The following is a 52,469-nucleotide window of genomic DNA, read 5'->3' on the forward strand; positions in this document are numbered from 1 at the left end:
TGCGCTTGGCCGCCGTACGCCCGACCAGATATACTTCGCACAGCCGCTTCTCGCAGCGGCATGATCAACCAGCGGCAATCCACTTATCCATGCCGCGAGCCTGTGCAGACAAACCGAGCCACCTCTCCGCCACGCCCGGCCATAGCAGCAGGCGGCCCGGAATATGGTTCTTCTCCATCACCTGCTTCGCGGCGATGGCGGCGGCGATCATCAGCGGCATCCCGGAATTATGGCCTTCGCCATGCCCGGGGGCCCCGGCCACCATGGGCTTGGCGTTGGGCAGGCCCGGAAACTGCGAAAGCCCCAGCAATCCGTCGATATCGCTGCCCAGGGCGATCAGCGGGCCGCCCGATCCCCATGTCGCGGTGAAGGCTGTGGGTATGCCCGCGACGCCGCGCGTCACGGTGAATCCGTTCTTCTCCAGCACATCGGCGAGATAGGTGGAGGTGCGCACCTCCTGAAACCCCGGCTCCGCGAAGCTGAAGACCGTATCGACCATTTCCTGGATCTGCTTCGCCTGGGCGTCGACCCCGGCTTCGGCCTCCGCCTTCAGGGCGCGCGGCGCCTGCGCGGCGGCCGGAGCGACCCCGGCAGTGGCCGTGGCGGCGAAGAGCAGGGCGGTCATCGTCGTGCGCATCTTGGTCATCATGTCACTCCCCTGTGTGGTCCGAAATCGCGTTGGTTCAGAATTTCATCGTGAAGGCGACGCGGAAGGTGCGACCGATGACGTCGTACATCGATCGCGCCGTCTGCGCGTAGGCGGGCACGTTGTTGCCGTCCGGGCCGTTGCCGACGATCACCGGATCCTTGTTCAGCAGATTGTTGACGATGAAGTTCAGGCTGCCCTCATGACCGCCGCTGCGCAGCTTCACACCGATCGCCGCGTCCAGATACATGATCCCCGGGATGCTGTTCGTATTGATCGTGCGATAGCGCGTCGTCGACGTCGGACAGCCGCTGGTGCATTCGACATAGTCGTTACCGTACACCCCGCTGCCGAAGCCGCGTGCGACCAGATTGAAGCTGAAGGGATCGACATCGTAGAAGGCGCTGACGCGATAGCGCCATAGCGGGACCGAGTAGGAGCCCGACAGGCTGCCGCCGTTCACCCCGGCATAGTCGATCGGGAAGATGCCGTTGTCGATGACGTTGGAGATATAGTGCGTCGCGGCGGCATGGATGCTGACGCTGCCGGGCAGGGACTCGCTGACCGCCGAAAGATCGGTCCGGTAGCTGGCCTCGATATCGAAACCGCGCTCATGCTGACTGGCGAAGTTGAACGGCTGGATGATGATCCGCGACAGCGCCCCGCCCGCGTAAACGATGTTGCCGCAATATTGGGACGAGCCGGAATAGCAGAAATCGACGGTATTCTGCGAGGTGATCGTGCCGATCGCGTCGTTGATCTGAATGTCGAAATAGTCGAACGACGCGGTGAAACCGGGGATGAAGCGCGGGCTGACCACGGCACCGGCCGTCCATGTCTTGGCCCGTTCCGGCTTCAGCGCGGTGTTGCCGATGGTCGTCTCTAGGAACGGCTGAGACCCGGTCAGGGGCGCGTTCGAGGGAAGGATGACCGTGTTGGTGCGCGCGGTGCCGGCTGCGAACAGCTCCTGCAGATTGGGGGCACGGATGTCGCGGCTATAGGTGCCGCGGACCTTGATGTCGGGGATCGGTTCCCATGTCGCCCCGACCTTCCAGGTCTGGACCGCGCCCGAGGTGGAATAGTCGGTGTAGCGCCCCGCACCGTTGAGGGCGACGCCTGGCAGGACCGGCAGGTCGACCTCGACAAAGCCTTCCTTCACCGAATACTCACCGCGATTGACCAGATAGTTGCCGTAGAGCCAGCCGGACGAGAATTGCGGATCGACGCGGCCGTCGATCTGTTCCTTGCGCCATTCGCCGCCGAAGGCGATCGCCGCCACCCCGCCGGGCAGCTTGAACAGCGCGCCGTTGACGCTGACGGCGGCGACGTCCTGCTTGATCGTCTGGTCGCGCTGGGGCTGGGCCGTGCCGTAGATATAGGCGAGCGCGGCGGAGGAGACGCCGCCGGTGCCGAGCCGATCGATCGGCACACAGCCATTTGTCGGGTTGGTCAGGGTCGAGCGGCACATGATCTGCCCGTTCGACAGCACCGCGTCCTGGGCCAGCGCCATGCGGGCATTGTTCCAGGTGTTGGTCAGTTCCTCATGCGATTTCGTCGCGCCATGCTGGTAATAGGCGTCCCAGGTCCAGCGCTGTCCGAACAGGCCGAACTTGCCCTTCGCACCGAAGACATACCGATAGACCTCGCGCGTATTGTCGCTACCGGGCACCGGGAAACCGGCGTTGGACGTGCCGATCGTGATCGACGAAAGTCCGTTGGCCGCCATCGCGGCCGCCACCGTGGGATATTGCGTCAGCAGATAGGCATTGTCGTTGCGGATCACGACGCCGGTACTGGGGGTCTGTTGATAGAAGCTCTGGCCGCGATAGCGATTGTACGAAAACTGGCCGTACACCTGCACCGCATCGGTGACGTCGAAGCCGATGCGATCAAAGAAGCTGATCCGTTCCTCATGCGGGATCAGCGAGTTGGTGCCGACATGACCCGACAGTGTCGTCTGCCAGTCACCGCCGATCATCCAGGGCGAGGAGGTGGCGTTGGTCGTGCCGAAGGCGAGTTGACGCGTCTGCCCATTGCCCAGGAAATAGGTGCCGCGAAGCGGCCCGGCCGTGACCAGCCCGCCCGCGGTATAGGTGGCGGGCCCCGCGCCCGAGACGATCAGGCGCTGCGGCAGGCCGTTGGTGGCGGTATAGGCGGGATTGTTGATCTGGAACGTGCCGCTGTCGTTCCAGTCGCGGTCGATCGTGTCGACGCCATATTGCTTGAAATACTCGCCGCTGAGCAGGACGTGGAGCCGATCGTCGAGCATCGACTGTCCGATCGTCGCGGCCAGCCGATAATTGCGGCCGTCGCCATAGGTCGTCACCCCCTGGTCGGCGGACAGCTTCAGCCCCTTGAACTTCTCGTCGAGGATGAAGTTCACGACGCCGCCGACCGCATCCGATCCATATTGCGCGGAGGCGCCCCCGGTGACGACTTCGACACGTTCGATCAGATCCTGTGGAAAGGTGTTGATATCGACGACGCCGCTGACAGCCGAGGCGACGGAACGCTGGCCGTTCAGCAGGACCAGCGTGCGTCCGGCCCCCAGGCCACGCAGATTGACCGAATTGATGCCCGCAATGCCGTTGGACAGCGACCCGGAGCTGTTGCCGGACGTGCTGCCCTGTCCGATCGCCGGAAGCTGGTTGACGAAGTCGGAGATATTGGCGGGCTTCTGCGCCTGGATGTCGGCGGCGCCCAGCACCGCCACGGGGGTCGGTGCGCTATAGCCATCGCGAACGATGCGGCTGCCGGTGACGACGACCTCGCCGGTCTGGGGCGGGGCTTCGGCGTCTGCGGTCGTGGGGGCGTCCTGAGTCTGGGGGGCAAGCGCGGTTGTCGCCGCAGCCGCAGCCGCAGCCGCCAGTGCCTCGGCGGGTGATGTCGTCTGCTGCGCCGATGAAGGGGTTGGTACAACTGCGATCGCCGCCACCGTTGCCAGCCACATGGCGCGGACGCTGCCGCACCGGCTCGCCAATCCCGCCACTACTCTTTTACCCGTTTGCGCGTTCGCCATGTCTTACCCCCGAAGCTTCCCAAGAAGCCTGTCGGGCATCGCTCTCCCCCTGTTTATCCGGGTGGCATGGCGATCATGGCCGGGCGCCCGTGTGCCCGCCGCTCCCCCCATGCCGGTGAAGAATCCGGTTCGCCACATGGTGCCGGACTTGTTTCGCCAAACCCCATTTCATCGACAGGATGTTTCCCATCATCGCTGTCTGTGAATGGAATATTGCACAAAGCGGAGCGCATGATCCTCGCAAATGACGAGGGCGTTATGATTTGTGCGGGCGTGATTCCGGCGTGAAATGAGAGATACTTGATGGAATCCATCATCAAGAGCGCCGATCGCATCGACGATCCACGGCCGATCAGTCCTGATTCGCGAACACCACCGGCGGAGCGTTGCGGCGGACGACCTGACGCATGATGAAGCTGCTGCGGATCTTGGCTACGTGCGGCAGCTTCGACAGTTCGCGCCGATAGACGCGGTCATAATCCTTGAACGAACGCACATGGATCATCATGATGAAGTCGGTATCGCCCGATACGAAGCTGCAGAAGCTCATCGAGGGGCAGCGAAGCGCCGCTTCCTCGAACGCGTTCAATATATCCTCGGCCTGGGATTGAAGCTCGAACGATACCAGCGCGGTAACGCCGTAGCCGAGCCGCTCCATGTCCAGATTTGCGGTGTAGTTGGCGATCACGCCGCGCTCTTCCAGGATCTTTCGGCGGCGCGCAGCGGCCGTGCTGGAAAGGTGGACGCGCTCGCCCAACAGCACGTCCGAGATGCGACCGTCGGCCGTGATCTCCTGCAATAGCCGATAGTCGGTCATGTCCAGGATCAGATGTTCTTTTTCCGTCACGAATGGCCTCGGTTGCGCGAATTTCCCTTAAGTCGTGCGAAGGTCGATGGAAAATCCGCGATGGGTAATGGCGATCCGGCTGCCCTGCCAGCGGGGCCAGCGCGCGATCCTCGGACTATTTCAGGCGGACGGCCCCGCCATATCCCATGGCGGTCACCGCCTGGGCAAAAGCCTCGGGATCGTCCGTCTGGAATGTTCCGCTGATTCGGACCTTCGCGACATCGGGATCCGTGACGACAAGGGGATGCGGAAGATAGCGGTTCAGCGATGCCACGACTTCGCCCAGCGGACGATTGTCGACACTGATCATCGCGTCGCGCCATTCCGTCCGCCGCCTGACATCGTCCTGGAGCAGCGTCCATCCGCTCGCCCGCAGCAGGAGACGTGATCCCGGCGTCATGTCCAGGGCCTTGATCCCCGGGGCTTCGGCGCGAACGGCCCCTTCGACGAGCGTGACCGATGGCGCGTCGCCGATCATGCTGACCTCGAAGGCGGTGCCGATATCGGTGATGCGGGCGCTGCCGATATCCACCTGGAACGGTCGACGGGGGTCGTGTCGTACCGCGAAGAACGCCCGCCCGCGTTCCAGCGCGGCATGGCGCGTACCCATGGCGTCATAGATGCGCAGGCGGGTTTCGGTATCCAGCGTGACGCGGCTGCCATCGGCGAGGGCGATCGTCCGCGGCTGGCCATGGGCATTGTCGATGGTCCTGCCGCGATCGGCCTGGGCAAGGGCCGGGGCTGGCGCGCCGGGGTGCATGTATCGCCAACCGACCGAAAGCGTCCCGACCGTCGCCAGAACGACCGCCGAGGCTACCGCCACCATGGCATATCGCCCGCGGGAATGCGGTGCGGGGGCGATACGGGCGCGGGCGTCGGCCCGCATCGCCAGGACCGCCGGATCCTGTGCGATCCCGTCGAGCGATTGCCAGAAGGCGGCGACCTCGGCCAGCTCGGCGGCATCCTCGGGACGCGGTGGCGCCCAGTCGCCATCGGCATGACGGGTCGACGCGAAACGCCCGATGGCGTCGCGCCCCTCCGCCCCATCCGGCGCATCGTCAAAGTCGCCCGCACTCACGGTCGATCCTCCATCAGAAATCGTAGCGCCTTCATGATGTGCTTTTCCACCGCGCTGACCGAGATGGCATGGGCCTTTGCGATTTCGCCATAACTCATGCCTTCGAACCGATGGAGTATGAAAATGTCCCGCCGACGCTCTGGCAACTCGGCGAGGCGCCCGGCGATCCGCGCGACCTCATCCTTACCTAGCAAGACGCGATCCGGCGTGATCCCCTCAACGGGATGATGATGGTCTTCCAGCGTTTCGTGAAATGCCTGCTGCCGGGTCGAGGCCCGCCTGGCCCGGTCCTGCAGGACGCTTTGCGCGGTCTGGAACAGATAGGCCTGCGCGCTGATCACATGGCCGGACGCCAGGTGGCTGTGCGCGCGAATCCAGACATCCTGCACCGCATCATCGATATCGGCCGGGTTGGGCAGCCGTCGCCCGAACCATTTGCGCAACGCAGGAATCGCGACCCTGAAGGTTTCCGTCACATCTTTTGTCTCGTAGGAATTCGCGAAATGCGTCCGCGATAGGGCAATCTAGGCAACCCATCGGCTTTTTGGCAAGCTGCGCGCAATGGCATGGCCACGCCTTCCCGCATCCCCGATTTTTTGCGTCGCAGCAACGGTTGCGGCGTCCTTGCTGCCCCAAGGCGTGGCGGCACAAGCCAGGCGGGGCGGCGGGGCGCATGACCCGCAACGACCGGGCGCTGCGCAGGCGCTGACGTTGTCGGAGGCGCTTCGCGAGGAAGCGCTGCGCTGTGGCGTGTCGATCCTGTTCCCGTCTGCGCTGGTGACGGGACGCCGCGCGCCGACCATCGGTCGCGGCGGGGATGTCGCCGCGAGGCTTGGGCGGTTGCTCGCCGGGTCCGGCCTGCGCGCGCGGCGGCTGTCCAGCCGGTCGTTCATCGTCGAGGCGCTTTCCGCACCGCCTCCGTCGCCGGCCGTGACGCCCGCGGATATCGTGGTCACGGCGATGCGCCACCCGACCATATTGGGGAATACGCCGGTCAGCATGGTGGTGGTCGGCGGCGACGAGCTGGAACGCGCGCATGTCACCGCCTTGCGACAACTGGCCGGTCTCGCCCCCAGCCTGACGGTGACGGAAAGCGCCAACAGCCTTGCCCGGCTGTCGGTTCGTGGGGCCTATGCCGCCGGCGAGCCGACGGTCGGCCTATATTACGGCAATGTACCGATTGCGGGGCCGAGCGGCACGACCTCCGATCCCAGCGCGATGACCCCCGATCTTGCGCTGGTCGATGTCGAGCGTGTCGAGCTGCTGCGGGGGCCTCAGGGGACGCTCTACGGAGCGGGGTCGTTGGCGGGAACGTTGCGCATCCTGTTCAACCCGGCCGATCCGACCCGCCGGGCCGCATCGGTCGAGGTTTCGGCCAATTCGGTCGCCGATGGCGCACCGGGGTCATCCGTCACGCTGATGGTGAACCGTCCGACCGACGACGGCCATGCCGCGCTTCGGGCGGTGCTGTGGCGCGAGGTCCGGGGCGGCACGATCGACAATCGCGTGCTCCATATCACCGATGTCGACCGGAGCATCCGCTCCGGGGGGCGGCTGGCCTTGCAATGGCGGCCCGCGAAGGACTGGCGGCTCGATCTGATCGGCACATATCAGGCAGGACGCACCATCGATAACGGCGCGCAGACATCGGGCAGCGGGATCGGGCAGACCGCGGCCCGGGTCCGTGCACCGTTTCGGGATGATTTCCTGCTGCTGGCGGCGGACCTGCACGGAGAGATCTGGCGGGGCCTGTCGTTCGACGCCACGCTGTCGCACACGTCATGGCGCACGCACCGCATCATCGATTTCACCGCGACGACGCTATCGCATGAAAACGACGCCGTCGCCTGCGGTCATTATTTTTCGGTGGAGGGTTCGGGCTGTTCCGCGTCCCGGATGGCGGACTTCAATGCCTATGTCCAAAGCCAGAGCCCCAGCGTGCTCGATCAGCCATTCTCCGTCACCACCGACAATGTCGAGGCGCGTCTGTCGGGGAGCGGCGCCATGACCTGGACAGCGGGCGTGTTCGCCAGCCGTCGTCGCGATCAGGGGAACACCTGGACCCGACCGGTGGATGCGGCGACCGGGATGATCGATCGGGCCCGGCCCGCCACGGCGGCCCGGACGTTCGGCGGCAATCTCGACCAGTTCGCGGCTTTCGCCGATGGGGAATGGCGAACCAGCGGCTGGCTGACCCTGTCCGCGGGGCTGCGCACCTTCGACTATCGTCGCCATGCGCAGGGCTTCATCGAGACGCCGAGCCCGATCACGGGCCCCTTCGATCCCAGTGGATTCGACCAGAGCTACAGGGCCGGGGGTTCCGTCGGCCGGTTGCGGGGGGAGGTCCGATGGGCGGCGGGAATGCTGAGTTACCTTCAGATATCCGGCGGCTTTCGGCCCGGCGGGATCAATGTGGTGCCCGGGCTCCCCTCTGGCCTCGCCTCCTATCGCGATGACCGTTTGACGAGCATCGAATGGGGCACGCGCGGCACGTTCCTGCATGACCATGTGCAGGTCGAACTCTCGGCCTACCGCCAGTCATGGTCGCGGATGCAATATGCCGTGCAGACGTTGGACAGCGCCTATGGCTTTATCGGCAATATCGGCAGCGCCCGGATCGATGGTCTGGAATTGTCGATGCGCTGGCGCATCCTGCCGGGGCTCAAGGCCCGGATCGAGGCGACCGGCACCGATGCCCGGCTGACCAGCGATCAGACCAGCATGACGGCGACGTCGCCGGGGCGTGCGGGGGATCGGCTGCCCAATGTCGCGCCGATCGCCGCCGCTGCGTCCCTGTCCTATGACCGCGAACTGGGATCGACCTGCTCGCTCTCCGCGACCGCCATCCTGCACTATACGGGGAAGAGCTATGCCGCGTTTCCCGGAACGGGCGGCGATCCGCGCACGGCGGTCGGCAATGCGACCAGCGCCGATATCGATCTCGGCATCAAGCGGCGCTCTGCCGTCCTCTCGGTCTATGTGCAGAATATCGGCGATGCGCGACCGATCCAGTGGACCGGAAAGCTGCCCGGCCAGACCTATGTCAGCAGAATGAGGCCGCGCACGATCGGTATTTCCGTTCGTCACGGTCTTTAGCATGGCCAAAAAACTTCACGATGATGGTGAGGTGTGACGTTTTCATTGCGTCTGGCTGGATAAGCGGACGCATCGACGAGTCGCGACCAGGAGAGGGGAGACCAGATCGAACCACGAAGTCCAAGGGGGGCCTCCATCGTGAAAACCTTTATCGCCTGTACGGCCGTGTTGAGCGCCGGCATCCTCGTCGCCACCCAGTCCAGCGCACAGACCGCGCCGACGGCCGCGACCCTCGCCACGGCGGCCGAACCCGATCCGCAAATCGACCAGAAGGCCGATAATGGCGATATCGTCGTGACCGCGCTGCGCCGTCAGTCCACCGTCCAATCCGCTCCTTTGAGCATCGCGGCGCTATCGGGGGATACGCTGGCAAAGACCGGGGCGACCCAGCTCGGCGACTATTTCCGCCAGATTCCCAACCTCAACGTCACGGCGGGGCAGGGCGGCAATGCCCGGATCAGCATCCGCGGCGTGAACTCGGCCGGCGAAGCCACGGTCGGCCTTTACTATGACGAGACGCCGGTCACGGGGCCGTCGGGGACGACCCAGGATTCCGGGGCGGTCGCGGGGGACCTGAACCTGTTCGATGTCGAGCGTGTCGAGGTGCTGCGCGGGCCGCAGGGGACGCTCTATGGCTCCAGTTCGATGGCCGGCACGTTGCGCGTGATCTTCAATAAGCCCGATTTCAATGCGTTCGACGCGGCCACCGAGGAACAGATTTCGTCGACCGCGCATGGCAATGTCGGCTGGTTCACCAAGGCGATGGTCAATGCGCCGGTGGTCAGCGATGTGCTCGCCGTCCGGCTGGTCGGTTATTATGAACAGCGGCCGGGCTGGGTCGACAATGTCAAGTTCGGCACGACCGACGTGAACCGACAGACCAATTGGGGCGTGCGTGGCCTGATCGGACTGAAGCCCGATGCGCTGACCAACATCGTCGCGACGGTGATCTATCAGAAGGCCGACGCCGCCGATCAGCAGGGCTGGTATTCGACCGTCGGGCGGTATCAGACCAACTCGCCGGTCAAGCTGCCGTTCAACACCGAGATGCAGCTCTACAACCTCAAGGGGGAGCGCAAGCTCGGTTTCGCGACGGTGACCGCGACGGGAAGCTGGTATCGCTATTCCTATCTGCGCGCGTTCGACTTCACGCCCAGCACCTATGCCTATGCCAATTCGACGGCCGCCTGCAGAAGCTATTACGGCATCACCGCGGCCTGCACCTCGGCCCAGTTCGCTGCCTATCGCGACAATGGGCTGGCGCAATTGCCCGCGGTCGGGTTCCAGCCCGCCTTCGTTCGCGCCAAGAATGCCGAGATTCGGTTGTCCTCCGACGCGGGACCCAGCTGGCTGCAATGGACGGTCGGCGCCTATTACGAACAGCGGCACGACCATATCGAGAGCCAGACTGTCAGTGCCAATCCCGCAAATGGCGATGTGTATGTGCCGCTTCGCTATTTCTCGCACCGTTATGTCGAGACCGACGAGCGCCAGGTCGCAGGATTTGGCGAAGTCACCATCACGCCGGTCGACAATCTGAGCCTGACCGGCGGCGCGCGCTATTATGATTATGACAAGCGGACCAGCGGCGAATCCTATCTGACCAACATCTATACCGGCAGCCTCGCCGCGCCCTATACCTCCGTGACCGCCAAGGCGCATGGCTGGATCGAGAAGTTCAACATCGCCTATAAGTTCACACCGCGCGTGATGATGTACGCGACCGCATCCAAGGGTTTCCGCCCCGGCGGCGCGAACAATATTCCGGTGCTGCCCGCCAATCTGATCGCGTACAAGGCGGATAGCCTTTGGAATTACGAGATCGGCTTCAAGTCCAGCTGGCTCGACAACGCGCTGGTGTTCAACGCCGCGGCCTTCGATGTCGAATGGAGCGACATGCAGACCCAGGCGCGCACGTCGGACGGGCTTTATGCCTTTCTGACCAATGCGGGCAAGGCGCGCATTCGCGGCGGCGAGGTGGACCTGACCGCGCGCCCCTATCATGGCCTGACACTCAGCGTCGCGGCGGGCTATTCGGATGCCAAGCTGACGCAGGACCAGTCGAACAGTTCGGTTCTCATCACCGCGTCGACCGGCAAGGCCGGGGATCCGATCCCCAACACCCCCGCCTGGACCGTGTCGTCCTCGGGCTCCTACAACTGGGCGATCGGCAACGGGCTCAACGGCCTGTTGCGCGCAGACTATGCCTATACGGGCAAGATGCAGTCCAGCTTTCGGACGACCGATCCCTATTTCACCACCTATGGCGATTACGCGACGGTCAATCTGCGCGCCGGCGTCGAGGGCAAGCGCTGGGGCGCCTATGTCTTCATTCAGAATGTGGGCGACACGGTGGGCGTGACGGGCCGCAACAGCGGTTTCGGTTACTCCAACCTCACCTTCTCGATCCCGCCGCGTACCGTTGGCCTGAACATCCGCTTTGGTCTTTGAGGAGGAAAGAAGATGCGCAAATTCCGCTTTGTCCTGACGGCCGGATTGCTGGCCCTGTCGCATGCCGCATCGGCCCAGACGTTCGATCCGGTTGCCGCCAAGACCGCGATCGACGCGGTGCTGGACCGCACCTATCCGGCGCTCGATACGCTCTACAAGGACATCCACGCCCACCCGGAGGTCGGCTTTCAGGAGACTCGCACGGCGGCCCTGCTCGCCCAGCGGATGCGCAAGCTCGGCTTCACCGTGACCGAGCATGTCGGCAAGACCGGGATCGTCGCGATCTACAAGAATGGACCGGGGCCGGTGGTGCTGGTCCGCACCGAACTCGACGCATTGCCGATGGAGGAGAAGACCGGCCTGCCCTATGCCAGCAAGGCGCAGCAGACGGTCGACGGCAAGCTGACCTATGTGGATCATGCCTGCGGTCATGACAGCCACATGGCATGGTGGGTCGGCACGGCCGAAGCCTTGCTGGCGATGAAGGACAAGTGGCACGGAACGCTGATGTTCATCGGCCAGCCCGCCGAGGAGATCATCTCTGGCGCGAAGGCGATGCTCGATGACGGGCTGTTCACCCGCTTTCCCAAGCCCGATTACGGCTTTGCCGCGCATGTCGGGCCATCCCCCATCGGAACGGTGACGGTGAAGCAAGGGGTGACCACCTCCGCCAGCGACACGCTGTACGTTTCGTTCAAGGGGGTCGGCGCGCATGGATCGATGCCGGATAAGGGGATCGACCCGATCGTCGAGGGCGCGCATTTCGTCAATGATGTCCAGACCGTCATCAGCCGCCAGAAGGACCCGCAGAAATTCGGGGTCATCACGGTGGGCTCCTTCCAGGGGGGAACCGTCGCGAACATCATTCCCGATCACGCCGACCTGCAACTGACGCTGCGGTCCTTCGATCCAGATGTCCGCAAGCTGCTGATCGACGGGGTCACGACCACCGCCCAGGCCGTTGCGACCATGGCCAACGCTCCGATGCCCGAAATCAAGCATATGTTCGGGACCAGCCAGGTCGTGAACGACATATCCCTGTCCGACACGACGGCGGGCATGCTGAAGACGGCGTTTGGCGCGGATGCGGTGACGCTCGTGCCCGCGACCGTGCCGGGCGGCAATGGCAGCGAGGATTATTCGGAGTTCGTATCCGCCGGTGTCACAAAATCGGTCTTCTTCATGGTCGGTGGCTATGACCCGAAGACGATCGCGCAATATGCGGCCGAGAAGAAGCCGCTGCCGGTCAACCATTCGCCCTTCTTCGCGCCGGTTCCTGAACCCACGATCCGGCGCGGTGTCGAGACCCTGACCCTCGCCGTCCTTTCGGTGGCCGGCAACGACGCAAGTCGGTAATTCCCGCAAGGAGCGGGCCGCAGGACGGGACATCGAACCGCCTGGGGCCCGCTCGCCATTCGGACGGCCGCCGGTGTCAGTGCGCCCAGCCGGGGCGGAGCGCGATGCGCAGGATACGATCGTTCGCCGCCAGGAACAGCGCGCGGTCCTGTTCGCCAAAGGCGCAATTGGCGGCCCGCCCGAATGGCTCGCCGCTCCGTCGCGTCAGGAAGCGACACGATCCTGCAGCACGGCCCGCTGCCCGGCGGTCGGTTGCCAGTCGTGCGCCATCAGGCCGTCATGGCCGAACAGGCGGTCGACGATGCCCGCCGTTCCGGCCTCTTGCCACAGGGCGACAAGTGCCTCCGCCATCGGGTCGGGCGACGCGGCGCTGCCCGTGCGGATGAAGCGCAGCCAGGCGCCCAGCGCGGTCAGTGTCGCGGGGGCGGTCTCGCCGCGTCGGCCATGGGCGGCGAGCGAGGCCAGCCAGCGCGGGCCGACCTTCTGCGACCCGTCGCTGGCGATCTGGGCCAGCCGGTGGGGCAAGGCGGGGTTGGCGAAGCGCCGGAGGAGCGCATCGGCATAGGCATCCAGCGCCTGTCCGGGGGCGGGGGTGAAGCTGGTCGCGGCCTCCTGGCGCATCAGTGTCTCGACCACCGGACGGATGACCGGATCGGCGACCGCCTGGTGAACGAAGTCATGGCCCCGCTCCAGCCCCAGATAGGCGAGCGCCGAATGCGCGCCGTTGAGCATGCGCAGCTTGGCGGTCTCATAGGGCGCGACGTCGCTCACGAACTGCGCGCCGCCCATCTGCCAGCGGGGGCGGCCTTCGGCGAAGTCGTCTTCGATCACCCATTGGCGATAGGGCTCGGTGATGACGGCGGCCGCATCGGTCAGGCCAAGCGTGGCGGCGACCCGCGCCCGGTCCGCCTCGGTCACGGCGGGGACGATCCGGTCGACCATCGTATTGGGGCAGCGCCATGTGCGCTCGAACCAGTCGCGATCCTGGGCATGGCCCAGATGGTCGAGGAACGCCGTCACCCCGGCGCGCAACACCCGGCCATTATCGGGCAGATTGTCGCAACTGACCAGGCTGAGCGGCGACAATCCCGCCCGCCGCCGCGCGGTCACGGCGGTCGCCAGATGATGATAGATGCTGTTCCCGTCGGCGACGAGTCCGGGGAGGTCGGTCGTCCCGTCGGGGCGCCTCCAATAGCCCTTCTCCGTTACGGTCAGCGTGACCAGCCGGGTATCCGCCGAGGCGAGAAGAGCGGCCAGCCGGTCGGGGTTCTGCGCCGCGACCGTCACGGCCCGGACCGCGCCGATCAGCCGGGTCGCCTCACCTTCCGCCGAGCGCTCGGTGACGGTGTAGAGCCCGTCCTGCGGGGCGAGCGCGTCGCACACGCCCGCCGATCGCAGCGATGCGCCCGCGATCGCCCAGTCGCGATCACCCGCCGCCATGGCGTCGTCGGTATAGACCGCCTGATGCGCCCGGTGGAACGCACCCAGCCCGAGATGGACGATGCCGATCCGTTGCCCCGCACGGTCATAGGCGGGCCGCGCCACGCCGCCGGGAAGGGCGGCGGCGCTGCGTTCGTTCAGCCGATCGGTCACAGGCGATAGGCCGCGCGGACAAGGCCGCTGGTCAGTGCGTGCGCCAGATCGACCGCTTCCGCTTCCTCCAGCCGGTGCTCGGCGACGAGGCGCGCGAGGAAGCCGCAATCGACCCGCCGCGCGACGTCATGCCGCGCCGGGATCGACAGGAAGGCGCGGGTGTCGTCGTTGAACCCGACCGTGTTGTAGAAACCGGCCGTCTCGGTCGTCATCTCGCGGAACCGGCGCATCCCCTCCGGGCTGTCATGGAACCACCAGGCGGGGCCGAGCCTCAGGCAGGGATAATGCCCGGCAAGCGGCGCCAGTTCACGCGCATAGACGCTTTCGTCCAGCGTGAAGAGGATGATGGTCAGGTCGCGTTCGTTGCCGACCGCGTCCAGCATGGGTTTCAGCGCGTGGACATAGTCGGTGCGCATCGGCATGTCCGCACCCTTGTCGCGACCATGGCTGGCGAAGAGGCCCGCATTGTGGTTGCGGAAGGATCCTGGGTGGATCTGCATCACCATGCCGTCGGCGACGCTCATCTTCGCCATCTCGGTCAGCATCTGCGCGCGGAACAGCTCGGCATCGGCGGGCGTCCAGTCGCCGCCGACGATCCGCGCGAACAGCGCCTCGCACTCCACGGTCGACAGATTGGCGGTGGCGGCGGTCGGGTGGCCGTGATCGGTCGCGGTCGCGCCCATCGCGCGAAAGGCGGCGCGACGCTTGGCATGGGCGGCCAGATAGCCGGACCAGCGATAGACATCCTCGCCGGTCAGTTCGGCGAAGCGCCGCATCGCGCCCGCGAACTGCTCATGCTCGACATCGATCACGCTGTCGGGGCGATAGGTGGTGATGACCCGCCCCTGCCAGCCCGAGGCGCGGATCGCCTGATGATGCTCCAGCGCGTCATCGGCTCCCTCGGTGGTGGCGAGGCAGTCGAGGCGGAACCGCTCGAACAGCGCGCGGGGGCGGAAGGCGTCGGTCGCCAGCTTCTCGCCCATCGCGTCGAAATACCGATCGGCGGTCGCCGCCTCCAGCGCGATGTCGAGGCCAAATATCTCGGCGAAGACATGGTCGAGCCACATGCGGGACGGCGTGCCGCGGAACAGATGATAATGCTCCGCGAACAACCGCCAGGCCGCGCGCGGATCGGTTGCCGGACGGCCCGCCTTGCTGGGGATCGCCAGATCGTCGAGCGCGATGCCCTGGCTGTAGAGCATGCGGAAGATATAATGGTCCGGCGCAAGCAGCAGTTCGGTCGCGTCGCCCCAGGGCGCATCGGTCGCGAACCAGCGCGGATCGGTATGGCCGTGCGGGCTGACGATCGGCAGGTCGGCGACCTCGGCATAGAGCGTCCGCGCGATCGCCCGGGTCGTCGGATCGGCCGGAAACAGCCGATCGGGATGCAGCACCAGCGGCCGGGTCATTCCGTCATCTCCCATGCCGCCCGGCCCGATACCGGATGATCCTCGCGCGCCGAGGACCGGTCCAAACCCAGCATATGTACAATTCCTCTCTCCAGCCCGCGCAGTTCCGCCAGCCCGCGCATCCGGCCGAGCAGCGAATAGCCGGGATTGGCCTGGCGGTGGAGGTCGTCCATCATCCGGTGGCCATGATCGGGGCGCATCGCGATCGCACGCCCCTGCGCATGCGATATCTCGACCACGGCGCGCAGCACCTCGGCCATGCGCGCGTCGCCGCCCAGATGCTCGGCTTCGTGAAAGCTGCGCTCCTGCGCTTCCCAGGCGACCGCGCGCAGGTGGAGAAAGTCGATCCGCTCGCCAAAGCGGCGGACCATGGCGGGCAGGTCGTTGTCGGGGCGCGCGCCGAATGATCCGGTGCAGAAGCACAGGCCATTGGCGGGTGAGGGCACCGCCGCATAGAGATGTTCCAGATCGTCGGCCGTGCTGACCACGCGCGGCAGGCCGAAAATGGGGAAGGGGGGATCATCGGGATGGACGACCAGCGTGATGCCGACCTCTTCCGCGATCGGGCAGACCGCGCGCAGAAAGGCGACATGGTTGGCGCGCAACCGTTCGGCATCGACCCCGGCATAGCTCTGGATCGCGCGCAGGAAGGCGGGCGAATCGAAGCTCTCCTCGCTGCCCGGCAGGCCGGCGATGATCGTGCGTTCCAGCCGGTGGCGCTCCTCCGCCGTCATCGCCGCGAAACGCGCGGCGGCGCGGCGGCGGATCGCGTCCGAGTAATCCGCCTCGGCCCCGGGGCGGCGCAGGATGTGGATGTCATAGGCCGCGACCGCTTCCCATTCGAAGCGCAGCGCCGTCGCGCCGTCCGGCAATGCCCAGTCCAGATCGGTCCGGGTCCAGTCGAGCAGCGGCATGAAATTATAGGTGACGGTGCGCACCCCCTCCGCCGCCAGATGGCGCAGGCTGTCGCCATAGGCCTGGACCAGCGCGTCGGTCATCTCGCCGCGCTTGATGGCGTCATGCACCGGCAGGCTTTCCACCACGCTCCAGCCCAGCCCCGCCGCTTCGATCATCCGCCGCCGCGCGGCGATCGCGTCGCGTGGCCAGACATGGCCGTTGGGAATGTCGTGCAATGCGGTGACCACTTCGGTAGCACCCGCCTGACGGATATGGGACAAGGAGACGGGGTCGGCCGGGCCGAACCAACGCATCGTCTGGATCATGAACACGGCGCCATTCCCGCTCACTAAAAGTCTTCTGCTTATGCGGTAGCGTTAGCATTGGCGTTTCGGATTGACCAGTTACATAATTTGGTCTTGCCACTATCGGTCGGATGGATGGCGGACGAGAAGGGTGAGGAGACGAAGTTCATGCGGATCGTGGTGGTCGGCGAGGGGATGATCGAATTGTCGCGGGCGGATGGCGATGGCTGGCGGCTGGGCCATGGCGGCGACACGCTCAACACCGCGATCCATCTGGCGCGCATGGGCCGCGACGTTCGCTATGTCACCGCGCTGGGCGACGATCCCTTCAGTGCGACGCTCCGCCACGATTGGGCTGCGGAAGGGATCGACACCTCGCTGATCCTGGCCGACCCGACGCGGATGCCGGGGCTCTATGCGATCACCACGGACGAGGCGGGCGAGCGCAGTTTCGCCTATTGGCGCGGGCAGAGCGCGGCACGTCGCACCCTGTCGCTGGAGGGCAGCGACGCGGTGGTGGCGGAGGCCGGGCAGGCGGATCTTCTGCTGTTCTCGCTGATCACGCTGGCGATCCTGGAGCCGGAAGGGCGAGAGCGGCTGCTCGATCTGGCCCGTGACGTTCGGGCGAGCGGCGGACGGGTGGCCTTTGACGGCAATTACCGCCCCCGCCTCTTCGCCGACCAGCAACAGGCGCGCGACATCTGCCGCGCCGGAATCGCGGTCTGCGATATCGGCCTGCCGACGCTGGAGGATGAACTGATGCTGGAGGGCACCGCTTCGGCCGAGGCGGTGCAGGCCCGCTGGCGCGATCTGGGCGCGGCGGAAGTGGTGGTCAAGCTGGGGGCGGAAGGGTGCCTGCTGGAAGGGGCCGGGGTCGTCCCGCCGCCCAAGCGCCTGTCCCCGCGCGACACCAGCGGGGCGGGCGATGCGTTCAACGCGGGCTATCTGGCGGCGCGTCTCGACGGTCTTTCCCCGGCCGAAGCGGCGGTGCACGGTCATCGCCTGGCGGGCTGGACCGTGATGCGCGCCGGCGCCATCCCGCCGCGTGACGCCGCCATGCCGTTCCAGGCGCCATGATGGCGAATGCTATGTCTGGCCTTACCACTATCGACATACCGGCTTTACCTTCGTAGCATTCTTGCGATCCGCCGCATCATGGTGGTGCTGCTGATCGCTAGGATGCGGCCCTGTCGTCGGGCGCAAGGTGGCGATGCGGGGGGATTGCCAGCCATCCGATCCGATGACAGCTTAAGTCAGACAATACAGTCGCGGACGGGAGAAGGGCGTGAAGATCAATCGGCGGGGTATGCTGGGCGCGGTCGGACTGGCGGGGGCGACATCGGCTTTGGGGGCGGCGGCGGCAGGAGCGGTTCCGAACGCGGCGCGCCGCTTTACGCCCGACTGGTCGTCTCTGGCCGCCGGCTACCGTGCGCCCGACTGGTTCCGCGATGCCAAGTTCGGGTTGTGGGCGCATTGGGGGCCGCAATGCGTGCCAGAGGAAGGCGACTGGTATGCCCGCGACATGTATATTCAGGGCACCCGCGCCTATACGGCGCATGTCCGCAAATATGGCCATCCCAGCAAGGTCGGCTTTCTCGACGTGGCCTGCCAATGGAAGGCGGAGCGCTGGGACCCCGAGCGGCTGATCGATCTCTACACCCGTGCGGGTGCGAAATACTTCGTCGCGTTGGCCAATCACCACGACAATGTCGATACCTTCGCCTCCTCGCATCCCTGGAACACGACGCGGTTCGGGCCGAAGCGCGATATCGTCGGCACCTGGGCGAAGCTGGCCCGCGCGCGTGGCCTGCGCTTCGGCGTTTCCAATCACGGCGCGCATAGCTGGCACTGGTATCAGCCCGCTTATGGCTATGACCTTGAGGGGCCGATGCGGGGCCAGCGCTATGACGCATGGTGGCGGACGCGTGCCGATGGGCGGGGCACCGCCTGGGAAGGGCTCGACCCGCAGCAACTCTATCCCGGTCGGATCATGCCGATGCCCGACGGCATCACCACCATCGCCGAAGCCAATGCCTTTCACGACCGCAATGACGGCCTGTGGAACGAAGGGGTGCCCCCCGGGCATGGGGCGTTCGTCGAAAGCTGGACCCGGCGGTGCCGCGAGCTGATCGACAATTACCACCCGGACCTGCTTTATTTCGACAATTTCGACCTGCCTCTCCAGCAGGCGGGGCTGGACATCGCGGCGCATTATTACAACGCCAATCAGGCCTGGAATGGCGGGCAGCTGGAGGGTGTGATCACCAGCAAGACGACGCCCCCGCACCGGCGCATGGCGCTGGTCGACGATGTCGAGCGTGGCGGCAAGCCCTATATCGAGACCTATCCGTGGCAGACCGACACCTGCCTGGGCAACTGGCATTACGACCGCGCCCTGTATGAGCGCGACGGATATAAGAGCGCCGCGACCGTCATCCATACGCTGTGCGACGTGGTGTCGAAGAACGGCAACCTGCTGCTCAACGTGCCGATGCGCGGCGACGGGACGATCGACGAGAAGGCGGAACGGATCGTCGAGGAGATCGCCGCCTGGATGAATCGCTATGGCACGGCAATCTATGCCACGCGCCCCTGGCGACTCCATGGCGAGGGAGAGCATCAGAGCGGCGGCGGCATGTTCCAGGAGCGCGCCTCGGTCTATGATGCGCGGGATATCCGCTATGTCCGCAAGGGCGAGGACGTTCATGCCCTGTTGCTCGGCTGGCCCGAGGATGGCGTCGCGCGGCTGACGCTATGGGCGAAGGATCATCCGGTCGGTCGGGGCGAAATCCGGCGCGTCACGGTGGCGGGGGCGGGGGCGGGGGCGGGGGACGGCACCCCGCTGGATTTCCGCCGGACCGACAAGGCGCTGGAGGTGACCTTGCCGCCGCGGCATCGCAACGCGATCGGCGTGCCGCTCATCCTGTCGGGGCGCGGGCTGGTGGAGGGCAGCGTTCCCGATCCGGCGTGATGTCCGGGCCGGCGGCCGCCGCCACGTCACCGGCCCGAAAGGACCGGGGTTTGGCGGGGCGGGGCTTGCCGAAAGCGGCGGGGAAGCCGCTCTATACCGCGTAACGCTGGCGGTGGGCGGCGATCCGGGCGCGGGCCTGTTCCATCTCGTGCACCTCGGTCGCGGCCAGGATCGCATCGAGCACATTGGTCAGGTGCTGGCGCATCGCGCCTCGCGCCGCCTCGGCATCGCGCGCGGCCAGGGCTTCGTAGATCACCAGATGATCCTCCAGCCGTGGCACCACGCCCGCGCCATGCGCCTTGTCGCTGAGCAGCCGATATTGCGGCGAGCGCGCACGGGCGTTCCACAGCATCTCGACACTGGCGACCATCGCGCTGTTCTGCGTCGCGCGCGCGATGGTTTCGTGGAACCGGCGATCGGCTTCCTCCGCCCGCTCGACATCCGGCCCGCGCAGCGCGTCGATCAGCGTCCGCAATTCGGCCAGCGTCTCGTCATCGATCCGGGTGGCGGCAAGGGCGCAGGCCTCGCTTTCGATCGCACGACGGGCTTCGAGCAGCTCGAACGGGCCGATATCGGTCTCGCCCGCCTTGCCGTCATTGGGGGCGGTTGCGATCACATAGACGCCCGATCCCATTCGGACCTCGACCAGTCCGTCGAGTTCTAGCGCGATGATCGCCTCGCGCACGGTCGGGCGTGACACCGAATGAAGCTGCGCGAGATCGCGTTCCGAGGGCAGGCGCTGTCCCACCGCATAGTCACCGGAAAGGATATGGGCGCTGATCGCCCGGGCGACCCGCTCGTACAGACGGCTGTTCTCGGTCTTTTCGGCCATACACGATGTCTAAGCGGCCTTACCAGTCACCGCAAGACCAATGCCTTGGCTTCCGCCTGCCATCGCGTGAACGCCGCGTCCGGGTCGATGGCGGCTGGTCAGGAATCGGTTCGGTATTGGTCAGGCAAATTGGCTTTACAGTCATACCGTGCCGGTTAAGCTGGAGGACGATTGAACGGGGCAGGGGACAGGCGATGCGCGGCAGGAAATCCATGGCGATGGCTTGGCGTCGGGTATGGCCGTGCGTCGTCGGCCTGGCGATGGCGGCTCCGGCATCGGCCGCCGATCTCGACCTGACGCGCGCCGGGCTGTTCGCGGTGGACGATGGCGAAGGGACGATGCGGAGCGCCGCCGAACTACTGGCGCAGGATCTGACCAGCCTGGGCGGCCGACCGTCGGGGATCGTCGGCAACGCGGCGAGCTGCGCGGCGACCTGTATCGTGATCGGCCCGGCGTCCTCGCCGATCGTCCGGCGGCTGGCGAGGGAAGGCGGCGTGGACCTGTCGCCGTTGACCGGCGGTTGGGAACGCTATGTCCGCGCGAGCATGACGGTGGCCGGGCGGCGTTACCTGTTGATCGCCGGATCGGATGCGCGCGGTGCGGTGTACGGCGTGACCGACCTGTCGCGTGCCCTGGGTGTGTCCCCCTGGGAATGGTGGGCCGATGTCACCCCGCGCCGCCGCAGCCGGATCGCGATCGATGACGCCATGATCGTCTCGCGCGAGCCCTCGGTGCGCTATCGCGGCATCTTCCTGAACGATGAGGATTGGGGGCTTCAGCCCTGGGCGGCGAAGACCTTCGATCGCGCCAAGGGCAATATCGGGCCGAAGACCTATGCCCGTGTGTTCGAGCTGATGTGGCGGCTCAAGGCGAATACGCTGTGGCCCGCCATGCATTCGGTGTCGACGCCGTTCTTCGGCGATCCGGGCAATGCGCCGCTGGCGCGCCGCTATGCGATCGTCGTGGGCAGTTCGCATGCCGAACCGATGCTGCGCAACAATCTGCGCGAATGGGACGAGACCCGGCGCGGCGGCTTCGACTTCACCCGCAGGCCGCGGGCGATCCTCGACTATTGGCGCGCGCGGGTGGCCGAGACCAAGGGACAGGAGGCATTCTATACCGTCGGCTTGCGCGGCCTGCATGACGGGCCGATGCAGGGCGTCACCACCACCCAGGCGCGGAGCTCCATCCTGGAGGACGTGGTGGGGCGGCAGCGCGCGCTGCTGTCCGATACGCTGGGCAGGCCGGCGGCGGGGGTGCCGCAACTCTATGTCGCCTATCACGAACTGCAGGAGGCGTATGACGCCGGGCTGACCCTGCCGGATGACGTCACGCTGATGTGGACCGACGACAATTACGGCTATCTGCGCCGCCTCAGCACGCCGGCGGAGCAGGCGCGGTCGGGCGGGGCGGGGGTTTATTATCATCTGTCCTATTGGGGGCGCCCGCATGACTATCTGTGGCTGGGCACCACCCACCCGGCCCTGATCCGCGAGCAGATGGGGCGGGCCTGGGCGACCGATGCGCGGCGCATCTGGGTGGTGAATGTCGGCGACATCAAGCCGATCGAATATCTGTCGCAATATTTCCTCGACCTCGCCTTCGATGCGCGATTGCTCGACCAGTCGCCGCGCGCGCATCTGCGCGCCTTCATGGCCGAGCAGTTCGGCGAGGGCGATGCGGATGCGATCACCGATGTGATGATGCGCTTCTACGACCTCGCATGGCCGCGAAAGCCCGAATTCATGGGCTTCGGCCAGACCGAATGGGTCACGCCCAACCGTCCCACAGCCTATGTCCAGTCGGATGGCGAGGAAGCGCAGGCGCGGCTGGCGGCGTACCGGGCCCTGATGGATCGGGCCTCGGCAATCGGTGCGCATATTCCCAGCGATCGCCAGGACGCCTTTTACGAACTGGTCCTCTATCCCGTGCAGGGGGCGACCCTGCTGAACAGGCGCATCCTGTCACTGGATCTGGCCGCGCTTTATGCACGGGATCAGCGGGCGAGCGCCAACAGCTATGTCGCGGCGGCGCGCGAGGCCCAGGCGTCGCTCGTCAAGGCGACCGGGCAATATGACGCGGTGGCCGGGGGCAAGTGGCGCGAGATGATGGACGCCGCCCCGCGCCGACTGCCCGTCTTTGCCGAGCCGATATGGCCCAACTGGCAAGGATCTACCCAGCCGGGCTGCGGCATTGGCCTGTGGGGGGCGTGGATCGGGGACGAGAATGTCCTGACCTTCACCAAGGGCGTGCCCGCGACACGGCCGGTAACCCTCTACACCCATCAGTCGCGGTACATGGATTGGGCCGTCACGGACCTGCCGAACGGGCTGACCTTGTCGCAGGACCGGGGAATGCTGAACGTCGAGGGCGGTTATGAGCAGCGGCTGACCCTGTCCTATGATGGCAAGGGGGAGGTCGGGCCCGTCACGCTGCGTTGTCACGACCGGACGGAAACGATCCACGCGACCGCACTGACCCCGGCCAAAGTGGATCCCGCCGTGGTGCTGGAGGATGAGCGGCGCGTGACCATGCCGGCGCTGGCGGCGCAGTTCGGTACGGACTGGGAGGCTATTTCGGACCTGGGCAGCCAGCATGGCGCGCTGCGCTCCAAACTCGCCCTGCCGACCCGCAATATGGCGGCGCAAGGAACGCCCGCCACCTGGCGCTTCGCCACCATGACCGAGGCGGGGGCGAGTCTGCGCGTCGTCGCGCTGCCGACCCATCCCCGCGATCCGGCGCATGGGCTGCGCGCGGCGGTCAAGCTGGACGATGGCGATTGGCAGACGGTCGATTTCGCGACGGCCGGGCGAAGCGACCAGTGGCGGCAGAATGTCCTGACCAACACCGCCATCGCCACGCTGCCGGTCAAGACTATCGCGGCCGGACAGCACCGCGTGGCGATCGTGCCGCTCGACCCCGGCTTGCTGATCGATCGGATCGAACTGGTGCTCGACGGCGCGCGTCCGCTCTATGCGCCCTTGCCCGCCCTATCATCGCCGGAGACTGCCCGATGACCGTCAACCGCCGCACCCTGATCGCCACCGGACTGGCCGCGCCGGCATGGGCTATGCCTGGCCGGGCGGCGAACCGCGCGGTCGCGCTGGACAGCGGCGACGCGCCCGCGCCGTTCGAGGCGATGCCGGAGCCGCCCTTCGTCGCCGATCCGGGCCTGCTTCGGCTCGACGATGGCTGGCTGTTCCACAAGGGCGATATCGTGGTGCCGCCGATCCTGGGCCATGAGGAAAGCTATCAGAACGCCAAGGCCGGGATCGCGCAAGGCGCCGCGGCGGTCGGTTATGACGACAGCGACTGGCGTGCGGTCCAACTGCCGCACGACTGGGCGATGGAGGAGGTGGTCGATCCCGCCGCCAATGTCGCGCAAGGCTATCGGCGGCGTGGCATCGGCTGGTATCGCCGCACGCTGAAACTGCCCGCCGAATGGCGGGGCCGCTATCTGGAAGTGCAACTGGGCGCGGCGGCGACCAACGCGAAGGTCTGGTTCAACGGCGTCCTCGTCGCGCACAGCTTCAGCGGATATACCGCGATCCTGATCGACATCACCCCCTATGCCCGGTTCGGCGAGGAACTGAACACGCTGGCCGTCCGCGTCGATGCCGACACCATGGAGGGCTGGTGGTATGAAGGCGCGGGGCTTTATCGCCACAACTGGCTGGCGGTGCGCGATGCGGTCAGCATCGTCACCGACGGGCTTCACGCCGATCCCCGACGCGATGGCACGGGATGGGCGGTGCCGGTCGCGCTCACCGTCTCCAACATCCGAAAGACGGCGGCGACCGTCCGCGCCGAGGCGGTGGTGTTCGATCCGGCGGGGCGTCCCGTCGGCCGGGCGGAAGCCGACCTGACCATCGATCCGCTGAAGACCGCCGAGGCGAAGGTGACGATCCCGGTCGCCGATCCGCAAACATGGTCGGTGGAGCGCCCGACATTGTACCGTGTCGAGACGCGGCTTATGGAGGGCGGCAAGGCGATCGACACCCGCGCGACCCGGATCGGTTTTCGCGAAATCCGCTTCGATGCGACGACCGGCTTTTATCTCAACGGCGTGGCGACCAAGATCAAGGGCGTGTGCGTCCACCAGGATCATGCCGGGGTCGGCGTCGCCATGCCCGATGCGATGTGGGAATGGCGCATCCGGCGGTTGAAGGCGATGGGGTGCAACGCGCTGCGCTGCTCGCACCATGCGCCCGCCCCCGAACTGCTCGATGCCTGCGACCGGCTGGGGATGCTGGTCATGGACGAGAATCGCAACTTCAACCCCAGCCCCGATTATCTGCGCCAGTTGCAATGGCTGGTCCGCCGCGACCGTAATCGGCCGAGCGTCTTCCTGTGGTCGGTGTTCAACGAGGAACCGATGCAGGGCACCGAGCAGGGTTATGAGATGGTCCGCCGCATGGCCGAGGCGGTGAAGGAACTCGACACCTCCCGCCCCGTCACGGCGGCGATGAATGACGGGATGTTCTCCCCGCTCAACGTCTCGGACGCGGTCGATGTGATGGGCTTCAACTATCAGCATCGCCGCTATGACGGCTTCCACGCCGCGCATCCGACCAAGCCGATGACGAGTTCGGAGGATACCAGCGCCTTCATGACGCGCGGCGTGTGGAAGACCGACATGGCGCGGCACGAGGTGAGTTCCTACGACACCGACGCGGCGGAATGGGGGCTGACCCATCACGAAAGCTGGCGGATGATCGACACGCGGCCCTTTGTCGCGGGGACGTTCGTGTGGACCGGCTTCGACTATCATGGTGAGCCGACGCCGTTCGAATGGCCGACGACCAGCAGCGTGTTCGGCATCATGGACCTGTGCGGTTTTGCCAAGATGGCGTTCCACCTCCGCCGCGCGCAATGGGTGGACGATGCCCCCGTGCTGGCACTTGCGCCGCACTGGACCTGGCCGGGGCGCGAGGGGGAGGCGATCCGGGTGATCGCGATGACCAATGCCGAGACGGTCGAACTGATCCTCAATGGCAAAAGCCTGGGGACCAAGCCGGTGGATCGTCTGGCCATGCCGGAGTGGCAGGTGCCCTATCAGCCCGGACGGCTGGAGGCGGTCGGCTATCGCGGCGGGCGCGAAGTGGCGCGCACGCGGATCGAGACGGCGGGGCCCCCGGTGGCGCTGCGGCTGGTCGCCGACCGGCGCGGGATGCTGGGTACGGGAAGCGACGTGCAGCCCTTCACCGTGATGGCGGTCGATGCGCGGGGACGGACCGTGCCGACCGCCAATGCGCCTGTTCGTTTCGCGGTGATGCGCGGGGCGGTGATCGGCGTCGGTAATGGCGATCCCAACGATCATGACTCCGAAACCATCCCCGCCCGTCGCCTGTTCAACGGACTGGCACAGGCGCTGGTCCGCGCCGAGGCGGGGGCGGGCACGCTGACCATTACCGCGAGCGCACCGGGCCTGATCCCGGCCCGTGCTTCGGTGCGGGTGATCGCGGCGGAAGCTCTGCCGGCGCTGCCCGCGACGCGGCCGGTGGCGATGCTGACCGACTGGAAGCGGAGCGACTTCACTGCGAGCCGGCCCGATCCGCTGCGTCGCTATGCGGGCAACGACATGAACAGCCTGGTCTATGCGCGACCGGGACGGCTGGAGGGGCCGGGCGAGGGGCCCTGGTCCACCTATCGCACGAGCTTCACGCCGCGCCGCCGGGTGGCCGAGCAGGGCGGGGCGGTGGTCTTTGCCGAGGTCGTCGGACGGGCAGAGGCCTGGGTGGACGGTGTGAAGCGGGCGGAGAAGACGGCGTTCGCGGGCGCTCCACTGGTGGTGCCGTTCCCGTCCGGGACAGGCGAGCGGCAGGTGGTGCTGGTGGTCGAGGCGGAGCCGGGCAAGGCGTCCGGCCTGGGGCGGACGGTGTCGGTGCGGGAGCGGTGATTTACACCTTCAGGATGATTCCCTTGCGATCCAGCGCCCAGCCGAACGCGCAACAGACCAGCGTATAGACCAGCGCGCAGAGCAGCGAGCCCACCGGGCCCGGCGCGATCGGCTGGAACCCGTGCAGGCCGATCCATGTGTACAGTCCGACGCCGTCGACATGGATCAGCTCCAGCGCGACGACGAGCAATTCGGAGAACAGATAGATGGCGAGCGGATTGCGCCCCAGCATCTGAAGAAAGGATCGCCCCAACGACACCCCCCGGACCTCGACCAGCCCGATCACGCCACCCAGCAGGATCAGGTCGAGCCCGGTGGTCAGCGCGACGAAGGATCCGGTCCACAGCTTCTTGGTGATGGGCAGGACCGGGGACAGCAGCAGCGCGACGACGACCAGCCCGGCCCCGATCGCCGCCAGCTTGGCGACGGTGGCGCCATGCTTGCCCCAGCGCTGAATGGCCAGGCCCGCCAGATAGCCTGCAATGACATTGGCGGTAGCGGGCAGCGTGCCGAGCAGCCCCTCGGGATCGAAGCCATGATCCTTCTTGTAGAGATGCTCCGGCCCGATCAGCCACAGGTCGAACAGCGCGCCGGCATTCTTGTACCGCCCGAACGCCTCGCCCGACGGGCTGAAGCCCAGCAGGATCGCCCAGTGCGCGGCGACCAGCCCGATCGCGACCATCACCAGATGGCTGGGCCGCAGATAGCGCGCGCACAGCGCGCCCAGCAGATAGCAGAGCGCGATGCGTTGCAGCACGCCGGTCAGCCGCGTGTCGGCGAAGGGCCTGGCGACCCAGTTCCCGTCCGGCTGATGCGTGACGAACGGGAACCAGTACATCAGCACACCGAGCAGGAAGATCAGCGCTGCGCGCTTGAACACGCGGCGCAGGAACACGGGCTCGGGCATCGGCCGGGTCAGGGCGAAGCTCATCGCATTGCCGACCGCGAACAGGAAGCTGGGATAGATCAGGTCGGCGAGCGTGAAGCCGATCCAGGGCGCATGCTGCAATTGGCTGAAGGCACCGCCCGCGCCCGCCGTGTTGACCACGATCATCAGGAAGATGGTCGCGCCCCGGAACATGTCGAGCGAGGCGAAGCGCTCCGGCTTGGCTGTCGCTGTCGTCGCGCGCGGACTGGTCACTGGGCGGTCTCCGTCATCAGGGCGCGGGCTTCGGCCACCGGATCGGCGGGCGCGGAGGCCTTATAGGTGCGGGGATCTGCGACCCACGCCTTTTCCCAGTCGAGCAGTCTGGCGGTGAAGGCGGCATCGTCGACCGGCCGTTTGGCGAGCGCGGCGGCGCGGGCCTCGGCCAGATAGCGGGTCCAGCGCGGCAGATAATAATCGGCATACATGCCCGCCCAGGCCTTGGACGCATAATCGCCCAGATGCCCCCGGCCGCCCCAGATCGTTACCTGCGCCTTGGCATTCTGCTCATAGGCGGTCTTCTCGGCGGGGGTGTCGCCATAGGCCCGTGCGTCCGCGATCCAGCTCGCCAGGCTTTCCTGCTGCCCGCCGATCAGGTGATCGATGCGCAGCGCCATGTCGCGCATCCGCGCCGTGACCCGATCCCCGGCGGCGACGTCGCCCTTCTGATAGGCGGCGACGGCGGCCTTGACGCTGTCGTCCAGCGATAGGCTGGCGGCATGACGGACGAGGTCGACCAGATCGTAGCGATAGAGCGCGCTGCCCCGATAGGCGGGGGCCAGCTTCAGCATCGCCGCGATCCCGGCGCGCAGCTTCGCGCGGTCGCCGGGTGCGGCGGGATAGGTCGGCGCATCGGCGGCCGGTCGCTTGAAGAACAGATAGGCCCCGGCCCGCTCGTTCCACCAGCGCGGGGTCCAGTAGCGCACGTCATACGCCCCTGCGATCACGTCCCGCCAGGCCGCGACCATCGCCGGATCGCCATGGCCGTAGCGCGCGGCGATGTAGCGGGTCAGCCAGGGCTCCAGCCCCATGTCCCCGCCGGGCCAGGCCACGTCATAGGCATAGGCATAGACCAGGCTGTTGCTGTGAAGCCCCTCCGGGAACATGCCGAACCCGCGCACATTCCCGCGCCCGCCGTCGGCGAACAGCGCGGCGATGTCGCGGCGGTAGAAATCGGGTGCGCCGTAAACCGGGTTGCTGCCGCCATAATTATGGACATAGCCATAGACCCAGTTCTTGCCGTCGAAGCCGTTCGTGGTCTTCCAGATGCCGGGATAGCGGTCATTGCCGATGTCGAGGATCAGCATCTTCTGGTCCGGCACGTGGCTGAGGAAGGCGGCGATCGCATCCGGCGTCCAGAATTTCTTGTCCGCGCCGAACAGCCAGCCCTGCATCACCCAGGTCGCATCGGGTCGCGCCGCCGCGATCGAGGCGTAGAGCCGCTGGCCATAGGCCGCCAGCCGCGCGTCGCGGACCTCGCGGGGGAGGGCCGCCGCCCTGGTCGCGGCATCGAGCGCGGGCGTGTTCGCGGTCGCGTCGCCATAGGCCGCATGGGCGGTGTCGCTGCCATCCTCGGCGATGGGCGGCACCATCTCGTTGAAGGCATCGGCGAGGTAATATTGCCCCGGCCCATATTCGGCGGTGTAGAGGTCCAGGAATCGCTTGGCGAGCGGCGCGAACAGCGGATCGGACGGGTCGAGCCAATAGGTGCCCTCGAACCCCTCCCATGACCGCATCTTGTAGATACGGGCCTTGGGATGCGCATCGGCAAAGGCCTGGGGCACGTAACCGGCAAAGGCGGGCAGGATCGGCGTCATGCCCAGCGCGCGCATCCGCGCCAGGATGCGCTTTTGCAGATCATGCTTCTTGTCGATCCATCCGGTGGGCAGCGGCGCGCGATAGCCCTCGATATTGCCCATGCGCTGCCAGGGCAGGAAGGCGGGGCCGGAGAAATGCTGCGCCAGTTGCGCCTCGCTCAAGCCCTGTTCGCGCCAGAGCCGGCGCCACACATAATCCTGTCCCTCCATGGCCAGCGGCATGTCGACGCCGTTGACCGCCATGGCATCGATCTCCCGCTCCCACCGCGTCCAATTCCACCAGGGCGTGGTGTAGCCATAGGTGCAGGTGTTCAGATAGGCGCGAAAGCCGAAGGGCGAGGATATCCAGCCGCTGTCCCGCGCCGCCAGCCGGGTCATCGGGCCGACGCGTCGCCCCTCCCAGCTGACCGACAGCCGCCCCTGCGCGTTCAGCATGGCGGCGGCGCCGCGCACCGCGGCCACGGGCGAGGACGCCAGGACGTCCAGCCGGTCATGATCGATCCTGACCCGGTAGCGCGAGGTGGCCGAAGGCTGGATCGTCACGGATAGCTGCCGCTCGGGCACGCCCAGCCGCTGGAGTGCGGCGCGGGCGGCTTGCCCGCCCTCGTCCGTCCGGGGCTGCGCATGCGCGGCGGTGGCGGAGAGGAGCAGGGCGCCGATCAGGACCCGTATTCTGGATGTGGTCGTCACGGTCATCCTTGTCCGCAAGAAAACCCGAAAAGGGAAGGGCGGACCGGCTGGCGATCCGCCCTTCGGGGGGGAAGTCAGAACCTTGTCGAAACCGACAGGTAGAAGGAGCGACCATAGAAGCTCGTCTCCTGCCAGATCGCCGGATTGTTGTTGTAATAGGCCTGTTCGCGGCTGTTGTTCAGGTTGATGATGCCCGCCGCGAAGCTCAGCGTCTCGTTGGGCGTATAGCCCGTGCTCAGGTCGAACTGCGTCCGGCCGCGTACCGTGTGCCCTTCGGTCGCAAAGAAGCTGTCCGCGCCGTTCTGGACATAGGAACTGCGGTAATTGGCCGACAGGCGCACGCTGAAATGCCGGTTTTCCCAGTAAGGCGTGACGTTGACCGTGTTTTTCGACAGGTTGCGCACGGTGAAGCCCGTCCCGATGGCGACCTGGGTCGGGATCACGCGGGTATAGTTGGCCATGAAGCCGAACCCGTCGAACGGCAGGATGCGGTCGAGCGACTGGTTCCAGCTGAACTCGACGCCGCGGATGCGGATGATGCGCGGGTCGTTCGACGTCTGGGTGACGTTATAGATATTGCCCAAGCCATCGACGCAGTCGCCGCTCGATGCCCGGTTGAGCGCAGTGCCCCGGAACGACGCCGGGCAGACCAGCGACGAGAAGGTGCCGTTCTTCACCCATTTGTAGAAGCCGTTGATCGAGATCGCGCTGGCGGTGCCATAATACCATTCGGCACCCAGATCGATCTGATCGGCGGTCAGCGGCTTGAGGCCCGCCTGGCCTAGGTCGACGGTGATGGTGTTGGTGCCCGCCGGGAAGGTATTGGCGACCGATGAGGTCGTCTGCGCCATCGACGTATTGGCGTCGAGGATCGGGCGGACCAGCACCTTGGCGGCGGCGAAGCGGAGTTGCAGCTTGCGCGTCGGCTCCAGCACGAGGTTCAGGCTGGGCAGCACATTCTGATAATCCTGGCGCGCGCTATAGTCGCCGATCTTGTTGGTGACATTGGTATAGGAGCCGGTGCGCGGCGCGGTGATATTGCCCTTCACCACCTGCAGCGTGTGTTCGTACCGCACGCCCAGATTGCCGCGCAACGGCGCGTCGAACAGCGTCGTGTCGATATTCGCCATCGCATAGATCGCCGGGATATAGCGGTCGACGGTATAGCTGGACTCGGGCGCGGGCAGGTCGGGCACGCTGATCCCGGCGGCGGACAGCGCCTGTTGATAGGCGGCGATATCGGGCGCGATCCAGGCGGTCGGAATGCCGCCCATGCCGTTCAGGAACCCGCCGACCCCGTAGCTGGTGGTCGACAGGGCGGGGAAGACCGTCGCGGTGGCGCCGGGCCGGTTGGCGAGCGAGGCCAGATCGTGACGCCCGACATTGCGAACGAAGCTCTCATGGCGATATTTCGCACCGACCGCGAACTGCGATATCGGGCCCAGCGAGACGTCCTTGGTCACATCGCCCTGGCCGGAGATTTCCTTGCCAGTCGTGTTGCGCGTCGCACCCACCGGGAACTCGTTTCGGACCAGCGTCGCGCGATTGTAGAGCGACGGATCGGACAGGTTGGCCGCGACGTTGTACTTGACGTTGAACGGATCGCTGATGTCGAGCGTCGCGGAGGGAATGGTGATGCCCAGGATCGCGGCATCCTCGCGCGAATAGGCATGGCCGCGCGTGAAGTTGCCGATGGCGCGTGCGGTCCAGCCATCCTCGCCTTTCCACCTGGCGCTCAGCGTATAGCCCTGGCTCGACAGCTTGCGGCTTTCCTCCTGCCGGTTGTTCTCCATGGTGAAGTTGGTCGCGGTGGTGACCATCGACGCGTTGTTGGCGATGCTGACCGGAGTCAGCCGCGCGGTATTGAACAGGAACACCTGCTGGTTGACGTCGTAACGGGTGTCGTCACGCGCATAGATGGCGTTGGCGTCGACCTCCCATTGGTCGTTCGGGCGCCACTGCACGCCGCCGCTGCCCATGATCTGGTCGATCGAGCGGTCGATGCGGCGATAGCGGGGGCGGCGGGGCACGGCGATCGTCGCGCCGCCCACGGTCTGGGTCGCCCAGCGATCCTGGAACAGATAGTCCGCCCGGTCCTTCAGCTTCTGATAGCCGAGGTTCAGATAGACGCCCAGCGTCCCGCCCAGAAACTGATCGACATAGCTGGCCCCGAATTTCGGCGTGATCGCGCGGCCCGCATATTCCGAATTCTGCGCCTTGGCCGACAGCACGATTTTCCGGGTCGCATAGTCGAGCGGCCTGACCGTGTTGATGTTGACCGTGCCGGACAGGCCGCCGCTGTCCATGTCGGCGGTCGGCGACTTGATGACCTGTACCGCATTGGCGAGTTCGGTCTGGATGATGTCGTAGCGGAAGCCGTCGGTGAAGTCCGCGCTCTTGAAGGTCTGGCCGTTGATCGTGGTCAGCGCATATTGCGGGCCCAGGCCCCGGATGCTGATCGTCGCGCCGCGCCCGTTGATATTCTGCATCTGCACGCCGGAGATGCGCTGGATCGACTCGGTGATATTCTGGGCGGGGAATTTGCCGATATCCTCGGCGGAGATGCCGTCGCTGACGCGAATATCCTTGCGCTTGGCGGCCAGTGCGGAGGCGATGCTCTGGCGATAGCCGGTGACGGTGATTTCGTTCTGCGTCGTCTCGGCGGACGCGTCCGCAGCCGTACCGGGCGTCATATCCTGCGCCGCCGCCGGTGTGCCTGCCAGCAACAGGGTCAGCCATAGGCCGGTATGCGCAGTGTATAACAGGCCCCTGCGCCGCAGGCATGTGCCGTACCGCGTTGTCATCGTCATCGTCTTCCTATTCCCCCGTTTCCCGGCACGACCCCATCGCGCCGGGCATTCCCCGTTGATGATTTGATCAGTCTGTCGTCAGAATCGCGTCGATGCCGACAGGTAGAAGGTGCGACCCGTCCGGCTGGCCAACTGGAACGTGTCGGAGGTCGTCTGATAGGCGTCCTCGTGCGTGTTGTTCAGGTTGATGATCCCGGCCGTGAAGCTGAGATATTCGGCCGGGGTGAAGCCCAGCGCGAGGTCCAACTGCGTGCGCGGACGCACGACATGGGTCAGGCCGCCATTGACGAAGAAGCTCGACGCGGCATCCTGGACATAGGAACTGCGGTGATTGACCGACAGTCGCGCGCTGAACATCTCGTTTTCCCAATAGGGCGTCAGGTTCCAGGTCAGCTTGGACAGGTCGCGCAGGTTGAACCCGGTGCCGATCGCGCTGGCATCGGTGTCGACCACGGTCACATTGCCGACCGCGCCGAAGCCCTTGACCGGCAGGATCGCATCGAAATTCTGCGAGGCCGAGAATTCCACGCCCTTGATATGGATGACCCGGTTGTCGTTCTGCACCCGGCTGAAGCTGTAATCGGTCTTCAGATCGGCCGACTGGCAATCGCTGACCACGCCGTTCAGCGCCACGCCGTCATAGGAACTGGGGCAGTAGAATTGCGTGAAGGTGCCGTTCTTCACCGCCTTGTAGAAACCGGCGACGCTGATCGAATTGCCCTTGCCGTGGTAGAATTCCAGGCTGAGGTCCAATTGGTTGGCGGTCAGCGGCTTCAGGCGGCTTTCCCCCTGCGCCACCGAGACGCTGGGGCGCAGGCTGGTGGTGACGCGGGTGATCGTGTCGGCCATCTGCGTCTGGCTGTTGAGCAGCGGGCGGACCAGCACCTTGGCCGCGGCGATGCGTGCCACCAGACGCGGCGTCAGGTCCAGCGCGAAGCTGGCACTGGGCAGGACGTTGCCATAATCCTGCACGACATGCTGCTGCCCCAGCAGCGTCGCGCTGCTGTCGGTGCCGTTGGTCAGGCTGCTGGTGACGTTCTGGTGGGTATGCTCGTAACGGACGCCGACATTGCCGCGCAGCGGCAGGTCGAACAGCGATCCTTCGATATTGGCCATCGCATAGACCGCCGGGATGTAACGATCGACCCGATAGGTGTTGGGCCAGTCGGGCGTGTCGGGCACGGCGATGCCCTTGTCGCGCAGAATCTGCTGCCATAGCGGGGCGTTCACCGACAGGAAGCTGTGCGGAATGCCCATCGACCCGCCGAGGAAGTTGTTCACCGTCACGCCCGTCTGCGCCAGGTCGGGAATCCAGGCGAATTCGGGATAGGTGACGGGATCGGTGACATCGGCGTCGCGATCGTGGCGATAGGCCTTGGTGTCGAAGCTTTCGTGATGATATTTTGCGCCGAAGACCAGCGCCTTGATCCCGTGCCAGTCGATATCCTGGGTCAGGTCGGCCTGAACCGCCCGGTCGCGGGCCGACTGGATATGCGTCGCGCCGTCGACAAAGGCATACCAGGTGCGGTTGCCCATATTGTAGATCGAACCGTCGGTCAGGCTGGCGGTGTTCCACTTGACGTTGGACGGATCGGAAATGTCGAGCGTCCCGCCGCCCGCGAAGTGCACCTCGTCGATGGTCGCCCATTCGTACAGCTTGGCATCGCCCTGCGTATAATGGCCGATCGCCCGGATATGGGTGGTGTCGGTCGGGCTCCAGTTGATCGTGCCGGTATAGGCCTGGGTCTGGAGCTTGCGGAGTTCGGGCTGGTCGTTGTTGTCGACGTTGAAGTTGCTGATCGCGATCTTGTCGGCGACGCCGTTGGCGACATGGTTGACCGTCACGGCCGAGGCGGCCCAGCGGCCGAACACCATCTGGCGGGTGTCGTACCGGGTATGGTCGCGCGAATATTCGCCCTGGAGCAGGACCTCGAAATTGTCCTGGGGCTTCCACTGGATCGCGCCGCTGCCCATCAGCTGTTCGGTGTCGCGATCGATCCGGCGATAGCGGAGGTTGCCCGGTACCTGCGCATCGGATGCGCCCGCGACGGTGCCCGGCTGATACCAGTTCCTGATGAACAGATAGTCGCCGCGATCCTTCAGCTTCTGATAGCCGACGTCCAGCATGACGCCGATCGTGTCGTCGGCGAAGCGCTTGATATAGGCGGCGTTGACCTTGGGCGTGACGCCGCCGCGATAGTCGGAGTGGTAACCCTTCACGCCCGCGATGAAGCTGGGGCCCTTATAGGCCAGCGGCTTGACCGTATCGATGTTGACGGTGCCCGCCAGGCCGCCCGTGTCCATGTCGGCGGTCGGCGACTTCACGACCTGGATCGCGCTCGCCAGATCGGTCTGGATGATGTCGTAGCGGAAGCCGTCCTTGAAGTCGGCGCTGGCGAAGGTCTGGCCGTTGATCGTGGTGCGCGCATATTGCGGCCCCAGGCCCCGGATGCTGATCGTCGAGCCGCGTCCGTTGATATTGGACATCTGGACGCCCGCGATGCGCTGGATCGCCTCGGTGATGTTCTGGGCGGGGAATTTGCCGATATCCTCGGAGGAGATGCCGTCGGTGATGCGGATATCGTTGCGCTTGGCGGCGAGCGCGGAGGCGATGCTCTGGCGATAGCCGGTGACGGTGATTTCGTTCTGGCTCGAATCCCCCGCCGTGTCGGCCTGGCCGGCGACCTGTCCGATATCGGCGGCGGCGCCCGCCACGCTTCCTCCCGCGCTTTGCGCCAGGGCGGGGATGGCCACCATCATCGTGGCCAGCATCGTCGCCGTCTGCGCCGTGGTCTGGAGCAGATGCTTGCGCCCCAGACGCCGAACGCCATTCCGCAGTGACATAGTCATGCTCATTCCTCCCTCTTGTCCCGACGCGCGCTCATCGCGTCGGTCGCCCCGATTCTGTCCGCCGGAGGATTGGCAGGATCGGCGCGGGCGGGGGCGTTTCCCCCGGCCGCAACGCATCGGCTCACGGACCCTGATGGGACGAGCGCCTCATGCTACGTCGAAACGGCGCAACCTTCCGAAGCCCGCCGCCACGATTTCCGTCCAGCCTTTGGGCTGCGTCCGGTTGGTCGCGTCGATGGACCGAAACTGTCTTCCTGCATCACGGTGTTGTTATCTTATGGTCTTATCGGTGACATAAAATGGTCAGACCTGTCAATGGCCGGGAAATTGGTTGCGCGGCAAAATTGGTAAGGTCGATTTTCCGGGATAAATTATCGTTTTAAAAGAATGCAATAGTCTAGTGAGTAATATGTCATGGCAGGCCCTGCTCATGGCTTGCGGGCGCTTGCTCATTGCATCAAGCGGCTAATATTCCGCGACTCCCAAGCGTCATTGGGCTTCGGATTCAATTGGTCATATCGGTTATGGGGTTTGCGAGGGCGATATGGGGGGGCGATCGCTCGGCTATCCGGCGGTGAACCGCAGGCTTGCCGATGCGCCTCAAGCCGATGGGGAGGGGGAGTCGATCCGACGCCATCCTGCTCCAAGCGAGGGAGTCCGCCGGAGGGCGGGGTGAGGCGCCCATGAAAAAGGGGGCCGGAACCTCTGGTCCCGACCCCCTGGTCCTGTCAGCCTGATGGCTGGCGGCGAGATTACGCGCCCGGAACTTCCGAGACGTTCACCTTGATGCCGCGGCCCATCGTCGACGAGACGGCGATCTTGCGGACATACTTGCCCTTCGCGCCCGACGGCTTGGCCTTGATGAGAGCGTCGACCAGCGCGTCGAAGTTCGCGCGCAGGTCTTCCGCCGGGAACGACGCCTTGCCGATGCCCGAGTGGATGATGCCGGCCTTTTCGACGCGGTACTCGACCTGACCGCCCTTGGCCGCCTTGACGGCTTCGGCGACGTTCATGGTCACGGTGCCCAGCTTCGGGTTCGGCATCAGGCCCTTGGGGCCCAGCACCTTGCCGAGGCGGCCGACGACGCCCATCATGTCCGGGGTCGCGATGCAGCGGTCGAAATCGATGGTGCCGCCCTGGATGGTTTCCATCAGGTCCTCGGCGCCCACGACGTCGGCGCCAGCGGCGCGCGCTTCGTCGGCCTTCGCGCCCTTGGCGAACACGCCGACGCGAACGGTCTTGCCGGTGCCCTTGGGCAGGGTGACGACGCCGCGGACCATCTGGTCGGCGTGACGCGGGTCAACGCCCAGGTTCACGGCGACTTCGATCGTCTCGTCGAACTTCGAGGTCGCGTTGGTGCGCGCCAGCGAGATCGCTTCGTCGATGCCGTGCAGCTTCTCGGAATCGATCTGGACGGCCTTCTGCTTCTTGGTCAGCTTCGCCATGATATCAGCCCTCCACCACTTCGAGGCCCATCGCGCGGGCGGAGCCTTCGATGATCTTGGTCGCAGCCTCGATGTCGTTGGCGTTCAGATCCTTCATCTTGACCTGGGCGATTTCCGCGAGCTTCGAGCGCGCGATCTTGCCCGCCGACACCTTGCCCGGCTCCTTCGAGCCCGACTTCAGGTTGGCGGCCTTCTTGATGAGGTAGGTCGCAGGCGCGGTCTTCGTCTCGAACGAGAACGAACGGTCGGCATAGACGGTGATGACGGTGGGCAGCGGGGTGCCCTTTTCGACTTCGCCGGTCTGCGCGTTGAACGCCTTGCAGAATTCCATGATGTTCACACCGCGCTGACCCAGCGCCGGGCCGATCGGCGGCGAGGGGTTGGCGGCGCCTGCAGGGACCTGCAGCTTGATATAGCCGGTAATCTTCTTTGCCATGTCACTCTCTTTTCGAGTCTAGCGGTCGTGACGGGCACGCAAGGCACAAGCCAGCGCACCCTCCCGCAAGGGTTCCGTCGCATGATGCTAGGGAAGGGCGGGCCGATAGCGGAAAATGGGATGGAAGGCAAGATCGGGCAGTAGATACGAAAAGGGCCGGTGGCGTCGCCGCCCCGGCCCTGTTTCCGTCGATCCGAAGAGCCTTACTTCGAGCGTTCGACCTGCTCGAAATCCAGTTCCACCGGGGTCGCGCGACCGAAGATCGACACCGACACCTTGACCTTGGACTTGTCGAAATCCAGTTCCTCGACCACGCCGTTGAAGCTGGCGAAGGGGCCTTCCAGCACCTTGACCGCGTCGCCGATCTCGTAATCGACCTTGACCTTGTGCTTCGGAGCGGCGGCGGCTTCTTCCTTGGAATTCAGCATCCGCGTGGCTTCGGCCTCGCTGATCGCCTGCGGCTTGCCCATCGCGCCCAGGAAGCCGGTCACCTTCGGCGTGTTCTTGACGAGGTGATAGACCTGGTCGTTCATATCGAGCTTGGCGAGCACGTAACCGGGCATGAATTTGCGCTCGACCGCGATCTTCTTGCCGCGACGGGCTTCGGTCACGGTCTCGGTCGGCACCTCGATCTGCGCGACGAGATGGTCGAGGCCCAGACGGGTCGCCTCGGCCATGATCGAGTCGCGGACCTTGCCTTCGAAACCGGAATAAGCGTGGATGATGTACCAGCGCGCCATGGGAACCCTTTTACTTCGCGAGCGACAGCAGGGTGCGGACCAGCGTCTCGAAGAACGAGTCGACCGCCAGGAAGAAGATGGCCAGGATCGTGGTCATCACGACCACCATCACGCCGGTCATCACCGTTTCGCGCCGCGTCGGCCAGACGACCTTCTTGGTCTCGGTCTTGACCTGGTTGAAGAATTCGATGGGGGTCGTCTTCGCCACTCGTGCCGTTCCCGCACCTGCGTTGAAATATTGTCAGCGAGGCATGGGTCCGCCGCCGCTGACCCAAGGGGCCTGCGACGAAAGGTCCGTCCGCGCTGTTCGGATGGGCACGCGATGTAGCTGTGGCTTGCTCAAAAGGCAAGTGCGGGGCTTTTCTGTTCACGCGAAGCCGCGATGGCGCGAAGAGTCTTGTTCGCGCGGAGGCGCGGAGGACGCAGAGGGTGATGACCTGCCCCCGGCGATCGGGAGGCGATCGGACAGGCGTTGGAAAATGGCTGGCCTGTCGCCCGGGTCCAACACCTCCGCGCCTCCGCGTCTCCGCGCGAACCGAGTTTCTTCCTTCTTCGCACCATCGCGGCTTCGCGTGAATCAACAGCAGCGCCCGCCATTCTTGCCGCCGTAGCGCGCCTGTTGCCGTTCGCGGAAGAAGGTCACCTCGTCCATCGGCTCGCGGTCGGGGTGCCTGGCGGCCATGTGCGCGACATAGGCGTCATAGCTCGGCATCCCGACCATGGCGTTGCCGATCTCGCGCAGGCGGGCGAGCCAGCTCATTCGGCCGCCGCCATTTCGGGCGGGATTTCGGTGATGCTCGGCCGGTCGATGCGACGGGCGATGAGGCAGGTCCGCACGGCATAGACCAGGATCGCCAGCACCACGCCCAGGAAGATCGCGCACAGCCCAGCGTCGATCCGATCGTTGAAGACGATCCGTCCCATCTCCGCCATGGTCTTGGCCGGGGCGAGCAGCTTACCTTCGGCCGCCGCGCTGGAGAATTTTTCGGCATGTGCCAGGAAGCCGACGCGCGGATCGCTGGAGAAGATCTTCAACCATCCGGCGGTCAGCGTGCAGGCGAGCAGCCACATGGTCGGGATGACCGTGATCCAGGCGAAACGGTCCTTCTTCATCCGAAACAGCACCACCGTCGCCAGCATCAGCGCGACCGCGGCGAGCATCTGGTTGGAGATGCCGAACAGCGGCCACAGCGTGTTCACCCCGCCCAGCGGATCGGTGACGCCCTGATAGAGGAAGAAGCCCCAGGCCGCGACGCACAAGGCCGTTGCGATCAGGCCCGGCGCGACCTTGCTCGATCCCCGGAAGCCGGGGACGACAAGGCCGATCAGGTCCTGGAGCATGAACCGCCCGGCACGGGTTCCTGCGTCCACGGCGGTCAGGATGAACAGCGCCTCGAACAATATGGCGAAGTGATACCAGAAGGCCTTCATCGCCTGTCCGCCGAACAGGTGGCTGAAGATTTCGGCCATCGCCACCGCCAGCGTCGGTGCGCCGCCCGCCCGGCTGATGATCGTATGTTCCCCCACGTCTTGCGCGACCTGCGCCAGCGTGTCGGCCGAGATCGGGAAGCCCATCGCGGTCACGGCGGCGGCGGCGCTGGCCGGATCGGTGCCCAGCACGGCGGCGGGGGCGTTCATCGCGAAATAGACGCCCGGATCGAGGATCGAGGCGGCGACCAGCGCCATGATCGCGACGGCGCTTTCCATCAGCATCGCGCCGTACCCGATGAAGGGGGCATCCTTCTCGCTGGCGATCAGCTTGGGCGTGGTGCCGCTGGCGATCAGGGCGTGGAAGCCCGACACCGCGCCGCACGCGATGGTGATGAACAGGAAGGGGAAGAGCGGCCCCGCCCAGACCGGCCCGCTGCCGTCGATGAACTTGGTGAGCGCGGGCATTCGAAGCGGCGGGGCCATAATGACGATGCCGATGGCGAGTGCCACGATCGCGCCGATCTTGAGGAAGGTCGACAGATAGTCGCGCGGTGCGAGCAGCAGCCACACCGGCAGGACCGAGGCGACCGCGCCGTACCCGATCAGCAGGAAGCAGAGCTGGACCGGGGTGAAGGTGAACAGCGGTGCGAGGACCGCCGACTGCGCGATCGACTGGCCATAGACGATGGCGAGGATCAGGCCGATGAAACCGATGATCGACACCTCGCCGATCTTTCCCGGCCGCACCCAGCGGGTATAGCCGCCCATCAGCATCGCAAGTGGTACGGTGGCGGCAACGGTGAACAGGCCCCAGGGGCTCTCGGCCAGCGCGCGCACGACGATCAGCGCGAGCACCGCCAGGATGATGACCATGATGATGAAGGCGCCGAACAGCGCGATGGTGCCCGCCACGGGGCCCATCTCCATGCGGATCAGTTCGCCCAGCGAGCGCCCGTCACGCCGCATCGACAGAAACAGCACCAGGAAATCCTGCACCGCGCCCGCCAGCACCACGCCCGCGAGAATCCACAAGGTGCCGGGCAGATAGCCCATCTGCGCCGCCAGCACCGGCCCCACCAAAGGCCCGGCGCCCGCGATCGCCGCGAAGTGATGGCCGAACAGCACCGTCCGGTCGGTCGCGACATAGTCGAGGCCATCGGCGCGGCGAATGGCGGGGGTAGGGCGGCCGGGGTCGATCCCGATCACCCGCGCGATGAACAACGCATAATAACGATAGGCGATCAGATAGACCGACACTGCGGCGGCCACGATCCACAGCGCATTGATGGGTTCGCCACGAGCGCTCGCGACCACGCCCAAGGCGCCCGCTCCGACGATCGCCAGCGCGATCCAGGGGAGGTGTTTCGTCATGCCCCGTCCGGTCCTCTTGTTATGCTTTTGATTTCCCTTCTAACCCGCCGAAAAGAGCGTGCCAGCCCCGAAAATCGCAAGGGGTGGCGTTGGATATCGCCACTTGCGTCAACCCATCGGCATGTCGCACGCCTGAGCCAGCCAGGGGGCGCGATAGGGAGGAGCGATATGCTTAAGACCGTCATGATGCTGGGGCTATGGGCTTCGCTGGCCGCCTGGACGGCGGGTCGTGCCGAGTCGGTATCGCAGTCGACGCAAGCATCCGAATGCCGATTGCCGCCAGGATGGGGTGCGGTTGCGGCGCGCGGCGCGCGCTTCGTGGTCTTTGGCGAAATGCATGGCACCCGCGAATCACCTGCCTTTGTCGGGAACGTTGCGTGTGCGTTGGCGGTCAAGGGCGAACGCCTGTTGGTTGCGGTCGAGCATTTCTCGATCGTCAATGATGACTTTCAAAAGGCCTGGGCCCTGCCGGACGCCGAGTTCGTTCCTGCCTTGACCAAGGCGGGCTGGGCCGAGCGAGACGATGGTGTCGGCAGCGAGGCGATGCTGGCCATGCTGGTACGGCTTCACCGGCTGGCGCAGGCGGGGCGCAAGATCGACATCGTCGCGTTTAGCGGCGTGAAAGATGAGGCCCAACAGCGCAAATTCGCAGGCTTGGCCGGTCAGGGGCCGCACGATGCCGCCCAAGCCGAGAATATCAGGGAGGCCGCCGCGCTGCGGCTCTATGATCATGTGCTGGTGCTGGTGGGCAACACCCATGCCCGTAAACGTCTCGTAACCTACACGCCCATTGCGTTCGAGCCCATGGCAATGCGGCTCGGCCGGTCGGTGAATGTCGTCACCCTCAACATGAAATCGGCGGCAGGTACGTTCTGGAATTGCGGCGTGAAGCCGGGAGTGGTCCCGAAGCCCGATATGCCCATCACCAACGCCGATATCGACTGTGGCTCCCATCCGACAACGGCCGATGCCGACCTCCAGCGTGCTCCCTTCATCGCATTGGGCGCTTTGCCGGGACAGCAGCCCGACCCGGATTATGACGGCGTGTTCTGGGTCGGACCGATCAGCGCCTCGCCGCCTGCGGTCCCGAAATAGCCTCCCAAAAACCCCGGTGTGTCGCTGGACCTGCGGTTCCCCAAATGCATGGACGGGAGGTGCCGTTCTGAAACTTAATCCTTGCCCAGCCGCGCGGTCCGGGGTGAAAGGCGAACATGGCTAGTCATTCCTCATCCCCGCTCGTCGTCGGTATCGGCGGCACGATCGGCAGCGTCTCCTCGACCGAGCGCGCGCTTCGCATCGCGATGACGGCCGCCGCCGACGAGGGGTTCCGCACCCATGTCTTCGGTGGCGAGGATCTGGCGCGCCTGCCGCTCTATAATCCGCGTACCGCGGAGCGGACCGAAGCGGAGCGGGTCTTTGTCGATACGGTCCGGCAAGCCTCGGCGATCATCATCGCCAGTCCGGGCTATCATGGCAGCATTTCGGGGTTGGTGAAGAACGCGCTCGACCTGCTGGAGGAAACGGCGAAGGACGAACGGCCCTATCTGGCGGACCTGCCGGTCGGGGTGATCGCCACCGCCTATGGCTGGCAGGCGACGGGATCGACCATCGCGGCGCTGCGCTCGATCGTCCATGCGCTGCGGGGCTGGCCGACGCCCTTTGCGGCGGCGGTGAACACGCAACATACCCGCTTCGATGACCAGGGGCGGATCGGCGATGCCACGGTGGAGGGCCAGTTGCGGCTGGTCGGCCAGCAGGTCGCCCGCTTCGCACCCTTGGCGGGGACCATCCGCGCGTCGAACTGAAGAGCGTCGCCCCGGCGTGAATCTGTTCACGCGAAGGGTAAGGAGAATGGTTCGCGCGGAGGCGCGGAGAACCTGTGCCCGGCCGCTCATGCACCCCATTCTTCCGTGCGCGATGGGGATAAGAGGGCTGCGCGCCGTCGCACGCAATGCCTCTCTGCGTTCCCCGCGCCTCCGCGCGAAATCAAATTCTTCGCGTCATCGCGTCTTCGCGTGAAATGGAGAGACTATCCCAGCCGCTCCATCGCGAGCGCCGCGATTTCGTCCGCGATCTCGCCCGGATCCCGCAAGGCCCCATGCGCCACGGTGGATACCGTCGCCCATTCGCCCAGCATCGCGCCGTCCGCCATGGCGGCGTAATTGGCCCGCACCCGCGCCTGAAGCCCCAGATCCGCCTCGTACGCGTCATAGGTCTCGTCGGTGTAGCTGCGCTTGCGCTTGCGGGCGATCAGGTCGCGCGCAACGTCGAGCGGCGTGTCGAGATAGACCGACAGATGCGGCGCGGGCAGGCGAAACTGGACCGTCTCCAACTGTTCGATCCATTGCAGCAGCGCCTCGGCCTGTTCAGCAGGGACCTGGGCGGCCTGATAGGCCATGTTGGACGCGATATAGCGGTCGAAGACGATGACGTCGTGGCGCTCGGCAAGCTCCATCAGATGCGGACGCGATTCGAATCGGTCGAGCGCATAGAGCGTGGCCGCCGTCTCCGGCGCGGCGGCATGGGGCAGGCGCCCGGCCAGATATTCGCCCAGCGCCCAGCCGCCGATCGTCTCGGCATAACGGGGAAAGGACAGGGCGGCCGCCGACAGTCCGGCGGCGTTCAGCCGTTCGGTGACGGCCGCCGTCGCGGTCGCCTTCCCGGCGCCGTCCGCTCCTTCGATCGCGAGAAGAAAGGCCATCAGCCGCGCAGCTTTTCGTGGTGGCGGATCACCTCGTCGATGATGAAGCGCAGGAATTTCTCGGAAAATTCGGGATCGAGCTGCGCATCGCTGGCCAGTTGGCGCAGGCGCGCGATCTGCGCCTCTTCACGGCCGGGATCGGCGGGAGGGAGTTCATTCTCCGCCTTGTAACGACCGACCGCCTGGGTGACCTTGAACCGCTCGGCCAGCATGAAGACCAGCGCGGCGTCGATATTGTCGATCGACTGGCGATAGCCGGTCAGCACGGTGTCGGACATGATTGGCGTATCTCCCTCTGGCATGCGCGCGGCACATGAATTCGCGCCGGCCCTTTCGCGCTTAGGCTTGCGTTCGGCAAGCGTTGTCGCCAGAGGCTCTTACCTGCCCATGACCGTAACCGCCACCCGCCTCGCCAAGCCTGCGCCCTCGCTGGACCCGATGATCCGGCTGGTGGCCGACGACATGAACGCCGTGAATCAGGTCATTATCGACCGGATGCGATCGGAGATCCCGCTGATCCCGCAACTGGCGGGACATCTGATCTCGGGCGGCGGCAAGCGGATGCGGCCGATGCTGACGCTCGCGAGCGCGCAGTTGCTGGGGTATCGTGGGACCAGCCACCATGTGCTGGCGGCGGCGGTCGAGTTCATCCACACCGCGACGCTGTTGCACGACGATGTGGTGGACGGCTCCGACCTGCGTCGCGGGCGGCGGACCGCCAACATCATCTGGGGCAATCCGGCCAGCGTGCTGGTCGGCGACTTCCTGTTCAGCCGGTCGTTCCAGTTGATGGTCGATGCAGGCAGCCTGAAGGTGCTGGGCATCCTGTCGGGGGCGTCGGCGGTGATCGCCGAGGGCGAGGTGAACCAGTTGACCGCCGTGCGGCAGGTCGAACTGCCCGAGGAACGCTATCTGGCGATCATCGACGCCAAGACCGCCGCGCTCTTCGCCGCCGCCTGCCGTATCTCGGCGGTCGTCGCCGAGCGGCCCGAGGCGGAGGAACTGGCGCTGGAGGCCTATGGCCGCAACCTGGGCATCGCGTTCCAGTTGATCGACGATGCGATCGACTATGTCTCGGATGCGGGCACCATGGGCAAGGACGCGGGCGACGACTTCCGCGAGGGCAAGATGACGCTGCCCGTGATCCTCGCCTATGCGCGCGGCAATGAGGAGGAGCGCCGGTTCTGGAAGGACGCGGTCGAGGGACGGCGTGTCTCCGACGAGGACTTCGCCCACGCCATCGCGCTCGTTCGCAAGAGTCGCGCGGTCGACGACACCATGGCCCGCGCCAGGCACTATGGCGGCCTCGCGATCGAGGCGATCAAGGGATTCGCGGATGGCCCGGCCAAGGCGGCGATGATCGAGGCGGTCGAGTTCGCGGTGGCGCGGGCTTATTGAGCAGGGGGCGCACCCCGAATCTCCCGTTCTGCCTGAACCGAGGTCGGTGATGAGGGGCTTCTTCACCCCGCCCGGCAAAACCCGTATCGCATTCCGATGACCCTGCCCGTCACCGCCGTCCTGCCCGACCTGCTGGCCGCCCTGGCGGAGGCACCCAATGCGGTCCTGGTGGCGCCGCCGGGCGCGGGCAAGACCACCGCTGTCGCGCCGGCCCTGCTCGACCAGCCTTGGTGTACCGGCGAGGTGCTGCTCCTTTCTCCCCGCCGTCTCGCCGCGCGTGCCGCCGCCGAGCGGATGGCGGCGCTGGCCGGGGAGCCGGTCGGCCACAGCTTCGGCTATGCCACCCGCATGGATACGAAGGTCGGTGCCGCGACCCGCGTCACCGTCGTCACCGAGGGCATCTTCGTCGCGCGGATCCAGGCCGATCCCGAGCTGGACGGCGTCTCCGCCGTGCTGTTCGACGAAGTGCATGAACGCAGCCTCGATGGCGATTTCGGCCTGGCGCTCGCGCTCGACGCACAGGCGGGGCTTCGCCCCGATCTTCGCCTGGTCGCCATGTCCGCGACGCTCGACGGTCGCCGCTTCTCGAGCCTGATGGGCGATGCGCCCGTCATAGAGAGCGAGGGGCGGAGCCATCCGCTGACCCTGCGCCATCTCGGTCGGGCGGCGGAGGCGCGGATCGAGGATTCGGTCGCCTCCGCCATCCGGCGTGCGCTGAGCGAGGAAATGGAGGGCGATATCCTCGCCTTCCTACCCGGCACCGCCGAGATCGCGCGCACCGCCGAACGGCTGGCGAACCTGCCGTCCGATATCGCGGTCCATGAACTGCACGGCTCGCTCGATCCGGCGGCGCAGCGGGCGGCGATCCGGCGTGACCCGGACGGGCGGCGGCGGATCGTGCTGGCGACCTCGATCGCGGAGACCAGCCTGACGCTCGACGGCGTGCGGATCGTGGTTGATTCGGGGCTGGCGCGACGGCCGCGCTATGACCGTGCGGCGGGAATGACCCGGCTGGTGACCGAGCGGGCCAGCCAGGCCGCCGTGACCCAGCGGGCGGGCCGCGCCGCGCGACAGGCCCCCGGTGTCGCCTATCGCCTGTGGGAGGAAGCCGCCACGGCGGGGCTCCCCCGCTTCGATCCGCCCGAGATATTGGAGGCGGACCTGTCGGCGCTGTTGCTCGGCACCGCCTTGTGGGGGGTGAGCGACCCGCGCGCGCTTCCGTGGCTCGATCCGCCGCCCGAGGCGGCGGTGAACGAGGCTCGCGCCCGGCTGACCGCGCTGGAAGCGCTGGACGAAACCGGCCGTCCGACCGCGCATGGCAAGGCCATCGCCGTGCTGCCCATGCCGCCGCGCCTGGCCCATATGCTGATCCGCAGCGGCGAGCGGGGCCTGGCCTCCACCGCGGCCGAGATTGCCGTCCTGCTGGGCGAGCGCGGCATCGGTGGGCAGGATGTCGATGTCGAGCAGCGCCTGCGCCGCTGGCGGACCGAGCGTGGTCCCAAGGCGGAAGCGGCGCGGGGTATGGCGAAGCGCTGGACCAGCCTCGCGCCCAAAGCGCTCGAGCGCGAGGCATGGGATCACCCCGCTGGCGTGTGCCTGGCGCTGGCCTATCCCGATCGGGTGGCGCGGCGGCGCGATTCGACCGGCGAGCACTGGGCCAGCGTCGGGGGGCGGGGCTTTCGTCTCGATCCGGCATCGGCGCTGGCGGGGTCGGAGTGGCTGGCCGTGGGGGAGACGCAGGGCGCGGCGTCGGGCGCGCGTATCCTGTCCGCCGCACCGCTCGACCTGGCGACCATCGAGGCGCTGTTCGCCGACCGGATCGAGACCCGGCGCACCGTTGCCTTCAACCCGGCGACCGGCGGCGTGGAGACGCTGCGCGAGCGGCGGCTGGGCGGTCTGCGCCTGTCGAGCGGCCCTGATTCGGGTGCGTCGTCCGACGCGATAGCCGACGCGCTGGTCGAGGGGGTTCGGACGCATGGCCTGTCGCTGCTGCCGTGGAGCGACGGGGCGGGGGCGTATCGTGCGCGGGCGGCTTATGCGGGGGTAGCGCTGGACGATGCGACGCTGATCGAACGGCTGGACGACTGGCTGCCCGCGCTGGTGGCGGGCAAGCGGCGGCTGGACGCCATCGCTTCCGGCGCGCTGACCGAGGCGGTCCGCAACCTGATCGACTGGAACGACCAGCGGCGGATCGATTCGATCGCGCCCGCCCAGTTCACCAGCCCGGCGGGAAGCACCCATGCGATTGATTATGCGGCCGAAGGTGGCCCGCGCGTCGAACTCCGCGTCCAGGCGCTGTTCGGTCTGGCGACGCATCCGGTGATCGGCACCGAACGCGTCCCGCTGGTCCTCAGCCTGACCTCGCCCGCCGGTCGGCCGATCCAGACGACGCGCGACCTGCCAGGCTTCTGGGCGGGAAGCTGGGCGGCGGTCGCCAAGGAAATGCGCGGTCGTTACCCCCGCCATCCCTGGCCCGACGCGCCCGCGGAGGCGTCCGCGACGCTGCGCACGAAAAAGGCGGATGCAAGAGCCGCCGGTTCGCGATAAGGGACACATATTATGGCCACTGCTCGCATCTTCCAGCGCCCCAAGAACGCGATGCAATCCGGCAAGTACCGGACCGATCGCTGGCAACTCGAATTCGAACCGACCGAGGCGAAACAGCCCGATCCCCTGACCGGCTGGGCCGGGAGCGGCGACACGCGCGAGCAGGTGCGCCTGACCTTTGCGACGCTGGAGGAGGCGATCGCCTATTGTCAGCGCGAAGGGCTCGACCACCATGTCGTGCCGACGCCGCAAAAGACGCTCAAGCTACAGAGCTACGCCGACAATTTTCGTTGAGCTGTGAGCGCTCCGGTCAAGGCCGGGGCGCTTTTTGGTTCGCGCGAAGCCGCGATGGCGCGAGGATTCTGTTTTTCGCGCGGAGGCGCGGAGAACGCAGAGAGCTATCGCTCGCGGCAGCGAAATCCTTCTTCAACTGGCCGAGGATGAAGGGGGGGACGGTGCCCCCGGACACGTCGCCTCCGCGTTCTCCGCGCCTCCACGCGAACACACCCTTTCTTCGCATCCTCGCGTCTTCGCGCGAACTCAAAAGCTCAGGATATCGCTGCCTAGCAGCACAGACACAACGCCAGCGGCGCGCGGCCAGTTTCCGTTGAGGTCCGACCTGCCCGGCCGGGGCCGGGGCGCATTTTGATCCATGCGAAGCCGCGATGGCGCGAAGAAAATTAGAGATTTTTCTCGCGCGGAGGCGTGGAGGACGCAGAGAGCGATCGCTCGCGGCAGCGAAATCCTCTTTCAACCGGCCGAGGATGAAGGGGGGACGGTGCCCTCGGACACGCCCCCTCCGCGTTCTCCGCGCCTCCGCGCGAACACACCTTCTCTTCGCGCCCTCGCGTCTTCGCGTGAACTCAACGGCCCAGGATACCGCCGCCCAGCAGCAACAGCATCTTGGCATCCACCACGACGCCGGCCGCGCGGCGCTCGGCGACGAAGTCGGCTATGTCGGCCAGCTTTACCCGGTGGACGATGATCTGCTCGTCCGAATCGCCGCCACCCGCGCCGACTTTCACCAGCCCGCTCGCGCGGACCAGGGTGAAGCGCTCCGACGTCATGCCGGGCGAGGAGCAGAATTCGCCCAGCGCCTCGATCCGGGCGGGGCGATAGCCGGTTTCCTCCTCGATTTCGCGGGCGGCGCCGTGCAGGACCTCCTCGCCCTCGGTGTCGTCACCGATCAGCCCGGCGGGCATTTCCAGGCATGGCGCGCCGAGCGGAACGCGGAACTGTTCGACCAGCAGGATATGCCCGTCCTCGATCGCGAGAATGACGGCGGCGCGGATGTCGCGCGGGCGATCGGCATATTCCCAGGTGCCGCGCTTGCGCAGCGCCAGGAATCGACCCTCGGCCAGGGTTTCGAGGGGGGCATCCATACGGGGATCGGTCATAGCGAGATGGGTCTGTCCGGCAATTCGTTGGTATCGGCCGCCGTCTTGGGGAAATGGGTCGCCAGCACAAGCCCGATCCGCTCGACCGCCGCGCTCATGCCCTCGCCGACACGGCCCTGCGCAACATGCGGCAGCATCACCGCCATGGCGCGACCCCAGGTTTCGGGACCGACCTTGCCGGTAAGGCCGGAGTCGGCGACGATCTCGGCCATGTGCTCGGCCTCGGAGAGATAGAGCAGCACGCCGTAGCGGCTGTCGGTCCGTCTTTCGGCGGAGACCCGGAACAACAGCACCGCGCGCGCCCGGACGCGGGCGTGGCGGATGCTGCGCGGTACGAGGGCGATCCGGCGCGCGACAGGGCCGAGCACCGCGAACACCAAGACGAAGACCAGAATTTGCGCGATCATCAGCACGCCCAGAATCAGGTCCTCGCCCGGCGCGCTCCATCCGTCGTGGACCAGCGCGAGCAGCTTCAGTCCCAGACCCGGAAACAGCGCGGCGAACAGCGGCACCAGCAGCATCGCAGGCGCGGCGAACCAGACCGCCACGTCGCGATACTCGTCCGATCGGGGGGCGACGATGGTGACGATCTCGGCATCGGTCGTCGTCTCCGCGCGCGCGACGGCGGCGGTCACCAGATCGCTATCGGCTTCGCTCAACATCTCACCAATCCCCCGATGCGCCGCCGCCGCCGAAATCACCCCCGCCGCCGCCGGTAAAGCCGCCCCCGCACCACGATCCGTCGCTGCCGCCGCCCGACGAGCCGCCCGAACTCCAGCCGCCGCCGGAGCCGCCGCCGCTGCCCCAGCCGGGGCCCCAGAGGATGATCGGCCAGCCGCCTCCGCCGCGCCGTCCGCCACCGCCGCGATCATCGTCGTCATCGTCGTGGAAACGCTGGCCCTGTTTGCGGCGCAGGATGGTCAGGACGACGAAACCGCCGACGAAGATCACCAGCACGATCAGAATCGGAAAGCCGTTGGAATCACCGCCGCCCCGGCGATGCTGGCGATCGAATTGCTTCGCAGCCTCGGCGACCTTGGCCTGCGCTTCCTCGGGAGAGGCGCGAAGCTGCGCGATCACGGCATCCGCTCCCGCACTCAGCGCCCCCGACACATCGTTCGATTCGCGAAGCCGGGGCAGCATCAGCGTGCGGATCATCTGCGACGACCAGGCGTCGGTCAGGATCGGTTCCAGCCCGCGTCCCACCTCCAGCCTGGGGCCGCGCTGGCCCTTGCCCTCATTGGGGGCGACGAACAGGATCGCGCCGTTATCGGCATCCTTCAGCCCGACACCCCAGGCGCGACCCAGCCGATAGCCATAATCCTCGATCGGATAGCCTTGCAGGTCGGGGATCGTCGCGACCACCAACTGGCGGCCGGTATCCTTTTGCAGGGCCTCCAGCTTCGCCTCGATCTGCGCCTTGGTGGCAGGGTCGATCCTGTTCGCCGCATCGACGACCAGGCCATCGAACTTGGGAAAGGTCTGCGCCATCACAGGGACGGCGCAGAGGATCAGCCAGAGCCCGAGGATCGGGCGAAGCAACCGGGTGAACCGGGTCATGAGGCGACGATCAGCTACCGAAATCGACCTTCGGCGCGTTCTCGGCTCCCGGAGTCGTCGCCTGATAGGGGGTCATCGGCTTGGCGCCGTAGAAGACCTTGGCGCCGATCGCGTCGGGGAAGGTGCGGATGCGGGTGTTATAATCCTGCACCGCCTTGTTGTAATCGCCGATCGCGATGTTGATGCGGTTCTCGGTACCTTCGAGCTGGCTCATGAAGGTCTGGAAATTGTCCTGGCTCTTCAGGTTCGGATAGGCCTCGACATTGGCGAGCAGGCGGCCCAGCGAGCCGCTGAGCTGGCCCTGCGCCTGTGCGAATTGCTGCATCTTGGCGGGGTCGGACAGGTCCTCGCCCGTCACCTGGACCGAGGTTGCCTTGGCGCGCGCGTTGACGACCTCGGTCAGGATCGACTTTTCCGAGGCCGCGGCGCCCTTCACGGTCGCCTCAAGATTGGGGATCAGGTTGGCACGGCGCTGATAGGCGGCCTGGACATCCGCCCATTTCGCCTTTGCATTTTCCTCGGCGGTGGGCACGCTGTTCATGCCGCAGCCGGACAGGGCGACGGCCATCACGACCGGGGTCAGGGCAAGAACGGGACGACGCATTCGAATATTCCTCCGTCAACTGTCTCGGTCATATAAGACGCTTGTGTCCCTTGGCGAAGGGCAAAAGCGACGATAGCCTGAAAGTTCGTCGAATAGAGGGAGTTGGCGATGTTCAAGGAATTTCGGGCCTTCATCGCGCGGGGCAATGTGCTGGACCTGGCGGTGGCGGTGATCATCGGCGCGGCCTTCAGCAAGATCGTGACCTCGTTGACCGATGACGTGCTGATGCCGATCATCGGCAAGCTTTTCGGGGGGCTGGATTTCTCCAGCTATTTCCTGCGCATGGGGCCGATCCCGGCCAATTACACCGGATCGCTGAGCGACTATGCCGCGCTGAAGAAGGCGGGGGTGCCATTGCTCGGTTACGGCGCATTCGTGACGCAGGCGGTGAACTTCGTCATCGTCGCCTTCATCATCTTCCTGCTGGTCCGCACGGTGAACCGCGCGACGACCCTGTTCGAGAAGGAAAAGGCCAAGGCGGCGGAAGAACCCAAGGCCGAGCCGACGGATATCGCGCTGCTTCGCGAGATCCGCGACGAACTGCGCGCGCGGCGTTCGTAACGGAGGGCCCGACCCCGGCGAAAGCCGGGGCCCGGGTGCCAACAGGTCAGCGGTGCGTCACCGTGTTGCATGGGAGGCAGGCTCGTCCCGCCTTCGCCGTTCCATCGCGACGGGCCTCGGGCCTCTTACCGGCGTGGCGTCGCGAGATGGATGTCAGGCCGCGGCCAGCTTCTTGGCCGTGGCGTCCGCCAGGCTGGTGCCGTCGAGGATCCGCGCCGTTTCGTCCCGCACGCGCATCATGGCGTGGCGGATGGCGCAATCCGCCTCGCTCTTGCAGTCGTTGCAGGGGCGATAGGCGGTGCGGCTGACGCAGGGGACCAGCGCCAGCGGCCCCTCGATCGTGCGGATGATGTCGCCCAGCGAGATCAGATGCGCGGCGCGGGCGAGGCGATATCCGCCCATCTTGCCCCGCTGGCTGTCGAGCAGATTCGCGCCCTTCAGATCGGCGAGGATCAGTTCCAGGAACTTGCGCGGCACATTCGCCTCGGTCGCGATGCGAGTCATCGAGGTGGGCGGGCCGCCAATGGGCATTTCCGCCAGGAACAGCATCGCGCGCAGCGCATAACGGGACCGCTGGGTCAACATGGGCTCCCCATGGACCTAAAATGCGGCGAGCGAAAGGCATTTGCGTAAAGGCCCGAGGCTTCCTATATCGCTTCGTGCCGGGTTTCACCCGGCTATGACGATAAACTGCGGCGAGTAATAGACGCAGCGGACCCGGGGGCAGTACCCGGCGGCTCCACCATAAAAGGTGGTGTATCTGGACACCGTTTCTGACGGGGCCGAA

General features: G+C 66.2%; 38 protein-coding genes, 1 other RNA gene and 1 pseudogene. 14 read left to right on the forward strand and 26 right to left on the reverse strand.

Features of this window, described 5'->3' with window-relative positions:
• Positions 1 to 124: 124 nt before the first annotated feature.
• From ABDV78_RS14020 to ABDV78_RS14040, 5 genes and pseudogenes are all read right to left on the reverse strand, one after another.
• Positions 125 to 637 (reverse strand): annotated as a pseudogene (locus tag ABDV78_RS14020) (amidohydrolase); the annotation flags it as partial.
• A gap of 46 nt (positions 638 to 683) precedes the next feature.
• Positions 684 to 3,665: a TonB-dependent receptor gene (locus ABDV78_RS14025; protein WP_343528013.1), complete on the reverse strand. Its 2,982-nt coding sequence runs from the start codon at positions 3,663 to 3,665 to the stop codon at positions 684 to 686.
• Between the two features lie 352 nt (positions 3,666 to 4,017).
• Positions 4,018 to 4,512 (reverse strand): Lrp/AsnC family transcriptional regulator, encoded by a 495-nt coding sequence (locus ABDV78_RS14030; protein WP_343528014.1) that lies wholly within the window; start codon positions 4,510 to 4,512, stop codon positions 4,018 to 4,020.
• A gap of 115 nt (positions 4,513 to 4,627) precedes the next feature.
• Entirely contained in the window at positions 4,628 to 5,590 is a 963-nt protein-coding gene (locus ABDV78_RS14035) for a FecR domain-containing protein (protein ID WP_343528015.1), read from the reverse strand.
• Positions 5,587 to 6,066: an RNA polymerase sigma factor gene (locus ABDV78_RS14040; protein WP_343528016.1), complete on the reverse strand. Its 480-nt coding sequence runs from the start codon at positions 6,064 to 6,066 to the stop codon at positions 5,587 to 5,589. The genes ABDV78_RS14035 and ABDV78_RS14040 overlap by 4 nt, the downstream gene beginning before the upstream one ends.
• A gap of 163 nt (positions 6,067 to 6,229) precedes the next feature.
• Between ABDV78_RS14040 and ABDV78_RS14045 the strand changes: the two genes are divergently transcribed.
• The 3 genes from ABDV78_RS14045 to ABDV78_RS14055 all read left to right on the forward strand — a co-directional run bounded on the left by ABDV78_RS14045 (position 6,230) and on the right by ABDV78_RS14055 (position 12,493).
• Complete coding sequence (locus tag ABDV78_RS14045) at positions 6,230 to 8,686, forward strand: TonB-dependent receptor (RefSeq protein WP_343528017.1); 2,457 nt, start codon at positions 6,230 to 6,232, stop codon at positions 8,684 to 8,686.
• Positions 8,687 to 8,824: 138 nt separating this feature from the next.
• Positions 8,825 to 11,137: a TonB-dependent receptor gene (locus ABDV78_RS14050; protein WP_343528018.1), complete on the forward strand. Its 2,313-nt coding sequence runs from the start codon at positions 8,825 to 8,827 to the stop codon at positions 11,135 to 11,137.
• Positions 11,138 to 11,149: 12 nt separating this feature from the next.
• Positions 11,150 to 12,493 (forward strand): amidohydrolase, encoded by a 1,344-nt coding sequence (locus ABDV78_RS14055; RefSeq protein WP_343528019.1) that lies wholly within the window; start codon positions 11,150 to 11,152, stop codon positions 12,491 to 12,493.
• A 204-nt stretch (positions 12,494 to 12,697) separates the two neighbouring features.
• Here the strand turns inward: ABDV78_RS14055 and ABDV78_RS14060 are convergent, their stop codons facing one another.
• Genes ABDV78_RS14060 through uxuA form a run of 3 tightly spaced genes read right to left on the reverse strand, consistent with a single transcriptional unit; the run spans position 12,698 to position 16,718 of the window.
• On the reverse strand, positions 12,698 to 14,086 hold the full coding sequence (locus ABDV78_RS14060) for a mannitol dehydrogenase family protein (protein WP_343528020.1): 1,389 nt from the start codon (positions 14,084 to 14,086) through the stop codon (positions 12,698 to 12,700).
• Positions 14,083 to 15,495 carry a glucuronate isomerase gene (gene uxaC, locus ABDV78_RS14065; protein ID WP_343528021.1) on the reverse strand — a complete coding sequence of 471 codons (1,413 nt, stop codon included), beginning with the start codon at positions 15,493 to 15,495 and terminating at the stop codon, positions 14,083 to 14,085. Before uxaC ends, ABDV78_RS14060 begins: the two co-directional genes overlap by 4 nt.
• The gene (uxuA, locus tag ABDV78_RS14070) at positions 15,492 to 16,718 is read right to left on the reverse strand and encodes a mannonate dehydratase (RefSeq protein ID WP_343528023.1); all 1,227 of its coding nucleotides are present in this window, start codon (positions 16,716 to 16,718) and stop codon (positions 15,492 to 15,494) included. Before uxuA ends, uxaC begins: the two co-directional genes overlap by 4 nt.
• A gap of 114 nt (positions 16,719 to 16,832) precedes the next feature.
• Between uxuA and ABDV78_RS14075 the strand changes: the two genes are divergently transcribed.
• Both ABDV78_RS14075 and ABDV78_RS14080 read left to right on the forward strand, forming a co-directional pair.
• On the forward strand, positions 16,833 to 17,774 hold the full coding sequence (locus ABDV78_RS14075) for a sugar kinase (protein ID WP_343528024.1): 942 nt from the start codon (positions 16,833 to 16,835) through the stop codon (positions 17,772 to 17,774).
• 208 nt (positions 17,775 to 17,982) lie between these two features.
• Positions 17,983 to 19,668 carry an alpha-L-fucosidase gene (locus ABDV78_RS14080; protein WP_343528025.1) on the forward strand — a complete coding sequence of 562 codons (1,686 nt, stop codon included), beginning with the start codon at positions 17,983 to 17,985 and terminating at the stop codon, positions 19,666 to 19,668.
• Between the two features lie 91 nt (positions 19,669 to 19,759).
• Here the strand turns inward: ABDV78_RS14080 and ABDV78_RS14085 are convergent, their stop codons facing one another.
• Entirely contained in the window at positions 19,760 to 20,500 is a 741-nt protein-coding gene (locus ABDV78_RS14085) for a FadR/GntR family transcriptional regulator (RefSeq protein WP_343528026.1), read from the reverse strand.
• 212 nt (positions 20,501 to 20,712) lie between these two features.
• On the opposite strand from ABDV78_RS14085, the gene ABDV78_RS14090 reads away from it, so the two are divergent.
• A complete protein-coding gene (locus ABDV78_RS14090; RefSeq protein WP_343528027.1) occupies positions 20,713 to 23,517 on the forward strand; it encodes a glycosyl hydrolase 115 family protein in 2,805 nt (934 codons plus the stop codon).
• A complete protein-coding gene (gene galA, locus ABDV78_RS14095; protein WP_343528028.1) occupies positions 23,514 to 26,399 on the forward strand; it encodes a beta-galactosidase GalA in 2,886 nt (961 codons plus the stop codon). Before ABDV78_RS14090 ends, galA begins: the two co-directional genes overlap by 4 nt.
• 1 nt (position 26,400) lies before the next feature.
• Here galA and ABDV78_RS14100 read toward each other — a convergent pair whose 3' ends face one another.
• The 10 genes from ABDV78_RS14100 to ABDV78_RS14145 form a co-directional block, all read right to left on the reverse strand.
• Positions 26,401 to 27,540 (reverse strand): heparan-alpha-glucosaminide N-acetyltransferase domain-containing protein, encoded by a 1,140-nt coding sequence (locus tag ABDV78_RS14100; RefSeq protein WP_343528029.1) that lies wholly within the window; start codon positions 27,538 to 27,540, stop codon positions 26,401 to 26,403.
• Entirely contained in the window at positions 27,537 to 29,831 is a 2,295-nt protein-coding gene (locus ABDV78_RS14105; RefSeq protein ID WP_343528030.1) for an alpha-N-acetylglucosaminidase, read from the reverse strand. Before ABDV78_RS14105 ends, ABDV78_RS14100 begins: the two co-directional genes overlap by 4 nt.
• A 74-nt stretch (positions 29,832 to 29,905) precedes the next feature.
• Complete coding sequence (locus ABDV78_RS14110; RefSeq protein ID WP_343528031.1) at positions 29,906 to 32,641, reverse strand: TonB-dependent receptor; 2,736 nt, start codon at positions 32,639 to 32,641, stop codon at positions 29,906 to 29,908.
• Positions 32,642 to 32,719: 78 nt separating this feature from the next.
• Positions 32,720 to 35,491 (reverse strand): TonB-dependent receptor, encoded by a 2,772-nt coding sequence (locus ABDV78_RS14115; RefSeq protein WP_343528032.1) that lies wholly within the window; start codon positions 35,489 to 35,491, stop codon positions 32,720 to 32,722.
• Positions 35,492 to 36,243: 752 nt separating this feature from the next.
• Positions 36,244 to 36,936 carry a 50S ribosomal protein L1 gene (gene rplA, locus ABDV78_RS14120; protein WP_343528033.1) on the reverse strand — a complete coding sequence of 231 codons (693 nt, stop codon included), beginning with the start codon at positions 36,934 to 36,936 and terminating at the stop codon, positions 36,244 to 36,246.
• A gap of 4 nt (positions 36,937 to 36,940) precedes the next feature.
• Positions 36,941 to 37,372 carry a 50S ribosomal protein L11 gene (gene rplK / locus ABDV78_RS14125; RefSeq protein ID WP_007407063.1) on the reverse strand — a complete coding sequence of 144 codons (432 nt, stop codon included), beginning with the start codon at positions 37,370 to 37,372 and terminating at the stop codon, positions 36,941 to 36,943.
• 203 nt (positions 37,373 to 37,575) lie between these two features.
• Entirely contained in the window at positions 37,576 to 38,112 is a 537-nt protein-coding gene (gene nusG, locus ABDV78_RS14130; RefSeq protein ID WP_175313196.1) for a transcription termination/antitermination protein NusG, read from the reverse strand.
• Between the two features lie 10 nt (positions 38,113 to 38,122).
• Complete coding sequence (secE, locus tag ABDV78_RS14135; RefSeq protein WP_007407051.1) at positions 38,123 to 38,320, reverse strand: preprotein translocase subunit SecE; 198 nt, start codon at positions 38,318 to 38,320, stop codon at positions 38,123 to 38,125.
• Between the two features lie 369 nt (positions 38,321 to 38,689).
• The gene (locus ABDV78_RS14140) at positions 38,690 to 38,872 is read right to left on the reverse strand and encodes a YbdD/YjiX family protein (protein WP_076711492.1); all 183 of its coding nucleotides are present in this window, start codon (positions 38,870 to 38,872) and stop codon (positions 38,690 to 38,692) included.
• Positions 38,869 to 40,914: a carbon starvation CstA family protein gene (locus tag ABDV78_RS14145; RefSeq protein WP_343528036.1), complete on the reverse strand. Its 2,046-nt coding sequence runs from the start codon at positions 40,912 to 40,914 to the stop codon at positions 38,869 to 38,871. Before ABDV78_RS14145 ends, ABDV78_RS14140 begins: the two co-directional genes overlap by 4 nt.
• Before the next feature lie 384 nt (positions 40,915 to 41,298).
• Here ABDV78_RS14145 and ABDV78_RS14150 point away from each other — a divergent pair, with 384 nt between their 5' ends.
• Both ABDV78_RS14150 and ABDV78_RS14155 read left to right on the forward strand, forming a co-directional pair.
• A complete protein-coding gene (locus ABDV78_RS14150) occupies positions 41,299 to 42,009 on the forward strand; it encodes a hypothetical protein (protein ID WP_343528037.1) in 711 nt (236 codons plus the stop codon).
• Between the two features lie 116 nt (positions 42,010 to 42,125).
• Positions 42,126 to 42,719, forward strand: a complete 594-nt coding sequence (locus ABDV78_RS14155; RefSeq protein ID WP_343528039.1) for an NADPH-dependent FMN reductase — start codon at positions 42,126 to 42,128, stop codon at positions 42,717 to 42,719.
• A gap of 224 nt (positions 42,720 to 42,943) precedes the next feature.
• On the opposite strand, the gene ABDV78_RS14160 is transcribed toward ABDV78_RS14155, so the two are convergent.
• Together ABDV78_RS14160 and ABDV78_RS14165 are read right to left on the reverse strand one after the other, a co-directional pair.
• The gene (locus tag ABDV78_RS14160) at positions 42,944 to 43,615 is read right to left on the reverse strand and encodes a thymidylate kinase (RefSeq protein ID WP_343528040.1); all 672 of its coding nucleotides are present in this window, start codon (positions 43,613 to 43,615) and stop codon (positions 42,944 to 42,946) included.
• The gene (locus ABDV78_RS14165; RefSeq protein ID WP_343528041.1) at positions 43,615 to 43,893 is read right to left on the reverse strand and encodes a chorismate mutase; all 279 of its coding nucleotides are present in this window, start codon (positions 43,891 to 43,893) and stop codon (positions 43,615 to 43,617) included. The genes ABDV78_RS14160 and ABDV78_RS14165 overlap by 1 nt, the downstream gene beginning before the upstream one ends.
• A gap of 109 nt (positions 43,894 to 44,002) precedes the next feature.
• On the opposite strand from ABDV78_RS14165, the gene ABDV78_RS14170 reads away from it, so the two are divergent.
• The 3 genes from ABDV78_RS14170 to ABDV78_RS14180 all read left to right on the forward strand — a co-directional run bounded on the left by ABDV78_RS14170 (position 44,003) and on the right by ABDV78_RS14180 (position 47,854).
• Complete coding sequence (locus tag ABDV78_RS14170) at positions 44,003 to 45,013, forward strand: polyprenyl synthetase family protein (protein WP_343528042.1); 1,011 nt, start codon at positions 44,003 to 44,005, stop codon at positions 45,011 to 45,013.
• A 96-nt stretch (positions 45,014 to 45,109) separates the two neighbouring features.
• On the forward strand, positions 45,110 to 47,560 hold the full coding sequence (gene hrpB / locus ABDV78_RS14175) for an ATP-dependent helicase HrpB (protein ID WP_343528043.1): 2,451 nt from the start codon (positions 45,110 to 45,112) through the stop codon (positions 47,558 to 47,560).
• A gap of 12 nt (positions 47,561 to 47,572) precedes the next feature.
• On the forward strand, positions 47,573 to 47,854 hold the full coding sequence (locus ABDV78_RS14180) for an ETC complex I subunit (protein WP_007406935.1): 282 nt from the start codon (positions 47,573 to 47,575) through the stop codon (positions 47,852 to 47,854).
• Positions 47,855 to 48,423: 569 nt separating this feature from the next.
• On the opposite strand, the gene ABDV78_RS14185 is transcribed toward ABDV78_RS14180, so the two are convergent.
• From ABDV78_RS14185 to ABDV78_RS14200, 4 genes are read right to left on the reverse strand one after another with little or no spacing between them, the layout of a single operon-like run.
• Entirely contained in the window at positions 48,424 to 48,957 is a 534-nt protein-coding gene (locus ABDV78_RS14185) for an NUDIX hydrolase (RefSeq protein WP_343528044.1), read from the reverse strand.
• A complete protein-coding gene (locus ABDV78_RS14190; RefSeq protein ID WP_343528045.1) occupies positions 48,954 to 49,619 on the reverse strand; it encodes a hypothetical protein in 666 nt (221 codons plus the stop codon). The genes ABDV78_RS14185 and ABDV78_RS14190 overlap by 4 nt, the downstream gene beginning before the upstream one ends.
• Position 49,620: 1 nt before the next feature.
• The gene (locus ABDV78_RS14195; RefSeq protein WP_343528046.1) at positions 49,621 to 50,517 is read right to left on the reverse strand and encodes a TPM domain-containing protein; all 897 of its coding nucleotides are present in this window, start codon (positions 50,515 to 50,517) and stop codon (positions 49,621 to 49,623) included.
• A gap of 10 nt (positions 50,518 to 50,527) precedes the next feature.
• Positions 50,528 to 51,121 (reverse strand): LemA family protein, encoded by a 594-nt coding sequence (locus tag ABDV78_RS14200; RefSeq protein ID WP_343528047.1) that lies wholly within the window; start codon positions 51,119 to 51,121, stop codon positions 50,528 to 50,530.
• Between the two features lie 108 nt (positions 51,122 to 51,229).
• Between ABDV78_RS14200 and mscL the strand changes: the two genes are divergently transcribed.
• Positions 51,230 to 51,682 (forward strand): large conductance mechanosensitive channel protein MscL, encoded by a 453-nt coding sequence (gene mscL / locus ABDV78_RS14205; RefSeq protein ID WP_343528049.1) that lies wholly within the window; start codon positions 51,230 to 51,232, stop codon positions 51,680 to 51,682.
• A gap of 153 nt (positions 51,683 to 51,835) precedes the next feature.
• Here the strand turns inward: mscL and ABDV78_RS14210 are convergent, their stop codons facing one another.
• Positions 51,836 to 52,267 carry an Rrf2 family transcriptional regulator gene (locus ABDV78_RS14210; protein WP_343528051.1) on the reverse strand — a complete coding sequence of 144 codons (432 nt, stop codon included), beginning with the start codon at positions 52,265 to 52,267 and terminating at the stop codon, positions 51,836 to 51,838.
• A gap of 36 nt (positions 52,268 to 52,303) precedes the next feature.
• On the opposite strand from ABDV78_RS14210, the gene ssrA reads away from it, so the two are divergent.
• Positions 52,304 to 52,469, forward strand: a transfer-messenger RNA (tmRNA) gene (gene ssrA / locus ABDV78_RS14215); the annotation flags it as partial.

Source organism: Sphingomonas sp. (genome assembly GCF_039594485.1).
GTDB lineage: Bacteria > Pseudomonadota > Alphaproteobacteria > Sphingomonadales > Sphingomonadaceae > Sphingomonas.

Bases quoted from the DNA above. Each gene is read 5' to 3' on its own strand.
- ABDV78_RS14025 (WP_343528013.1), bottom strand. From the start codon at position 3,665: ATGGCGAACGCGCAAACGGGTAAAAGAGTAGTGGCGGGATTGGCGAGC.
- ABDV78_RS14055 (WP_343528019.1), top strand. From the start codon at position 11,150: ATGCGCAAATTCCGCTTTGTCCTGACGGCCGGATTGCTGGCCCTGTCG.
- uxaC (WP_343528021.1), bottom strand. From the start codon at position 15,495: ATGACCCGGCCGCTGGTGCTGCATCCCGATCGGCTGTTTCCGGCCGAT.
- uxuA (WP_343528023.1), bottom strand. From the start codon at position 16,718: ATGATCCAGACGATGCGTTGGTTCGGCCCGGCCGACCCCGTCTCCTTG.
- ABDV78_RS14075 (WP_343528024.1), top strand. From the start codon at position 16,833: ATGGCGGACGAGAAGGGTGAGGAGACGAAGTTCATGCGGATCGTGGTG.
- ABDV78_RS14085 (WP_343528026.1), bottom strand. From the start codon at position 20,500: ATGGCCGAAAAGACCGAGAACAGCCGTCTGTACGAGCGGGTCGCCCGG.
- ABDV78_RS14090 (WP_343528027.1), top strand. From the start codon at position 20,713: ATGGCGATGGCTTGGCGTCGGGTATGGCCGTGCGTCGTCGGCCTGGCG.
- galA (WP_343528028.1), top strand. From the start codon at position 23,514: ATGACCGTCAACCGCCGCACCCTGATCGCCACCGGACTGGCCGCGCCG.
- ABDV78_RS14110 (WP_343528031.1), bottom strand. From the start codon at position 32,641: ATGACGATGACAACGCGGTACGGCACATGCCTGCGGCGCAGGGGCCTG.
- ABDV78_RS14115 (WP_343528032.1), bottom strand. From the start codon at position 35,491: ATGACTATGTCACTGCGGAATGGCGTTCGGCGTCTGGGGCGCAAGCAT.
- rplA (WP_343528033.1), bottom strand. From the start codon at position 36,936: ATGGCGAAGCTGACCAAGAAGCAGAAGGCCGTCCAGATCGATTCCGAG.
- rplK (WP_007407063.1), bottom strand. From the start codon at position 37,372: ATGGCAAAGAAGATTACCGGCTATATCAAGCTGCAGGTCCCTGCAGGC.
- nusG (WP_175313196.1), bottom strand. From the start codon at position 38,112: ATGGCGCGCTGGTACATCATCCACGCTTATTCCGGTTTCGAAGGCAAG.
- ABDV78_RS14140 (WP_076711492.1), bottom strand. From the start codon at position 38,872: ATGAGCTGGCTCGCCCGCCTGCGCGAGATCGGCAACGCCATGGTCGGG.
- ABDV78_RS14145 (WP_343528036.1), bottom strand. From the start codon at position 40,914: ATGACGAAACACCTCCCCTGGATCGCGCTGGCGATCGTCGGAGCGGGC.
- ABDV78_RS14155 (WP_343528039.1), top strand. From the start codon at position 42,126: ATGGCTAGTCATTCCTCATCCCCGCTCGTCGTCGGTATCGGCGGCACG.
- ABDV78_RS14160 (WP_343528040.1), bottom strand. From the start codon at position 43,615: ATGGCCTTTCTTCTCGCGATCGAAGGAGCGGACGGCGCCGGGAAGGCG.
- ABDV78_RS14165 (WP_343528041.1), bottom strand. From the start codon at position 43,893: ATGTCCGACACCGTGCTGACCGGCTATCGCCAGTCGATCGACAATATC.
- ABDV78_RS14170 (WP_343528042.1), top strand. From the start codon at position 44,003: ATGACCGTAACCGCCACCCGCCTCGCCAAGCCTGCGCCCTCGCTGGAC.
- hrpB (WP_343528043.1), top strand. From the start codon at position 45,110: ATGACCCTGCCCGTCACCGCCGTCCTGCCCGACCTGCTGGCCGCCCTG.
- ABDV78_RS14180 (WP_007406935.1), top strand. From the start codon at position 47,573: ATGGCCACTGCTCGCATCTTCCAGCGCCCCAAGAACGCGATGCAATCC.
- ABDV78_RS14185 (WP_343528044.1), bottom strand. From the start codon at position 48,957: ATGACCGATCCCCGTATGGATGCCCCCCTCGAAACCCTGGCCGAGGGT.
- ABDV78_RS14190 (WP_343528045.1), bottom strand. From the start codon at position 49,619: ATGTTGAGCGAAGCCGATAGCGATCTGGTGACCGCCGCCGTCGCGCGC.
- ABDV78_RS14195 (WP_343528046.1), bottom strand. From the start codon at position 50,517: ATGACCCGGTTCACCCGGTTGCTTCGCCCGATCCTCGGGCTCTGGCTG.
- ABDV78_RS14200 (WP_343528047.1), bottom strand. From the start codon at position 51,121: ATGCGTCGTCCCGTTCTTGCCCTGACCCCGGTCGTGATGGCCGTCGCC.
- mscL (WP_343528049.1), top strand. From the start codon at position 51,230: ATGTTCAAGGAATTTCGGGCCTTCATCGCGCGGGGCAATGTGCTGGAC.
- ABDV78_RS14210 (WP_343528051.1), bottom strand. From the start codon at position 52,267: ATGTTGACCCAGCGGTCCCGTTATGCGCTGCGCGCGATGCTGTTCCTG.